This is a genomic window from Bacillus sp. FSL K6-0993, from assembly GCF_037977205.1.
GTDB classification, from domain to species: Bacteria; Bacillota; Bacilli; order Bacillales; family Bacillaceae; genus Bacillus; species Bacillus subtilis.
In genome coordinates, this window is sequence record NZ_CP150275.1 from 1,670,046 (window position 1) to 1,727,716 (window position 57,671).

Genomic DNA, 57,671 nt, shown 5'->3' on the forward strand with positions numbered 1-57,671 from the left:
TGTACAAGAAATGAGGCACTACCAACAATTTGTCTCAAATCTTGATAATACGATCTATCACTATCAAAAGCTTGTCATTATGAAAAGAAATCAAATGAATCAAAAACAAGAAATTTTGACAGAGAAAAACATTGAAGTGAAAAAGTTTGAAAAAATGCGTGAAAAACAGTTTAAAATGTTTGCTCTTGAAGATAAAGCTGCAGAAATGAAAGAAATGGACGATATTTCGATTAAGCAGTTTATGATTCAAGGCCATTAGGAGCGAATGTAATGTCCGGCAAAAAGAAAGAATCAGGTAAGTTCCGTTCGGTTTTGCTTATCATTATCCTCCCGCTGATGTTTCTATTAATCGCAGGGGGGATTGTTCTTTGGGCTGCTGGTATCAATGTCTTAAAGCCGATACAGGATGCTGCGGCAAAAACGCCGGTTCTTAAAGAATTGGTCCCTGAAACCGAAAATAAAAAAGGCACAGCATCAAGTAAGGATAGCGGTAATACGGCAGCTCTGGAAAAGACCATTAAGGATCAAAAAAGTGAAATCAGTATATTGAATAAAGATTTAGAAACAAGTAAATCAGAAATCGATAGGCTCAATCAAAAGATCCGTTCACTTGAAAAGACGGCTGAGGATCAAAAAAAGTCATCAGAAGATCATACTGAAGGATCAGCAGACTCGAAAGCTTCTTCTGAAAATGACAAAGTGATCAGTGTGTACAAAAGCATGGACAGCGGAAAGGCTGCTAAAATTATTGCCCAATTAAAGGAGCAAGAAGCACTGAAAATATTGAATGGCCTAAGCAAAAAGCAGCTTGCTGACATATTGGCGAAAATGACTCCTGAGCAAGCAGCAACCTATACAGAAAAAATTGCTGCCAGCCAAGAATAGGGGGAATGAAAGGTGAAGCTGCTTGAATTAGCCGGGCCTTTGCTGCAAACCACAACGGGTTCTGCCGCTAAAAACATGAAAAGTAGCCAAGGAGTTTTTCAAAACTGGCTTATGTCTGAGGCAGGATTGAAGGAACTTTCAGAACAAGGAAAGGGAACTCCTAATTCCGAAGATCAGCTTTTAGCAGATGCGCTTAAAAAGATCGGTGAATGGCTAAATGCAAGTCCTGAAGATCAAGACAAACAAAATGCGGATCTTTTGCAAACATTAAGCAAACTGACAGGGAAGCAATTGGATGCGAATGCTCTGCAAATGTTGCAAAATCTTTTGCAAGCAGTTGAATCAAAAATGTCAGGCGGGACGGATCATTTGCTCACAGAAACGGAGAAAATCATTTCAGAAGCTAAAACGGCTCTGAGTGCCAATGATTCTGCTTCTGACATTAATGGAGCACTGAAGTCTGATACAGAGCAATCAAATCAGGAAAATGAAGTATCCGAGGCTGCTAAAGAGCTTATCTATATCCAGATGTTCATTAGCCAGCTCGTAGAAGGGAATAAGCTGACTGATCGCGGGAATGGCAATGAAGCTCATGCTATTTACCAAAATGGAGATCAATTCCTTTCTGCATTAGAAAAGAAGGGTGTATCTCAACAACTAATTCAGGATCTTAAACAGCAAATATTCACTAAAGCTGAGTCAAGTTCAAAACTTTACTCGATGACAGCATCAGAGCTGAAAAGTTTTCAAAGCTTAATGGATCAAATGTCTATGCTTCCTCAAAAAGGGACCAAAGAATGGAGTTTAGCTGAAAGCCAGCTGAAAGCCTTCTTGTTATCGAAATCATCCGAATCATCACAAGACTTTGGGATGCGTGTTCTCACACCGCTCTCGCAGAGTTCATCCAGCAAAAATGCATCGGATGTTTCTGGAAGTATTCAGCCTGTAGATAGTAAATCAGGACTCCAAATGCTGTTTTCGGGGTATCGGAGCATAGGAGGGGTTCAAACACTTGATCTGCAGCAGATGTCATCTGATATACCAAATGCCGAAACAAAAACGGTGGCTGATCAAGTGATTAATGCGTGGAAGCAGATGAAATATACGCCTTTCGGCAGATCGACGGGAAGTTTCACTATTCGGCTGAACCCTGAACATTTAGGATTTGTCACAATCAAGCTGACAAATGAAAATGGAATGTTTCAGAGTAAAATCATTGCATCTAGTCAATCAGCAAAAGAATTGCTTGAACAGCATCTTCCTCAGCTGAAGCAATCATTGCCGAATATGGCCGTCCAAATTGACCGTTTTACTCTTCCAGTCCAAAGCGGGGATCAGCCGGTATACGGCCAGCTTGCTGATGAACAAAAACAGCAGCAAGAGGGGCAGAGACAGCAAAGGCAGAAAAAGCAATCAAATGATTTTGGCGATCTGCTCGATGAAGTGTCGATGGTTGAAATGGAGGAAGAAGAATGACTTCTATAAGTTCAGAATATAAACTGCCTGAAAAAACGAACACTGTGTCGACGAACAACAGCAGCTTGGGGAAAGATGAGTTTTTAAAAATATTAATGACTCAAGTCCAAAACCAAGATCCGCTCAATCCGGTTGACGATAAAGAATTTATCAGCCAGATGGCGACTTTTTCAAGCTTGGAGCAAATGATGAACATGAATAAGACCATGACTCAATTTGTTGAAAATCAAGATCCGTTTACTACGTATGTTGATTGGTTGGGAAAAGAAGTATCTTGGACTGATGGTCAAAGTACAACAGATAAAACTGGCACAGTAAGCTCTGTTAAACATTCTCAAGGAAACTATTATCTCATTCTTGATGATGGGACCGAGATCAATCCGTGGAATGTAATGTCTGTAGCACAGTCTTCTAAATAAAAAATCTGGGGGAATTTATTATGTTACGTTCACTTTATTCTGGAATCAGCGGTATGAAAAACTTTCAAACAAAGCTTGACGTAATCGGTAACAACATTGCCAACGTGAATACAGTAGGATTCAAAAAAAGCCGTGTGACCTTTAAAGATATGGTAAGCCAAACGATTGCCGGCGGTTCTGCGGCTGGTGCAACTATCGGCGGTACGAACTCTAAGCAGATCGGTTTAGGTTCATCTTCTGGCACAATTGATACAATTCATTCAACAAGCGCAACACAAAGCACAGGGCGAACACTTGATTTAGCGATTGACGGCGATGGTTACTTTAGAATTGATACAGGCGACGGAACAGCTTATACAAGAGCAGGAAACTTCTATTTAGATAATACCGGAACACTGGTTACCGGTGATGGCTATCATGTGTTAAATATGACTGGTGGAACAATTAAAATCCCTCTTGATGCACAAAGCTTCAGCATTGGTTCTGATGGAAAGGTCTCAATTGTTGATGCTGACGGGAAAACACAAGACGGGGGACAAATCGGGATTGTGACTTTTGCCAACAGTGACGGTTTGGATAAAATCGGAAGCAACTTATACCGTGAGTCTTTAAACTCTGGGACTGCCAGTGCAGCCAACCAGCCTGGTGATGGCGGTACAGGTTCCCTTAAATCAGGTTTTCTCGAAATGTCTAACGTTGATTTAACTGACGAATTTACTGAAATGATTGTTGCCCAGCGCGGATTCCAATCAAACTCGAAAATTATTACAACATCTGATGAAATCCTTCAAGAACTGGTTAACCTTAAACGTTAAGGAGGGAGGGGAGGCGAGTAATCGCTTCTCCGCTGTTTTATGATTAAAGTAACCCGTTTGAATGGGCAGCCCTTTACACTGAATGCGCTGTTTATTGAACAGATTGAATGCTTTCCGGATACTACAATCACTCTGTCAAATGGTAAGAAGTTTGTAGTAAAAGAAGATGAAGAAGCTGTTCTGGAAAAGATCGCATCTTTCTACCGAAAAATACAAATATTTGCAATGGATCAAGGAATAGAGGAACCGGAATGAAGAAAAAGTTAATGATCATCTTACTAATTATTCTTATCGTAATTGGTGCTCTCGGGGCGGCGGCTTATTTTGTTTTAGGCGGAAAGTCCGAAAAAAGTGAAGCGAAAAAAAGTATTGATGAAATCGTTGCGTCTTCTGTTGATGTAGAAGAGATCACAACAAATTTAAAGTCTGATAACATTATCCGTCTTGCTATTAAACTTGAAACTGATTCTGATAAATCAAAAGAAGAACTTGAGAAACGTGATTTCCAAGTGAAAGACGCTGTTATATCACTGCTGGCTGATACGAATGCTGATCAGATTGAGGGAGACAAGGGAAAAGAAACCTTTAAGAAGGAACTAAAAGATAAAATAAATAGCTACCTCCAAAAAGGAAAAGTAGAAAAAGTGTATATTACCTCCTTTAATCTGCAATAAAGCATAATTTGACAGAATACGGAGGTGAGGAAAATGTCAGGAGAAGTTCTCTCCCAAAATGAAATAGATGCACTGCTTTCTGCAATATCAACTGGTGAAATGGACGCTGAAGAGCTGAAAAAAGAAGAAAAAGAGAAGAAAGTCAAGGTTTATGATTTCAAACGTGCGCTGCGGTTTTCTAAGGATCAGATCCGCAGTTTAACGAGAATTCATGACAATTTTGCAAGACTTCTTACCACTCATTTTTCTGCTCAGCTCAGAACCTATATTCACATATCTGTCAGTTCTGTTGATCAGGTTCCGTATGAGGAATTTATCAGATCGATTCCAAACATGACGATTCTAAATCTATTTGATGTTCATCCGATGGAAGGCAGAATTATGATGGAGGTCAACCCCACGATAGCTTATACGATGATGGATCGAGTCATGGGCGGGATTGGAATCAGTCATAACAAGGTTGACAGTTTGACAGAAATTGAAACAAAAATCATTTCTAATTTATTTGAAAATGCACTGGGTAATTATAAAGAAGCTTGGCAGTCAATTGCTGATATTGAACCGGAAATGACTGAGTTTGAAGTGAATCCGCAATTTGTTCAGATGGTATCTCCTAATGAAACAGTCGTGGTGATCTCGCTCAATACTCAAATTGGTGAAATCAGCGGTGTCATTAATCTCTGTATCCCGCATATCGTACTCGAGCCGCTCATACCGAAGCTTTCAGTCCACTATTGGATGCAATCAGACCGAAATGAGCCAAAGCCTGAGGAAACAAAGTCGCTTGAAAAACGTATTATGACAGCACAAATACCTGTCGTGGCCGAGCTCGGCACATCTGAACTGACGATAGAAGAGTTTTTAAGTTTAGAAGTCGGAGACTGCATAACTTTGGACAAATCAGTCACGGATCCTCTTACTGTATTGGTCGGAGATAAGCCGAAATTTTTAGGACAAGCCGGCCGGGTGAATCGAAAACAGGCAGTGCAAATTTTAGATCACGACATAAGAGGTGAACAAGATGGAGAATAATAGATTATCTCAAGATGAGATTGACGCGCTTCTTAACGGTACTGGCAGCACGCTTGATGAGCCAGAGGTTCCGGAAGTAGATGACTTATCGGAAATGGAGCGTGATGCGATCGGTGAAATCGGTAATATTTCATTCGGCAGTTCTGCGACAGCACTGTCAACGCTTTTAAATCAAAAGGTCGATATTACGACTCCAAGCGTAACGGTCATTCCAAGAAGTAAAATCAGCGATGCGTTTCCTGAACCGTATGTAGCGATTGAAGTGAATTATACGGAGGGCTTCAGCGGAAGCAACCTGTTAGTCGTGGAACAAAGTGACGCGGCGATCATTGCTGACTTAATGATCGGGGGAGACGGAAAAGGTGCGGACCCTTCACTGGGTGAAATCCATCTAAGTGCGGTTCAAGAAGCAATGAACCAAATGATGGGATCGGCTGCCACATCAATGTCTACTGTATTCAGTAAAAAAATTGATATTTCACCTCCTCGGGTTGAATTGCTGGATGTTACTGAAGAAAAGGGTACAGACCGTATTCCTGATGATGAAATGCTGGTGAAAGTTTCTTTCAACTTAAAGGTGGGAGAATTAATAGACTCCAGCATTATGCAGCTTTACCCATTGACATTTGCGAAAGATTTAATTTCAAGCCTTATGAACTCAGAAAGTGCAGAGGAAGAAGAAACGGTGCAGCCTGAAGTTACATACGAACAGCCGAAAGAGCCAGTGACGCCAGAGCCGCGTATTGAACCGAAGCAACAGCAGCAGCCGCCAAAAAGGCAGGGAACAGCAAAAAAAGCAGCGCCAGTTCAGGTTTCACCGGTGGAATTTTCCGCGTTTGATCCAAACGGAGCTGTACAAGCCCCTATTCATAATCTGGATATGCTTTTGGATATCCCACTTTCGATTACTGTTGAGCTTGGCAGAACGAAGAGAAGCGTAAAAGAGATTTTAGAGCTTTCTGCCGGAAGTATTATCGAGCTTGATAAATTAGCCGGTGAGCCTGTAGATATTTTAGTTAATCAGCGTATCGTTGCCAAAGGCGAGGTCGTTGTCATTGAAGAAAACTTCGGAGTGAGAGTCACTGACATTTTAAGCCAGGCAGAGCGCATTAATAATTTAAAATAACGAAACACAAGGAGAGAGATAGATTATGGCACATAGAATTTTAATTGTAGATGACGCAGCATTTATGCGAATGATGATTAAAGATATTTTGGTTAAAAATGGTTTTGAAGTTGTAGCGGAAGCTGAAAATGGAGCACAAGCGGTAGAGAAATATAAAGAGCATTCACCTGACCTTGTTACTATGGATATCACGATGCCAGAAATGGATGGTATTACAGCATTAAAAGAAATTAAACAAATTGATGCGCAGGCAAGAATCATCATGTGTTCTGCTATGGGACAGCAATCAATGGTTATTGATGCCATTCAGGCCGGCGCTAAGGATTTCATTGTGAAACCTTTCCAGGCTGACCGTGTGCTTGAAGCAATCAACAAAACATTAAGTTAAAGGGTGTACGACTGTTGAAAAAGAGTCAATATTTTATCGTTTTTATTTGTTTTTTCGTTTTAATCAGTGTACATCCGATTGCTGCTGCCGCGGCAGACTCTGATAATTCAACTGTAAACGAATGGTTTCAAAAGAAAGATGAAAAAACTGCAGATAAGTCAGAGCAAAAGGAAGAAAAAACAACAAAAACTGCTGATGAGACGGAGGGAGCGGCTGCTCCTTCTGTCTCAGCTTTTGATTTTGTAAAGATGATTTTCGCTTTACTGTTTGTTATCGTGCTGATTTACGGGCTGGTTAAGCTCATGAACAAAAGAAATCGGCTCCTAAAGCCTTTTCAATATGTTGAAAATATTGGTGGCACATCGGTCGGCCAGAACAGATCCATACAATTGATCAAGGTCGGGAAAAGTGTGCTCGTCGTCGGTGTAGGAGAGACGATCCAGCTGCTGAAAGAAATTGAGGATGAAAAAGAGATTGAAGTCATTCTCAGTCAGCATGAAGAGGCAATGTCAAGCAAAATAGAGTGGCAAAAGTTTGTGAAGCCGCTTAAGAGTTCTGAACATCAGCCGCAGCAAAAACTGCCTTCATTTTCAAAAGCATTAAAAGAGCAACTTGAAGAGTTAAAACAAAACCGTTCTGAAGGAAAGAAGAAAGGCCCACGTCATCATGAATGAGTTTATAAATATTTTCAGTTCAAGCGATCCGGAAAACGTAAGTTCAACTGTTAAATTACTATTATTGTTAACTGTATTTTCAGTGGCGCCTGGAATATTGATTCTTATGACTTGTTTTACTCGCATCGTCATTGTTCTGTCATTTGTCAGAACTTCACTTGCGACGCAATCTATGCCCCCAAACCAGGTTCTTATCGGGCTTGCGCTGTTTTTAACATTTTTTATTATGGCTCCTACTTTTTCAGAAATTAATAAAGAAGCGCTGACCCCATTAATGGACAACAAAATCAGCTTGGATGAAGCGTATACGAAAGCTGAGGAACCGATTAAAGAATTTATGAGTAAACACACAAGGCAGAAGGATCTGGCGCTGTTTATGAATTACGCAAAAATGGATAAACCTGAATCATTAAAGGATATTCCGCTAACAACAATGGTTCCGGCTTTTGCCATATCGGAGCTTAAAACAGCATTTCAAATAGGTTTTATGATTTTTATCCCTTTTTTAATTATAGATATGGTAGTGGCGAGCGTCTTGATGTCAATGGGAATGATGATGCTGCCTCCAGTTATGATTTCTCTGCCCTTTAAAATATTACTTTTTGTTTTGGTAGACGGCTGGTATTTAATTGTGAAATCTTTGCTTCAGAGCTTTTAGGGTAGGTGCTAAACGTGAGTTCAGAATTTGTAATTTCTATGGCGGAAAAAGCCGTATACGTAACGCTGATGATCAGCGGGCCATTATTGGCTATTGCTTTACTGGTCGGTTTAATTGTCAGCATATTTCAGGCGACAACTCAAATCCAGGAACAGACTTTGGCGTTTATTCCGAAAATCGTGGCGGTTCTCCTGGCTCTCATTTTTTTTGGTCCGTGGATGCTGTCGACGATTCTTTCATTTACAACAGAGCTGTTTTCTAATTTAAATCGTTTTGCAGGGTAATGTAGAGATGAATTCAATTATTGACTTATTTCCTGCTTTTTTATTGGTTTTTATTAGAATCTCTGCTTTTTTTGTAACGATTCCGCTATTTGGACATCGAAATGTGCCAGCTGTTCATCGCATAGGTTTTGCTTTTTTTCTTGCGGTCATTTGTTTCAGCACCATTGATAAACCGCCCTCTTTGGAGATAGATGAGCACTATATGCTTTTGGCGTTTAAAGAAGCTTTGGTCGGCCTATGTCTGGGTTTAATTGCTTATATGATGATTGCCGCAGTGCAGATTGCCGGCTCGTTTATTGATTTTCAAATGGGATTTTCAATAGCAAACGTTATTGATCCGCAAACCGGTGCACAAAGTCCGTTGATTGGCCAGTTTATCTATACGATGGCACTTTTGTTTATGCTGAGTGTCAATGCCCACCATTTGCTGCTGGATGGTATTTACTACAGCTTTCAGTATATTTCAGTTGATCAGGCATTTCCGAATTTCGGCGATGAAAAGTTTGCCTATTTTATTTCGAAAAGCTTTAATGCAATGTTTATTATCGCTTTTCAAATGTCAGCGCCGGTTGTGGCCAGCTTGTTTCTAGTTGATTTAGCATTAGGCATCGTGGCTCGAACTGTTCCGCAGTTAAATGTATTTGTGGTCGGTCTGCCTTTAAAGATCGCTGTCAGTTTCATCATGCTCATTGTATGTATGTCCGTTATCTTCGTCGTTGTCCGGAATGTTTTCAGTTTAACGATTGAAACGATGCGGAATCTTTTAGCATTGGTCGGTGTTTCTTAATGAAGCTTAGAGTTGACCTGCAGTTTTTTGCGGGAGAGAAGACAGAAAAAGCCACTCCGAAAAAACGGAAGGATACGCGAAAAAAAGGGCAAGTAGCCAAAAGCTCGGATGTCAATACCGCCGTTTCTTTACTGGTAATATTCCTTTCGCTTATTGCAATTGGTCCGTATATGAGAGACAGGCTGCTGTCATTCATAGAAACATTTTATACCGAATCGCTCACAATGAAGCTCTCAGAATCAAATGTGCATACATTGTTTGTCAGCTTATTAAAGGATATGGGCATGATACTCGCACCGATCTTGCTTGTTGCTCTTGTTGCAGGAGTCGTAAGCAACTATATGCAGGTTGGGTTCTTATTTTCTGCTGAAGTGATACAGCCTAAGCTTGAAAAACTGGATCCGATCAAAGGCTTTAAACGAATATACAGTATGAGGGCGATTGTAGAGCTGATTAAATCAATTTTGAAAATCGTAGTCGTCGGTTTTGCGGCTTTTGCTGTGCTTTGGCTGCATTATGGAGAAATTCTCCGGCTTCCTCTCCTGACACCCGAAGAGGCACTTTCTTTCGTTTCAAAACTCACTTTGTGGATGGGACTAAGCGGTGCAGGTGCATTGTTGATTCTTGCTGGTCTCGACTATTTATATCAGAGATTTGACTATGAGAAAAATATCAAAATGTCAAAACAAGATATAAAAGATGAGTACAAAAAATCTGAAGGAGACCCGATTATCAAGTCTAAAATTAAACAAAGACAGCGGGAAATGGCGATGAGGCGGATGATGCAGGAAGTTCCAAAAGCAGATGTCATTATCACAAACCCGACTCACTATGCGATTGCTCTGAAATATGATGAAGAAAAAATGGACGCTCCTTATATTGTTGCAAAAGGCGTCGATCACCTTGCGTTAAAAATCAGGAAAATTGCTAAAGAGCATGATGTCATGATGGTAGAAAACAGACCGCTTGCCCGTGCGTTATATGATCAGGTAGAAATTGACCAGGCAGTGCCGGAAGAATTTTTTAAAGTTTTAGCAGAAATTCTGGCTTACGTATATAAAACAAAACAAAAAGTATATTGAATTTTTCGATTTAAAAGGAGAGAAAAAACAGCATGTCAACAAGAGATTTATCCGTTTTAATAAGTGTTGTCCTCATTGTGGCGATGCTGGTGATTCCATTTCCTCCATGGCTGTTAAGTATTTTGATCATTATTAATATTTCTCTTGCGTTGATCGTGCTTCTCACCACAATGAATATGCAGGAAGCGCTTCAGTTTTCGATTTTTCCGTCACTGTTGCTGCTTTTGACCCTATTTCGTTTGGGCTTGAACGTCTCAACTACCCGTTCAATTCTTTCACACGGTGAAGGAGGGAAAGTCGTCGAGACTTTCGGAAATTTCGTTGTCGGCGGAAATGTATTAGTTGGACTCGTTGTATTTATCATCCTTATTATTATTCAGTTTATCGTCATTACAAAAGGTGCTGAACGTGTTTCCGAGGTTGCAGCAAGGTTTACGCTGGACGCAATGCCAGGGAAGCAGATGAGTATTGATGCTGATTTAAACGCAGGGATGATTACCGAACAGGAAGCGAAGCATCGCCGCGAAAAAGTGGCAAGAGAAGCAGACTTTTATGGAGCAATGGACGGTGCCAGTAAATTTGTAAAAGGTGACGCCATTGCCGGAATCATCATTGTGATGATCAATATTATTTTCGGAATCGTGATCGGAATGCTTCAGCAGGGCATGTCCATTCAAGAAGCTGCTTCACACTTTACGATGCTGACTGTAGGGGATGGAATTGTTTCGCAAATCCCGGCACTGTTAATTTCTACGGCTACGGGTATTGTGGTCACAAGAGCTGCCTCTGAAGGAAACTTAGGGCATGACATTACAGGCCAGCTGTTTGCGTATCCAAAGCTTTTATACGTCGCAGCAGCTACGATCATGCTTTTAGGTATCTTCACTCCGATCGGCATCCTTCTGACGGGGCCGCTTGCGGGATTGCTTGCTTTTGGCGCATATACACTATCTAAATCAGGTAAGGAAAAAGAAGAAGTGGATGAGATTCTTGAGGAAGAGGCTGAGGTGGACGAGCTTAAAAGCCCTGAAAGTGTTGTTCAGCTTCTGCATATAGATCCGATAGAATTTGAGTTTGGATATGGCCTGATACCGCTTGCTGATGCCAATCAAGGCGGTGATTTATTAGACCGAATTGTTATGATACGCCGTCAGTTGGCTTTGGAACTCGGGCTTGTCATTCCTGTCGTGCGAATCAGAGATAATATAGCGTTGCAGCCTAATGAATACCGATTGAAAATTAAAGGAAACGAAGTAGCAAAAGGCGAGCTGTTGCTTGATCATTATTTAGCGATGTCGCCTACTCCTGAGGACGATCTCATTGAAGGGATTGAAACAGTGGAGCCTTCATTCGGACTGCCGGCTAAATGGATTAGCGAAGCGGTAAAGGATGAAGCCGACATGCTTGGTTATACAGTAGTTGATCCTGCATCAGTCGTTTCAACGCATATTACGGAGAAAATTAAGCAGCATGCCCACGAATTGATCGGAAGGCAGGAGACAAAACAGCTGATCGATCACTTGAAAGAATCGTATCCAGTCCTGGTTGAAGAGGTTACGCCGAATCCATTGTCTGTCGGTGATATTCAGAAAGTGCTTGCTAAGCTTTTAAAAGAGAAAGTTTCAATTCGAAACTTAGTAACGATTTTTGAAACACTTGCTGATTATGGGAAATTAACAACAGATTCTGATCTTTTGACAGAGTATACAAGACAAGCGCTTGCTAAACAAATTACAGCCCAGTTTGCCAAAGAAAATGAAGTGTTGAAGGTTGTTACTTGTTCGGGCCGTGTAGAAAAAGCAATAGCAGACGGTGTGCAGCAGACGGAACACGGGAACTATTTATCACTTGAACCAGATATTTCAGAAAGTATAGTGCGCTCTGTCGCTAAAGAAGCTGAACAGCTCTCATTACGTCAGGAAACCGCGATTCTTCTTTGTTCGCCGCCTGTCAGAATGTATGTGAAGCAGCTTCTGGAACGATACTTCCCTGATCTTCCGGTACTCTCTTATAACGAACTTGAGGCGAATGTTGAGGTACAAAGCATTGGAGTGGTGGATATTTAATGAAAATAAAAAAATTTACTGCTGCTTCAATGCAAGAAGCGGCACTTCTCATCAGAAAAGAGTTAGGTAATGAAGCGGTCATATTAAATTCGAAAAAAATTAAAAAGCGAAAATGGTTTGGCCTCGTCAACAAGCCTGCTGTTGAAGTAATCGCCATATTGGATCAGGACTTTCTTGAGAAAAAAACGCCTCAGAAGGCAGCTGAACCGAAACAAACATTAAAAACTCCGGTCAGCAGTCCGAAAATAGAGGAGAGAACATATCCCCCTCAAATTCCGGCGCAACAGGAGTTAGGTGATTTTTCAGCATATCAATCTGTACTTCCTGAGCCGCTGCGAAAAGCAGAAAAGCTTTTGCAAGAAACAGGGATCAAAGAGTCTACGAAAACGAACACTCTGAAAAAATTGCTTCGCTTCTCTGTTGAAGCAGGCGGCTTGACTGAAGAAAATGTTGTCGGCAAACTTCAGGAAATACTATGCGATATGCTGCCCTCAGCAGACAAGTGGCAGGAGCCAATTCATTCAAAATATATCGTTCTCTTTGGTTCAACAGGGGCTGGTAAAACAACTACACTGGCTAAACTCGCAGCCATATCTATGCTTGAAAAACATAAAAAAATCGCTTTTATTACAACAGATACGTATCGTATTGCAGCTGTTGAACAGTTGAAAACATACGCTGAACTGCTGCAGGCTCCTCTGGAAGTTTGCTATACAAAAGAAGAATTTCAGCAGGCGAAGGAGTTATTTTCTGAGTATGATCATGTGTTTGTTGATACAGCCGGAAGAAACTTCAAGGACCCGCAATACATTGATGAACTAAAAGAAACGATTCCTTTTGAGAGCAGCATTCAGTCATTTCTTGTTTTATCCGCGACTGCAAAATATGAAGATATGAAGCATATTGTCAAACGGTTTTCATCCGTCCCTGTCAATCAGTATATTTTTACGAAAATAGATGAAACGACTTCCTTAGGTTCTGTATTTAATATACTGGCAGAATCAAAAATAGGTGTTGGGTTTATGACAAACGGACAGAATGTGCCTGAGGATATACAGACCGTATCTCCACTTGGTTTTGTGAGGATGCTGTGCAGATGAACAGATATGACCAAGCAGCAACTTTACGGGCGAAAATGGAAAAACGTGAGCGCGTTCTGCCGATGGTTTATTCACAAAAAGCGAAGACACTTGCTGTCATTAGCGGCAAGGGCGGTGTCGGAAAATCCAATATTACCTTAAATATGGCACTTGCGCTGCAGGATAAAGATAAGAAGGTGCTGCTCATCGACCTTGATATCGGGATGGGAAACATTGATATATTAATGGGAAATTCATCGTCTGCCACGATAATCGATGTTTTAACCGATCGTAAGCCTTTGCTGCAGTCATTATCCGTTGGCCCAAAGGGTTTGCGGTATATATCAGGGGGAACCGGTCTGGATGTGATGTTTCAGCTCGATCAGAGAAAATGGACGTTTTTTGCCAATGAACTTTCTCATGCATTAAGCCAGTTCGATTATGTGCTGTTTGACATGGGAGCAGGCTTATCAAAAGATCAACTGCCTTTTATTTTATCAGCAGAAGATATTTTGATTATAACAACTCCCGAGCCGACGGCCATTATGGACGCATACAGCGCTGTCAAGCACTTGGTTTTGACAGAAAATAAGCTTTCAATGAAGGTGGCTGTCAATCGGTGCCGTGACCAAAAGGAAGGGCTTGACGTTTTTGCCCGCCTCTTCCGTACAATTCATATGTTTTTGGATGTTCAGGTTCAGTTTGCCGGTTCCGTTTCTGACGATGTGATCGTGAGCAAAGCGGTTGTCGAACAGGTTCCTTTTTTCATAAAAAGCCCTCAGGCAAAAGCCAGCCGGTCAGTCCGTATTTTAGCGGACGCCTTGTTTGAAAGAGAAGAAACGAGACACAAAGAAGACAAACAGACATTTATTGAGAAATTATCTTCTTTTTTAATGAGGAGGGCTTAATTTGATTCGTGTGCTTGTAGTTGATGATTCAGCTTTTATGAGAAAAATGATAAGTGATTTTCTGACCGAGGAAAAGCAGATAGAAGTAATCGGAACTGCGAGAAACGGAGAAGAAGCGCTTAAGAAGATTGAATTATTAAAACCGGATGTTATTACTCTTGATGTTGAAATGCCGGTCATGAATGGGACAGATACGCTCCGCAAAATTATTGAGATTTATAACTTGCCGGTCATTATGGTGTCTAGCCAGACCGAGAAAGGTAAAGAATGCACAATTAATTGTTTGGAGATCGGTGCCTTTGACTTTATCACAAAGCCATCAGGCTCAATATCTCTGGATCTATACAAAATTAAAGAACAATTAGTTGAGCGTGTCGTCGCGGCAGGACTTTCCGGCAAGCGGAAACGTCCTGTTTCCCAGACAGTTCGGCCCGAACCTATTGTGCGTGCTGTCGTTAAGCCTGAATTAAGCAAACCGAAACCTGGCACGGGCAGACAAATTGTGTGTATCGGCACATCAACAGGCGGTCCACGGGCGTTACAAAAGGTGATACCGAAGCTCCCTAAGGATTTGAACGCACCAGTGGTTGTCGTTCAGCACATGCCTGAAGGGTTTACTGCTTCTTTGGCTGATCGGCTGAATCATTTATCTGACATTCAGGTAAAAGAAGCAAAAGATGGTGAAGCAGCTCTTAACGGCTGTGTTTACATAGCACCGGGCGGAAAAAACATATCCGTTATTAAAAACAGCGAAGGACTCCAGATTGTGCTTGATAACCATGACACACCAAGCCGTCATAAACCATCTGCTGATTATTTATTCCGTTCTGTCGGGAAACTGACAGATTATGAAAAAGTAGCGGTTATCATGACCGGAATGGGCAGTGACGGCACTGCTGGGCTAAAGGACATGCTAACAGCCGGCAATGTGAAAGCCATTGCGGAGTCTGAAGAATCTTGTGTCGTATACGGGATGCCAAAAGCTGCTGTTAAAGCGGGTCTCATTCATGAGATTAAACATGTGGAAGATATCGCAGCATCCATCACAAGCTGTGTGAAAAAAGAGAGGGTGTGATTCAAATGGATATGAATCAGTATTTAGATGTCTTTATTGATGAGAGTAAAGAACATTTACAAACATGTAATGAAAAGCTTCTCCTTTTAGAGAAAGACCCGACTGATCTTCAGCTCGTACATGATATATTCAGGGCTGCCCATACATTAAAAGGAATGAGCGCAACGATGGGCTACACGGATTTAGCACATCTAACCCATCTGCTTGAAAACGTGCTGGATGCAATCCGAAACGGAGACATGGCAGTCACCTCAGACTGGCTGGATATTTTGTTTGAAGCTCTGGATCACCTAGAAGCAATGGTTCAGTCTATTATTGATGGCGGGGATGGTAAAAGAGATATCTCAGAAGTGAGTGCCAAGCTTGATGTGAATGGTGCGCACGCTGAATCCGCCGCCTCCGCAGAACCTGCAGAAGCACAGAGTTCAGCATCTGATTGGGAATATGATGAATTTGAACGCACAGTTATACAAGAAGCGGAGGAGCAAGGCTTCAAACGATATGAAATCAAGATTTCTCTGAACGAAAACTGTATGTTAAAAGCAGTTCGTGTCTATATGGTGTTTGAAAAACTAAATGAAGTCGGAGAAGTAGCCAAAACAATTCCAAGTGCTGAAGTGCTTGAAACAGAAGATTTTGGAACTGATTTTCAAGTTTGTTTCTTAACACATCAATCAGCGGAAGACATTGAACAATTAATCAATGGCGTGTCGGAAATTGAGCATGTTGAAGTCATTCAAGGGGCTCCTTTAACATCAGCTGAAAAGCCTGAAGAATCTAAGCAAGAAGATTCACCAGCAGCAGCTGTACCTGCGAAGCAGGAGAAACAAAAACAGCCTGCTAAAAACGATGAACAGGCGAAGCATTCAGCCGGCGGATCTAAAACAATTCGTGTCAACATTGACAGGCTTGATTCTTTAATGAACTTATTTGAAGAGCTTGTCATTGACCGTGGGCGTCTCGAGCAGATTGCGAAAGAGCTTGAGCACAATGAACTGACTGAAACGGTTGAACGAATGACGAGAATTTCCGGAGATTTGCAATCGATTATTCTGAATATGAGGATGGTCCCGGTTGAAACTGTTTTTAACAGATTCCCGAGAATGATTCGCCAGCTTCAGAAAGAGCTGAATAAAAAAATTGAACTCTCGATCATCGGTGCGGAAACTGAACTGGATCGTACAGTAATTGATGAAATCGGAGATCCACTCGTTCACTTGATCAGAAACAGTATTGACCATGGTATCGAGGCGCCGGAAACACGTCTGCAAAAGGGAAAACCAGAATCAGGAAAAGTTGTGCTTAAAGCTTATCACAGCGGCAACCATGTCTTTATCGAAGTAGAGGATGACGGCGCAGGCCTTAATCGCAAAAAAATTCTGGAAAAAGCGCTTGAGCGCGGGGTCATAACGGAAAAAGAAGCTGAAACCTTAGAAGACAACCAAATTTACGAATTGATTTTTGCTCCGGGGTTCTCAACTGCTGACCAAATTTCTGATATTTCCGGCCGCGGTGTCGGACTTGACGTTGTAAAAAACAAACTGGAGTCTCTTGGCGGTTCAGTCAGTGTGAAATCAGCCGAGGGTCAAGGCTCTCTATTCAGCATCCAGCTGCCGCTTACCTTGTCTATTATTTCAGTTCTGCTGATTAAGTTGGAAGAAGAGACATTTGCCATTCCGATTTCTTCAATCATTGAAACAGCAGTTATTGACAGAAAAGACATTTTGCAAACGCATGACCGTGAAGTGATTGACTTTAGAGGGCATATTGTCCCTGTCGTTTATTTAAAAGAAGAGTTTAAAATAGAAGATACAAGAAAAGATGCGGAACAGCTCCATATCATTGTCGTGAAAAAAGGCGACAAACCTACTGCATTTGTGGTGGACTCCTTTATTGGCCAGCAGGAAGTTGTGCTGAAATCACTCGGAGATTATTTAACAAACGTCTTTGCAATTTCCGGAGCTACTATTTTAGGAGACGGAGAAGTAGCGCTCATTATTGATTGTAATGCACTGATTATTTAACCATTCGAGGAGGTGTCTCACATGACTGCAGAAATTAAAACAGGCGAAAAAATGATAGTCTTTATGGTAAATGGCAAAGAATATGCCATTTCCGTCACTCAGGTGAAATCAATTGAAAAATGGCAAAAGCCAACGAGGGTACCTGGCGTCGAACCATATATTTGCGGGGTAATCAATTTACGCGGGGTGGTGACTCCGGTTATTGATTTAAGAAAACGCCTGAATTTGCCAGAGTATGAAATTACCGATGAAACACGAATTATCATTATTGCTTATCGTGATATTGAAGTCGGCTGGATTGTGGATGAAGCGAATGATGTGATTACCGTACACGAAAGTGAAATAGAATCTGCTCCAGAAGGCGTTCAGAAAGATACGGATGTGTCGATCGAACAGATTGTGAAACAAGAGAACAGACTCTTAAATATTATTGATGCGAACGCGGTTTTGGATAAAGAATCATCTCAGTCCGCTGTGCCCGATCAAGCTTAATCTTAAAGGGGTTATGACATGAGTATTTTTAATGGAATCAAAGAAGAGCAGATGGACATTTTGCGGGAAGTCGGCAATATAGGCGCCGGCCACTCCGCCTCTGCAATGGCCCAGCTGTTAAATAGAAAGATAGATATGGAAGTCCCATTTGCAAAGCTGCTGTCTTTTGATGAGCTTGTTGATTTTTTCGGCGGCGCCGATGTCCCGGTTGCCAGCATCTTTTTAAGAATGGAAGGCGATTTAACGGGTTCAATGTTCTTTATAATGCCTTTTTTTCAGGCGGAGCAGTTTATCAGAGAGCTGATTGGAAACCCCGATTTTGACATAGAGGACTTAGGTGAAGACCACATGAGCTCATCCGCTTTGCATGAACTGGGCAATATTTTAGCGGGGTCATATTTAACAGCTTTGGCGGATTTGACGAAACTCCAGCTCTATCCAAGTGTTCCTGAAGTCTCATTGGACATGTTCGGAGCTGTGATCAGCGAAGGGCTGATGGAGCTCAGTCAGGTTGGGGAACACGCCATTGTTGTCGACACGTCAATTTTTGACCAAAGCCATCAGCAGGAGCTGAAAGCGCATATGTTTATGCTGCCGGACTATGATTCATTTGAAAAGCTCTTTGTCGCCTTAGGTGCATCATTATGAGTACAACTGAGGCTGTTGTTATAAAGGTTGGGATTGCTGACGTGAAGATCGCCCGCTTCCCGGATACCATCCGGACCTCTGGTTTGGGCTCATGTGTGGGGCTGGTGCTTTATGATAAAGAAAAGCAAACGGCGGGTCTTGTTCATGTCATGCTTCCGGATTCGACGTTATCGAAAACTGCCGAGCTCAACCGGGCTAAGTACGCTGACACCGCCGTAAAGACCACGATTGATATGTTGATAGAAGCGGGATGCCGGAAATTTGCATTAAAAGCAAAGCTGGCCGGCGGATCAGAGATGTTTAAATTTAAATCGACAAATGATTTGATGAAGATCGGACCGAGAAATGTATTAGCGATAAAAGAACAGCTGTCTTTATTTAATATTCCTATTATTAGTGAAGATACGGGCGGCTCAAGCGGCCGGACGATAGAATTTGAACCGAAGTCCTGCATGCTGCATATTCGAACTGTTAAACAAGGTGAAAAAACGATTTAATTAAGGTATTAGGGGGATAACAATGCAATCCTTGAATTATGAAGATCAGGTGCTTTGGACGCGCTGGAAAGAGTGGAAAGATCCTAAAGCCGGTGACGACTTAATGCGCCGTTACATGCCGCTTGTCACATATCATGTAGGCAGAATTTCTGTCGGGCTGCCGAAATCAGTGCATAAAGACGATCTTATGAGCCTTGGTATGCTTGGTTTATATGATGCCCTTGAAAAATTTGACCCCAGCCGGGACTTAAAATTTGATACCTACGCCTCGTTTAGAATTCGCGGCGCAATCATAGACGGGCTTCGTAAAGAAGATTGGCTGCCCAGAACCTCACGCGAAAAAACAAAGAAGGTTGAAGCGGCAATTGAAAAGCTTGAACAGCGGTATCTTCGGAATGTATCGCCCGCGGAAATTGCAGAGGAACTCGGAATGACGGTACAGGATGTCGTGTCAACAATGAATGAAGGTTTTTTTGCAAATCTGCTGTCAATTGATGAAAAGCTCCATGATCAAGATGACGGGGAAAACATTCAAGTCATGATCAGAGATGACAAAAATGTTCCGCCTGAAGAAAAGATTATGAAGGATGAACTGATTGCACAGCTTGCGGAAAAAATTCACGAACTCTCTGAAAAAGAACAGCTGGTTGTCAGTTTGTTCTACAAAGAGGAGTTGACACTGACAGAAATCGGACAAGTATTAAATCTTTCTACGTCCCGCATATCTCAGATCCATTCAAAGGCATTATTTAAATTAAAGAATCTGCTGGAAAAAGTGATACAATAATGAATTTCATGGTTAGCGAGTGAAAAACATGTCAACACTATTATGGCTTTTAAGCTTTACGCTCCACGGCGTTCTTCTGTACGCTGTCATTATCCTGTATACGAGGCTCGCTGCAGTGAAAGAAACAGAAAAACAGCAAAAACAGATACTTGAAGAGACGGAAAACACCTTGGCGGCATTTCTGCTTGAATTAAAAGAAGAAAATGAGAAACTGATAGAAAATAAAGCTTCATCTGCAAGTCAATCAGATGAAGAATCCCAAAAGCCAGGCCTTCAGCACTCTGAAACATATCAAGAGCGTGATTCAGTTCAAGAGGCAGAGAATCTTCCTGAACATATTGAAGGTCTGATTACAGAGGTTGACCGTCAGGAAGAGATCGTAAACAGTGAGGTCCAATCATTTGAAGACCAGGTCATAGAATTATATGAACAGGGATATTCGGCAAGTAAAATTGCCCAGAAAATGAAGAGCGGAAAGACAGAAATCGAGCTATTTTTAAAATTTCGCTCCAAAGGTGTAAAGGATTCTTGATTGTCGGATAAAGCTGTGTTATATTATGTCTTGGTGTTAAATACACACGCTTAACGATTTATGCAGAGGGTGCTGCAGGCGGCAGTTCTGCACAAAAATGACCTAAGCGGAGGAAAAAAACCATTATATTAGGAGGAAATAACATGTCAGTCATTTCTATGAAGCAATTGCTTGAAGCTGGTGTTCACTTCGGTCACCAAACACGCCGTTGGAACCCAAAAATGAAGCGTTACATTTTCACGGAGCGTAACGGAATCTACATCATTGACCTTCAAAAAACAGTCAAAAAAGTAGAGGAAGCTTACAACTTCACTAAAAATCTTGCTGCTGAAGGCGGAAAAATCCTTTTCGTCGGAACAAAAAAACAAGCTCAAGATTCTGTTAAAGAAGAAGCTCAACGCTCTGGCATGTACTATGTTAACCAACGCTGGTTGGGCGGTACATTAACAAACTTTGAAACAATCCAAAAACGTATTAAACGTCTTAAAGACATTGAAAAAATGCAAGAAAACGGTACGTTTGATGTACTTCCTAAAAAAGAAGTCGTTCAATTGAAAAAAGAATTAGAGCGTCTTGAAAAATTCCTAGGCGGAATTAAAGATATGAAGGATCTTCCTGATGCATTATTCATCATCGATCCTCGCAAAGAGCGCATCGCTGTTGCGGAAGCTCGCAAATTAAACATCCCTATCATCGGTATCGTAGATACTAACTGTGATCCAGATGAAATTGATGTTGTTATCCCAGCGAACGATGACGCTATCCGCGCTGTTAAACTTCTAACTTCTAAAATGGCAGATGCAATCTTAGAAGCGAAGCAAGGCGAAGAAGAAGCGGAAGTTGCTGAAGAAACTGCACCAGAAACAGAAACAACAACTGCGTAACCTATTCAAAAGGTGATAAGAGGGACTGCCTTTTATCACCTTTTTTCAAGAAAAATGTGTAATATACATACTCTTGTTTAAACATATAAGGAGGAATACAAATGGCAATTACTGCACAGCAAGTAAAAGAACTGCGTGAAAAAACTGGCGCGGGCATGATGGATTGTAAAAAAGCGTTAACTGAAACTGATGGAGATATGGACAAAGCAATTGACCTTTTAAGAGAAAAAGGGATTGCAAAAGCAGCGAAAAAAGCTGACCGTATCGCAGCAGAAGGTTCTACTCTTATTAAAACTGACGGCAACAAAGGCGTTATCCTAGAAGTAAACTCTGAAACTGATTTCGTTGCGAAAAACGAAGGTTTTAAAGAGCTTCTTAACACTTTAGCTGACCACCTTCTTGCAAACACGCCAGCAGATGTTGAAGAAGCAATGGGTCAAAAAATGGAAAATGGCTCAACTGTTGAAGAGTACATCACAAGCGCAGTTGCTAAAATCGGTGAGAAAATCACTCTTCGCCGCTTTACAGTTCTTACTAAAGACGACAGCTCTGCATTCGGTGCTTACCTTCACATGGGCGGCCGCATCGGTGTATTAACTGTTCTCAACGGTACAACTGATGAAGAAACTGCGAAAGATATCGCAATGCACGTTGCTGCAGTTAACCCTCGTTACATTTCTCGTGATCAAGTATCTGAAGAAGAAACAAATCATGAGCGTCAAATCTTAACTCAGCAAGCCCTCCAAGAAGGCAAACCTGAAAACATCGTAGCGAAAATGGTTGAAGGCCGTCTGAACAAATTCTTCGAAGAAATTTGTCTATTAGACCAAGCGTTCGTTAAAAACCCAGATGAAAAAGTGAAACAAGTTATTGCAGCGAAAAACGCTACTGTTCAAACTTTTGTCCGCTATGAAGTTGGAGAAGGCATCGAAAAACGTCAAGAAAACTTTGCTGAAGAAGTAATGAACCAAGTGAAAAAATAATGGTGAAAAGATTTCGCGGCTAAGTCGCGTCTTTTCAGGCAGTATAGGGGACACATTTTGTGTTCCCTATTTTTAAAACTATATTTACAAACCTTTTTTTCTCTTGCATAATAGAAAACGGCAATGTTTACACTTGGAGGTTATCATGGAAAAACCAAAATACAAACGTATCGTATTAAAGCTTAGCGGGGAAGCATTGGCAGGAGAACAGGGAAATGGAATTAACCCGACTGTCATTCAATCCATTGCAAAGCAAGTGAAAGAAATCGCTGAGCTTGAAGTCGAAGTGGCTGTTGTAGTAGGCGGCGGCAACTTATGGCGCGGAAAAACAGGAAGTGACCTGGGCATGGACCGCGCGACTGCTGACTATATGGGAATGCTGGCGACAGTAATGAATTCGCTTGCTCTTCAAGACAGCTTGGAAACACTCGGAATCCAGTCCAGAGTGCAAACATCCATTGAAATGAGACAAGTTGCTGAACCGTACATAAGAAGAAAAGCGATACGCCACTTAGAGAAAAAACGTGTCGTTATTTTCGCTGCGGGCACAGGAAACCCATATTTCTCAACTGATACGACAGCTGCACTGCGGGCTGCTGAAATTGAGGCAGACGTTATTTTAATGGCTAAAAATAACGTTGACGGTGTGTATAATGCTGATCCTAGAAAAGATGAATCAGCTGTTAAGTATGAATCACTTTCTTATCTTGACGTTCTTAAAGACGGCCTGGAAGTCATGGATTCAACAGCTTCCTCTTTATGCATGGACAATGACATTCCGCTTATCGTCTTTTCTATTATGGAAGAAGGAAATATCAAACGTGCCGTTATCGGTGAATCAATCGGAACGATCGTGAGGGGGAAATAACGTGTCAAAAGAAGTATTAACTCAAACAAAAGAAAAAATGGAAAAAGCAATTGCTGCTTATCAGCGCGAATTGGCTACTGTACGCGCAGGCCGTGCAAATCCATCATTATTAGATAAAGTAACGGTTGAATATTACGGAGCGCAGACACCTTTAAATCAGTTGTCTTCTATTAACGTGCCTGAAGCTCGTATGCTCGTTATTACGCCATACGACAAAACAGCAATCGGCGATATCGAAAAAGCGATTTTAAAAGCTGATTTAGGTCTTACACCAACAAGTGATGGCAATATGATTCGAATTGCAATTCCGGCACTAACAGAAGAGAGACGGAAAGAATTAGTGAAAGTTGTAAAAAAATATGCTGAAGAAGCAAAAGTAGCTGTTCGTAACGTTCGCCGTGATGCTAACGATGATCTCAAAAAACTTGAGAAAAACGGAGACATTACTGAGGATGAACTGCGTGCTTCCACTGAAGACGTTCAAAAACTGACAGATGAATATGTGTCAAAAATTGACAGTGTCACAAAAGACAAAGAAAAAGAAATCATGGAAGTTTAATGAAAAACTATGTACAATAGATAATAGTGAAAAGACCCTCTCATGTTTACAGGGGGTTTTTTTGTTAATACTGTTGATTACATTGATTATCAGCAGGGAATGTAACCTTTTTGGGTGACGGAGGAATCTCATGCTCAACATACTCAAAAATTGGAAGAATCAGCAAACTGCGGCTTCCAACTTAGAACGTTATACAAAAGAAGACATACTTAAGGGAGAAATTCCCGAACACATCGCCATTATCATGGATGGAAATGGCCGTTGGGCTAAAAAACGCTCTCTTCCCAGAATTGCAGGCCACCATGAAGGGATGAAGGTGGTAAAAAGGACCACGAAGCTCGCAAACGAATTAGGTGTCAAAGTACTGACATTGTATGCATTTTCAACAGAAAACTGGAAAAGACCGAAAATGGAAGTCGATTTTTTAATGAAGCTTCCGGAAGAATTTTTGAATACGTATCTTCCAGAGCTTGTTGAGGAAAATGTACAGGTTCGGATCATTGGGGATGAAACGGCTTTGCCGGCGCACACATTACGTGCAATTGAAAAAGCTGTACAGGACACGGCGCAAAACGACGGAATGATCCTTAATTTTGCTCTTAACTATGGAGGCCGTACTGAAATTGTCAGTGCTGCAAAATCACTCGCGGAAAAAGTGAAGGAAGGCTCTTTGAATATTGAAGACATTGATGAATCGCTTTTTTCTACTTATTTGATGACTGAATCTTTGCAGGATCCTGAACTTTTAATTCGAACGAGCGGCGAGATAAGGCTGAGTAATTTTATGCTATGGCAGGTTGCCTACAGTGAATTTGTCTTTACTGACGTCTTGTGGCCTGACTTTAAAGAAGATCACTTCTTGCAGGCGTTAGGAGAGTATCAGCAGAGAGGCCGGAGGTTTGGCGGAATTTAGAGGATGGTGGACATGAAACAAAGAATTTTGACAGGTGTTCTGGCAGCAATTGTATTTTTATTTTTGGTTATTGTCGGGAAATTGCCGTTCACCATATTAATTTATGCTATGGGCAGTGTGGCGCTTTTTGAACTTTTACGGATGAAAAAGCTGAAGCTGGTTTCACTGCCGGGTTTGATCGGCCTTTTATTATTGTGGATGTTCTTATTGCCAAGCCAGTATTCGTTTTTTGAAGCGGACGGAATTTCCAAAATGGAAATCGCTTTATTTGCGGTACTGCTATTGCTGACTTACACAGTGTTGGTCAAGAACACCTTTACTTTTGATGAAGTCGGGTTTATTACGCTTGCAGCAATTTACATCGGAATGTGTTTTCATTATTTTATCGAAATCAGAAATCTTGACCAATACGGATTAACATACATTTTTTATGCGTGTGTTGTCATTTGGTCCACCGATTCCGGTGCCTATTTTGTCGGTAAATCGCTTGGGAAGCGGAAACTGTGGCCTGAAATCAGTCCGAATAAAACAGTGGAAGGGTTTGCAGGCGGAATTGTCATCGCACTTGTATTGGCGACGATTTTTCAGCTTGTTGCACAACTTCCGATCCCGTATATCTATCTGCTGTTGATCACGCTGTTTTTGTCTGTTTTTGGACAACTGGGAGATTTAGTGGAATCCGCGTTGAAAAGACATTACGATGTAAAGGATTCTGGGAATATTCTTCCCGGGCATGGCGGTATATTAGACCGTTTTGACAGTTTCTTGTTTGTCATGCCTTTCTTGTACTTTCTGCTTGCCCTTTTTTCATAAAAAAGTCTAATATGAATATGAGACTGATCATGCAGCAATAAGAATAGGAGTAGTGGCAACTTTGAAAAATATTTGTCTTTTAGGAGCAACAGGATCAATCGGCGAACAGACTCTTGATGTACTGCGTGCACATCAAGATCAATTTCAGCTGGTATCTATGTCGTTTGGCAGAAATATTGATAAGGCCGTTCCAATGATTGAGGTCTTTCAGCCGAAGTTTGTCTCTGTCGGTGATCTGGATACATATCATAAATTAAAACAAATGTCTTTTTCTTTTGAATGCCAAATTGGGCTGGGAGAAGAAGGACTGATAGAAGCAGCAGTGATGGAGGAGGTTGACATTGTTGTCAACGCTTTGCTTGGAAGCGTCGGTCTTATCCCGACGTTAAAGGCAATTGAACAGAAAAAAACAATTGCGCTTGCAAATAAGGAAACTCTTGTCACTGCAGGGCATATAGTAAAAGAACATGCTAAGAAATATGATGTTCCGCTGCTGCCTGTTGACAGTGAGCATTCAGCCATTTTTCAAGCTCTTCAAGGCGAACAGGCTAAAAACATTGAACGCCTCATCATTACGGCATCCGGCGGAAGTTTTCGGGACAAGACGCGGGAGGAGCTCGAATCAGTAACAGTTGAAGATGCATTAAAACATCCAAACTGGTCAATGGGTGCAAAAATTACAATTGATTCGGCTACAATGATGAATAAGGGATTAGAGGTGATCGAGGCACACTGGCTTTTCGATATACCTTATGAACAAATTGATGTGGTTTTACATAAGGAGAGCATCATCCATTCAATGGTTGAGTTCCATGATAAAAGTGTGATCGCACAGCTCGGAACTCCGGATATGAGAGTCCCCATTCAATATGCGCTCACTTATCCTGACCGATTGCCATTACCAGATGCGAAAAGGCTTGAATTATGGGAAATCGGCAGCCTTCATTTTGAGAAAGCTGATTTTGACAGGTTCCGATGCTTACAATTTGCTTTTGAATCAGGTAAAATAGGAGGAACAATGCCGACAGTGCTAAATGCAGCAAATGAAGTAGCTGTCGCTGCCTTTTTAGCTGGCAAGATACCGTTTTTGGCTATTGAAGACTGTATCGAAAAGGCACTAACCCGCCATCAATTACTGAAAAAACCGAGCCTGGCGGACATTCAAGAAGTGGACAAAGATACCCGGGGATACGTCAATTCAATACTCACATAAGGTGGTATGTTCGTGAATACAGTTATAGCGTTTATCATTATTTTCGGAACGCTCGTTTTCTTCCATGAACTGGGCCATTTATTGCTAGCCCAAAGAGCGGGAATTCTCTGCCGTGAATTTGCGATCGGCTTCGGTCCAAAGATTTTTTCTTTCAAAAAAAATGAAACAGTTTATACGATCAGGCTGCTTCCGGTCGGCGGATTTGTTCGTATGGCCGGCGAAGATCCGGAAATGATTGAGGTGAAACCCGGATACACGGTCGGGCTTCTGTTTAATAAAGAAGATCAAGTTGAGAAAGTCATCATCAATCAAAAGGAAAAATATCCGGATGCTTTAGTCATTGAAGTGGAAACAGCTGATCTAGAGCATGACATGAAGATCACCGGTTATGAACAGGGGAAAGAGGACGAACTTTCCAGCTTTACTGTCAGCGAAACATCCTTTTTTATTGTAGATGGAGAAGAAGTGCAGATTGCGCCGTATAATCGCCAATTTGGTTCCAAACCTGTGTGGCAGCGGATTAAAGCAATTGCTGCAGGGCCGATTATGAACTTTATTTTAGCTTACGTCATTTTAGTGATGCTTGGGCTGATTCAAGGCGTACCGTCAAATGAACCTATGCTCGGGCAGTTGACAGACAATGGACGGGCGGCTGAAGCAGGGCTAAAAGAAGGGGATTATATCCAAAGCATTAACGGAGAGAAAATGAGGTCTTGGACTGACATTGTCTCCGCTGTAAAAGAAAACCCGGAGAAAGAAATGGACGTTGCAGTAAAAAGAGATAACAAAACGCTTCATATTTCAGTGACTCCGGAAGCTGTTAAAGATGAGAACAAAAAAACAATCGGACGTTTCGGTTCCTATGCGCCGACTGAAAAAGGCGTACTCTCAGCGGTTGCTTACGGCGCGACATCAACAGTTGATGTCACCAAAGCGATTTTAACCAATCTGAGTAAATTAGTAACAGGCCAATTTAAACTCGATATGCTGTCAGGTCCTGTCGGCATATATGATATGACAGACCAAGTGGCGAAAACAGGGATCGTGAACTTATTTCAGTTTGCGGCGTTTTTAAGCATTAACCTTGGGATTGTCAATCTGCTTCCGATTCCGGCACTTGACGGAGGAAGACTGTTGTTTCTATTTATTGAAGCAATTCGGGGCAAACCGATTAACAGGGAAAAAGAAGCATTTGTTGTGTTTATCGGAGTAGCTTTTCTAATGCTTCTTATGCTGGTTGTCACATGGAACGATATCCAGCGGCTGTTTTTGTAAACGAAAAGTAAATCAATCAGAGGTGCGAAGAAATGAGACAAAGCTTGACGCTTATTCCTACGCTCCGTGAAGTTCCAGCTGATGCCGAAGCAAAAAGTCATCAGCTTCTTCTGAGAGCAGGATTTATCAGACAGAATACGAGCGGGGTATACAGCTATATGCCTCTTGCGTATAAGGTGATTCAAAACATTCAGCAGATTGTTCGAGAGGAAATGGAGAAAATTGATGCCGTAGAAATGCTTATGCCCGCATTGCAGCAGGCAGAGACATGGCAGGAATCAGGCAGATGGTATACGTATGGTCCCGAACTGATGAGACTAAAAGACCGTCATGGCCGTGAATTTGCTTTAGGGGCAACGCATGAAGAGGTTATCACTTCGCTTGTTCGCGATGAGGTTAAATCTTATAAGCGTCTCCCTCTGACTCTTTATCAAATTCAGTCTAAGTTCAGAGATGAAAAACGTCCTCGCTTCGGTTTGTTAAGAGGCCGCGAATTTATTATGAAAGATGCGTACTCTTTCCATGCATCTGCAGAGAGCCTGGATGAAACGTATCAAAAAATGTACGAGGCCTATTCTAATATTTTTGCCCGCTGCGGCATTAATGTAAGACCTGTTATCGCTGATTCAGGCGCAATGGGAGGAAAGGATACGCACGAATTTATGGCACTTTCTGCGATCGGAGAGGATACGATTGCGTATTCTGATGAATCACAGTACGCGGCTAATATCGAGATGGCTGAAGTTCTTCACCAGGAAGTTCCTTCAGATGAAGAGCCTAAAGCTCTAGAGAAGGTTCATACGCCTAACGTGAAAACAATCGAAGAACTGACTGCGTTCTTGCAGGTTTCGGCTGAAGCATGCATTAAGTCAGTATTGTTTAAAGCTGATGACCGTTTTGTCTTAGTGCTTGTAAGAGGGGATCATGAAGTTAACGATATTAAAGTGAAAAACTTGCTTCATGCAGAAGTTGTAGAGCTTGCCACACATGAAGAGGTCATTCAGCAGTTCGGAACAGAGCCAGGCTTTGTAGGCCCTGTCGGTATTCATCAGGATGTGGAAGTATATGCCGATCAAGCTGTGAAAGCAATGGTTAATGCGGTTGCCGGGGCAAATGAAGGAGATCATCATTATAAAAATGTCAATGTGAATCGTGACGCGCAAATTAAAGAATTTGCTGATCTTCGTTTTATTAAAGAAGGTGATCCTTCACCAGACGGCAAGGGAACGATCCGTTTTGCGGAGGGAATCGAAGTCGGACAAGTCTTTAAGCTCGGAACACGCTATTCAGAAGCGATGAATGCGACATATTTAGATGAAAACGGACGCGCGCAGCCAATGTTGATGGGCTGTTACGGTATCGGTGTGTCAAGAACGCTTTCTGCTATTGCTGAACAGCATCACGACGAAAAAGGATTAATATGGCCAAAAAGCGTTGCCCCGTACGATCTTCATATTCTTGCATTGAACATGAAAAACGATGGGCAAAGAGAGCTTGCTGAAAAGCTGTATGCCGATTTAAAAGCGGAAGGCTATGAAGTGCTCTATGACGACCGTGCTGAGCGTGCCGGCGTAAAATTCGCTGATTCAGATCTAATCGGCCTTCCAATCCGCATCACTGTCGGAAAACGGGCTGACGAAGGAATTGTCGAAGTGAAAATTCGTCAAACAGGTGAGTCAACTGAGATTTCAGTAGACGAATTATCTGCGTTTATCAGCAAGCAGTAATCACCATAACGATTTATCAAAAAACATGTTAAAATAGAAATAATAGAAGGTACCTCATTGCCTGAGGTACCTTCACTTATGATGTTTTTAGGGAGGGATACTGTCTTAATGGAACAGTTATCAGTAAACAGAAGGCAGTTTCAAATTCTTCTGCAGCAGATTAATATGACAGATGATACCTTCATGACCTACTTTGAACATGGCGAGATTAAAAAGCTGACAATTCACAAAGCTTCTAAGTCTTGGCATTTTCATTTTCAATTTAAATCTTTGCTGCCTTTTCAAATATATGACACATTAATAACGAGGCTGACGCAATCGTTTGCCCACATAGCAAAAGTGACATCTTCAATTGAAGTTCAGGATGCCGAGGTCAGTGAAAGTATTGTTCAAGACTACTGGTCACGCTGCATTGAAGAACTGCAGGGCATTTCGCCGCCGATTATCAGTCTTTTAAACCAGCAAAAACCGAAGCTGAAGGGCAATAAACTGATTGTCAAAACCAAAACGGATACAGAAGCGGCTGCGCTAAAGAATAAATACAGTTCCATGATACAAGCAGGCTACCGTCAATTTGGCTTTCCGGATCTTCAGCTTGATGCTGAAATATTTGTATCCGAGCAGGAAGTTCAAAAGTTTCGGGAGCAAAAGCTTGCAGAAGACCAAGAGCGGGCTATGCAGGCCTTGATTGAAATGGAGAAGAAAGATAAAGAAAGTGATGAAGACCAAGCACCATCTGGTCCTCTTGTTATCGGTTATCAAATTAAAGATAACGAAGAAATCCGGACACTTGACAGCATCATGGACGAAGAACGGAGAATCACGGTCCAAGGTTATGTGTTTGATGTGGAGACGCGCGAGCTGAAGAGCGGGCGCACGCTGTGTATCTTCAAAATTACAGACTATACAAATAGTATTTTGATCAAAATGTTTGCACGTGAAAAAGAAGATGCGGCACTGATGAAGTCTCTGAAAAAAGGAATGTGGGTAAAAGCACGCGGAAGCATTCAAAATGATACATTTGTCAGAGACCTTGTCATGATCGCAAATGACGTAAACGAAATAAAAGCAAAAATCCGTGAAGATTCAGCACCTGAAGGAGAAAAAAGAGTGGAATTGCATCTTCATTCCCCAATGAGCCAAATGGATGCTGTTACGGGTATCGGAAAGCTTGTCGAACAGGCGAAAAAATGGGGACATGAGGCCATCGCTTTGACTGACCATGCTGTCGTTCAATCCTTCCCTGATGCGTATTCTGCGGCCAAAAAGCATGGAATTAAAATGATTTACGGGATGGAAGCGAATCTCGTGGATGATGGCGTGCCAATTGCTTATAATGCCGCACATCGTCTGCTCGAAGAAGAAACATATGTTGTTTTTGACGTTGAGACGACAGGATTGTCTGCTGTATACGATACCATTATTGAGCTGGCTGCAGTAAAAGTAAAAGGCGGAGAAATTATTGATAAATTTGAGGCGTTTGCGAACCCGCATCGTCCGCTTTCCGCCACAATCATAGAGCTGACAGGGATCACTGATGATATGCTACAAGACGCTCCGGATGTCGTAGATGTAATAAGAGATTTCAGAGAATGGATTGGCGATGATATCCTTGTCGCTCATAATGCAAGCTTTGATATGGGATTCTTAAATGTAGCCTATAAAAAGCTTCTTGAAGTCGATAAAGCTAAAAACCCAGTCATTGATACGCTTGAACTTGGACGTTTTCTCTATCCGGAATTTAAAAATCACCGGTTGAACACACTTTGTAAAAAGTTTGATATCGAACTCACACAGCATCATCGTGCGATCTATGATACTGAGGCAACCGCTTATTTGCTTCTGAAAATGCTGAAAGACGCAACTGAAAAAGGCATTCAGTACCATGATGAGTTGAATGAAAATATGGGTCAGTCCAATGCTTATCAAAGATCAAGACCGTATCATGCAACATTACTTGCCGTGAACAGCACGGGACTTAAAAATTTATTTAAGCTTGTGTCACTTTCTCATATTCATTATTTTTACAGAGTGCCGCGTATTCCAAGATCTCAGCTTGAAAAATACAGGGAAGGGCTTCTGATCGGTTCTGCCTGTGACAGGGGAGAGGTTTTTGAGGGAATGATGCAAAAATCGCCTGAAGAGGTGGAAGATATCGCGTCATTCTATGATTACCTTGAGGTTCAGCCGCCTGAAGTGTATCGTCACTTGCTGGAGCTTGAACTGGTCCGTGATGAAAAAGCGCTGAAAGAAATTATTGCGAATATCACGAAGCTGGGGGAAAAGCTTAATAAACCGGTTGTTGCTACGGGAAATGTTCATTACTTGAATGATGAGGATAAAATCTACAGAAAGATTTTAATATCCTCACAAGGCGGGGCAAATCCGCTGAACAGGCATGAACTGCCGAAAGTGCATTTCAGAACGACAGACGAAATGCTTGAAGCTTTTTCTTTCTTAGGTGAAGAAAAAGCGAAGGAGATCGTAGTCACCAATACCCAAAAGGTTGCTTCTTTAGTTGATGACATCAAGCCGATTAAAGATGATTTATATACGCCGAAAATCGAAGGCGCTGATGAAGAGATCAGAGAAATGAGCTATCAGCGTGCAAGAAGCATTTACGGGGAAGAGCTGCCTGAAATTGTCGAAGCGCGGATTGAAAAAGAGTTAAAGAGTATTATTGGCCACGGATTTGCTGTTATTTACTTGATCTCTCACAAACTTGTAAAACGTTCACTAGATGACGGGTATCTCGTTGGTTCCCGTGGTTCCGTAGGATCTTCATTAGTTGCGACACTTACTGAGATTACTGAGGTAAACCCGCTGCCGCCGCACTATGTTTGTCCTGAGTGCCAGCATTCTGAGTTCTTTAATGACGGTTCTGTCGGTTCCGGTTTTGACCTGCCTGACAAGACATGCCCTCATTGCGGAACGCCTTTGAAAAAAGACGGCCATGATATTCCATTTGAAACGTTCTTAGGATTTAAAGGGGACAAAGTACCTGATATCGATTTGAACTTCTCAGGGGAATATCAGCCGCAAGCACACAATTACACAAAAGTATTGTTCGGAGAAGACAATGTATATCGTGCGGGAACAATAGGCACGGTGGCAGAAAAAACAGCCTACGGTTATGTAAAAGGCTATGCCGGAGACAACAATCTTCATATGCGCGGTGCCGAAATAGATCGGCTCGTGCAGGGATGCACGGGTGTAAAACGTACAACTGGACAGCACCCTGGCGGTATTATCGTAGTTCCGGATTATATGGATATTTATGATTTTTCACCGATCCAGTTCCCGGCAGATGCCACAGGTTCAGAGTGGAAAACGACTCATTTTGATTTCCACTCCATCCATGACAACCTGTTAAAACTTGATATTCTCGGACACGATGACCCGACTGTTATTCGGATGCTTCAAGACTTAAGCGGAATAGATCCGAAAACAATTCCGACGGATGATCCTGAAGTGATGAAGATCTTCCAGGGAACCGAATCACTCGGTGTGACTGAAGAACAGATTGGCTGTAAAACGGGCACTCTTGGAATTCCTGAATTCGGAACCCGATTTGTCCGGCAGATGCTTGAAGATACAAAGCCGACCACTTTTTCTGAGCTCGTTCAGATTTCAGGCTTGTCTCACGGAACTGATGTATGGCTTGGCAATGCACAGGAGCTCATCCACAATAATATTTGTGAGCTGAGTGAGGTTATCGGCTGCCGTGATGACATTATGGTTTATTTAATCTATCAAGGCCTTGAGCCGTCCCTTGCCTTTAAAATCATGGAATTCGTGCGTAAAGGAAAAGGATTAACGCCTGAATGGGAAGAAGAAATGAAAAATAACAATGTCCCAGACTGGTATATTGATTCTTGTAAAAAGATTAAATACATGTTCCCGAAAGCCCACGCCGCGGCATATGTCTTAATGGCAGTCCGCATTGCTTACTTTAAAGTGCATCATGCTCTTTTGTATTATGCGGCTTATTTTACCGTTCGTGCAGATGACTTTGATATCGATACAATGATCAAGGGCTCTACAGCAATCAGAGCGGTAATGGAGGATATAAACGCTAAAGGACTTGACGCTTCACCGAAGGAAAAGAACCTTCTGACTGTTTTAGAATTAGCGCTTGAGATGTGTGAGAGAGGCTATTCATTCCAAAAAGTCGATTTATATCGCTCCAGCGCCACAGAGTTTATTATTGACGGCAACAGTCTAATTCCGCCGTTTAACTCTATCCCTGGGTTAGGGACGAACGCTGCTTTGAACATTGTAAAAGCTCGCGAAGAAGGCGAATTCCTCTCAAAAGAAGATTTGCAAAAGAGAGGGAAAGTATCAAAAACGATTTTAGAGTATTTAGATCGCCATGGCTGTCTGGAATCACTGCCTGATCAAAACCAATTGTCACTGTTCTAATATGGAAAGCAGAATTTCTCAGAAATTCTGCTTCTATGCATACATAAGCGCAAAAAGTGCCATCGTAATATTAGAGTTTCTGTCACTTGCTTAGGTATGAAGGTAAGCGTATATCCATTTGCAATAAAAATATGGTTATGGTATAGTTTTATTGGAAATGCTAACGATTACCGAGGCAAAGAGTGGGGAAACCCGCTCTTTTGTATTGAACAGGAGAATTTTGTCTCGACATGTTCATCGTTTACTTTTTAGCCCCTGCTCTTTTGAAGCAGGGTTTTTATGCAGAGTGACGAGACGAATATGAGATCGACAGCACAAGGAGGAAGAACATGAGCAAAAAAGTGACTGACACCGTTCAAGAAATGGCTCAGCCAATCGTAGACAGCCTTCAGCTGGAACTCGTTGACATTGAATTTGTCAAAGAGGGCCAAAGCTGGTTCCTTCGCGTGTTTATTGATTCCGATGACGGTGTGGATATTGAGGAATGTGCCAAAGTAAGCGAAGCTTTAAGCGAAAAGCTTGATGAGGCAGACCCAATCAGCCAAAATTACTTTCTTGAAGTTTCATCTCCAGGAGCTGAGCGTCCGCTAAAGAAAAAAGCCGATTTCGAAAAATCACTAGGAAAAAACGTATACATTAAGACGTATGAGCCTATTGACGGCGTAAAAGTGTTTGAAGGTGAACTGGCTGAATTTGATGGACAAACAGTGACAGTTGAGATCACGATCAAAACAAGAAAGAAACGGATCAATATTCCGTATGAAAAGATAGCTAATGCAAGATTAGCTGTTACATTCTAATGAATACAAATGTTTTAAGGGGGGAGACCGTTAAATGAGCAGTGAATTATTAGATGCTCTCACGATTCTTGAAAAAGAAAAAGGCATCAGTAAAGAAATTATCATCGAAGCAATCGAAGCTGCGTTAATTTCTGCTTATAAGCGGAATTTTAATCAAGCGCAAAATGTACGGGTGGATCTAAACCGTGAAACTGGCTCCATCCGTGTATTTGCAAGAAAAGATGTCGTTGACGAAGTGTACGACCAGAGATTAGAGATCTCAATTGAAGAGGCGCAGGGCATCCATCCGGAATATATGGTCGGCGATGTCGTCGAAATCGAAGTTACACCTAAGGATTTCGGGCGCATAGCTGCTCAAACAGCAAAGCAGGTCGTCACACAGCGTGTGCGCGAAGCTGAGCGCGGTGTGATTTATTCTGAATTCATCGACCGTGAAGAAGACATCATGACAGGGATCGTCCAGCGTCTGGACAATAAATTTATCTACGTGTCTTTAGGCAAAATAGAAGCCTTGCTGCCGGTTAATGAGCAAATGCCGAATGAAAGCTACAAGCCCCATGACCGCATTAAGGTATATATCACAAAAGTAGAAAAAACAACGAAGGGCCCGCAGATTTATGTGTCAAGAACACATCCAGGCCTGTTAAAGCGTTTGTTTGAAATTGAAGTGCCTGAAATTTATGATGGAACTGTCGAGCTAAAATCTGTTGCCAGAGAAGCCGGCGACCGTTCGAAAATTTCTGTTCGCACAGATGATCCTGACGTGGATCCTGTCGGTTCATGCGTAGGGCCTAAAGGCCAGCGTGTGCAAGCAATCGTCAATGAATTAAAAGGTGAAAAAATTGACATTGTCAACTGGTCCAGTGATCCTGTAGAATTTGTCGCGAATGCGCTCAGCCCTTCCAAAGTGCTTGATGTCATCGTTAATGAAGAAGAAAAAGCGACAACTGTTATTGTTCCTGATTACCAGCTGTCTCTGGCAATTGGCAAAAGAGGACAAAACGCACGCTTAGCTGCTAAACTGACAGGCTGGAAGATTGATATTAAGAGCGAAACGGACGCAAGAGAACTTGGAATCTATCCGAGAGAACTTGAAGAAGATGATGAGCCGCTCTTTACGGAGCCTGAAACTGCTGAATCGGATGAATAAGAGGTGACTTTAGGTGAATAAACACAAAAAGATCCCATTACGCAAATGTGTAGTGACTGGTGAAATGAAGCCTAAAAAGGAACTGATCCGAGTTGTACGGTCGAAAGAAGGCGAAATCTCAGTAGACCCGACCGGAAAAAAGAATGGGCGGGGTGCTTATTTAACGCTGGATAAAGAGTGCATCTTAGCAGCAAAAAAGAAAAACACTTTGCAAAATCAATTTCAATCACAAATCGATGACCAGATTTTCGATGAATTGCTGGAACTGGCGGAAAAGGTGAAAAAATAAAATGTCTGGAATGGAATGGTTTCCCTTGCTGGGTCTGGCCAATCGAGCTCGTAAGGTCGTGTCAGGCGAAGACTTGGTAATAAAAGAAATCAGGAATGCGCGTGCAAAGCTTGTCCTGCTTACAGAGGATGCATCATCTAACACAGCAAAAAAAGTAACTGACAAGTGCAATTATTATAAAGTCCCTTATAAAAAAGTCGAGAGTCGCGCGGTTCTTGGACGCTCTATCGGTAAAGAAGCCCGTGTCGTTGTCGCCGTCACTGACCAAGGTTTTGCGAATAAGCTGATCAGCTTGCTCGATTAATATTTTTGGGGGTGAACGAATGGCTAAAATGAGAGTATACGAATATGCAAAAGCGTTAAATGTTTCAAGTAAGGAAATTTTGACCGCACTGAAGAACATGGATTTAGAAGTGAATAATCACATGGCCATGCTTGAAGAAAAGGCCATTAAAAAGCTTGATGCCAAATATAAAAAAGGCGGCGCAGCTGCTAAATCTCAAAAGCCAGCAGAAACGAACAAAAACAAACAGCCACAAGGGGTTAATCAGCAATCAGCTGGAAATCAACCAAATAAAATTCGAGACGGAAAGAAGAATGACGTGCAGAATAATCAATTTAACAAAAACAAGAAGAATAACAACAACAAAAAAAATAAACGCAACAACAACAATAAAAACCAACATCAGCAAAAGCCTGTAAAGCCGAAAAAAGAGCTTCCTGAGAAAATTACATTCTCTGGCACTTTAACAGTTGGCGCACTTGCTGAAGAGCTTGGCAAAGAGCCTTCAGAAATCATTAAAAAGCTGATGCTTCTTGGCGTAATGGCAACCATTAACCAAGAGCTTGATAAAGACACAATCGAACTCATTGCATCAGAATATGGTGTTGAAACAGAAGAGGTCATTGTGCTTGAAGAAACAGAGCTGGAAAAATACGAAGAGCCTGATAATGAAGAGGATCTTGAAATTCGTCCTCCTGTCGTGACAATCATGGGCCACGTTGACCATGGGAAAACAACGCTTCTTGACAGCATCCGTAAAACAAAGGTTGTTGAAGGAGAAGCAGGCGGAATCACTCAGCATATCGGCGCTTATCAAATTGAAGAGAACGGCAAGAAAATCACGTTCTTGGATACACCGGGCCACGCCGCATTTACAACAATGCGTGCACGCGGTGCAGAAGTAACTGATATTACGATTCTTGTCGTAGCTGCCGATGACGGTGTCATGCCGCAAACAGTTGAAGCGATTAACCATGCAAAAGCAGCAGAGGTTCCAATCATCGTAGCTGTGAATAAAATAGATAAAGAATCCGCAAACCCTGACCGTGTGATGCAAGAACTGACGGAATACGGACTTGTCCCTGAAGCTTGGGGCGGAGAAACCATTTTTGTGCCGCTTTCTGCTTTAACTGGAAAAGGCATTGATGAGCTCGTTGAAATGATTTTGCTTGTCAGTGAGGTAGAGGAACTGAAAGCGAATCCGAACCGTCAGGCAAAAGGAACGGTTATTGAAGCTGAACTCGATAAAGGCAGAGGGTCAGTTGCGACGTTGCTCGTACAGACTGGAACACTGCATGTCGGTGATCCGATCGTAGTCGGCAATACATTTGGCCGTGTCCGTGCAATGGTCAACGACATTGGCCGCCGTGTGAAAACTGCCGGCCCGTCAACTCCGGTTGAAATTACCGGTTTGAATGATGTCCCTCAAGCGGGAGACCAATTCCTTGTCTTTAAGGATGAAAAAACAGCTCGTTCTGTCGGTGAAGCCCGTGCTTCGAAACAGCTTGAAGAGCAGCGCAGCGATAAAGCGAAGCTCAGTCTTGATGACTTATTCGAGCAAATTAAGCAAGGTGATGTAAAAGACATCAACCTCATCGTAAAAGCTGACGTTCAAGGATCTGCTGAAGCATTAACGGCTGCACTTCAAAAAATTGAAGTAGAAGGCGTTAAAGTGAAAATCATCCATACAGGCGTTGGTGCGATTACTGAATCAGACATTATCTTGGCATCTGCTTCCAATGCAATTGTTATCGGGTTTAATGTGAGACCGGACGGAAATGCTAAGAGTACGGCTGAAGCTGAAAATGTAGATATTCGACTTCACCGTATCATTTACAAAGTAATCGACGAGATTGAAGCTGCCATGAAAGGTATGCTTGATCCTGAATATGAAGAAAAAGTAATTGGTCAAGTAGAAGTACGCCAAACATTCAAAGTATCTAAAATCGGTACAATTGCCGGCGGATATGTTACTGAAGGAACCATTACGCGCGACAGCGGCCTCCGTTTAATTCGTGACGGCGTCGTCATCTTTGAAGGCGAAGTAGATGTTCTGAAACGCTTTAAAGACGATGTGAAAGAAGTTTCACAAGGCTATGAATGTGGTATTACAATTAAGAAATACAATGACATTCGTGAAGGTGACATCCTTGAAGCGTTTGTCATGCAAGAAATTGAAAGAACGTGATCGGATTTGCGGAGTGTGAATGCATCATTTATGATGCAGGATCGCTAAAAGAAAAGCGTGCCGTTCTGAAGCGGGTTTTAACCAGGGTTCAAAACAAGTTCAATGTTTCGATTTCGGAGATTGGCTATCAGGACACCTGGCAAAGAACCAGCTTCGGAATCGCCGCTGTTTCTTCCTCTCGCGTTCAAACAGAAAAAGAACTGCAGCGCGTCCTAGCGTTTATCGATTCTTTTCCTGAAATTGAACGGACGATCACTAGGACAGAGTGGTTTTAACTTAGAGGTGATTGAATTGAGTATGAGAGCAAACCGTGTCGGCGAGCAAATGAAAAAAGAACTCGGTGATATTATCAGCCGCAAGCTGAAAGACCCGAGAATTGGTTTTCTGACAGTAACGGATGTACGTGTATCAGGTGATTTGCAAATTGCAAAGGTGTATATCTCGGTTCTCGGTGACGAGAAAAAACGGGAAGAAGCGCTGAAAGGGCTGGCAAAAGCGAAAGGATTTATCCGATCCGAAATCGGCAGCCGCATCAGACTTCGAAAAACGCCTGAAATTGAATTTGAGTTCGATGAATCAATCGATTACGGAAATCGGATCGAAACACTGATTCACGAATTACATTCAGAGAAACCATCTGAATAAAAAATGAGAGGATAGGCGTATATCGTCTGTCCTCTTTCTTCGTTTAAAAGAAAAAACAGAAGGAGTGAAAGGCAAATGGTTAACGGAGTTCTCCTTTTACATAAACCTGTTGGCATGACATCGCACGACTGTGTCATGAAGATCCGAAAGCTGTTAAAAACAAAAAAAGTAGGACATACAGGAACGCTCGATCCGGAAGTGTCAGGCGTGCTTCCGATTTGTGTAGGAAGAGCGACAAAAATAGTCGAATACTTAACTGAAAAATCTAAAACGTATGATGCAGAAATAACGCTTGGCTTTTCAACCACAACAGAGGATCAAACCGGAGAAACGGTGGAAACAAAGCCTGTCAATCACGACATTGAAAAAGCGGATGTAGAAAAGGTTTTAAACAGTTTAAAGGGGAAACAAGAACAAATTCCGCCCATGTATTCCGCTGTAAAAGTAAACGGCAAAAAATTATACGAATACGCAAGAGCAGGGATTGAAGTAGAACGTCCGAAACGTATGATAACCATTGAAGACATTGCCCTGACGACAGAGATTAAACATCATGGAGAAACCGCAAGCTTCCGGTTTACAGTGACTTGCTCCAAAGGGACCTATGTAAGGACGCTGGCGGTCATGATCGGAGAAAAGCTCGGATATCCGGCTCATATGTCTCATTTAATCCGTACGGCATCCGGAGATTTTTCTCTCGACGAATGCTTTACTTTTGATGAGCTCGAAGCACAGGCCCAATCCGGAACCGTGGAAGAGCATACAGTTCCTATTGAACGTGCGCTCAATCATTTGCCGAAATGGATCATAAGTGATACATTAGCTAAGAAAGTAGAAAATGGGGCTTTGCTTGAGACGCCCGAGCAGTTTTCTGAAATGACAAGTGAAGACCGTATTGCCGTCTTTACTGAATCCGGAACCTGCTTGGCGATCTATTTCCCTCATCCTGCAAAAAAAGGGCTGTTAAAGCCGGCAAAAGTATTGATGCAAAAAAGCGAACAATAGAAAAAAGGTGACCGTTCTGTGAAGACGATACATATGACACATCCTCATCATTTAATAAAAGAGGAGCAGGCAAAATCAGTGATGGCGTTAGGTTATTTTGACGGCGTTCATCTCGGGCATCAAAAGGTAATCGGTACAGCGAAGCAAATAGCCGAAGAAAAAGGCCTGACATTAGCTGTGATGACCTTTCATCCCCATCCTTCTCACGTGTTGGGCAGAGATAAGGAACCAAAGGATCTGATTACGCCTCTTGAAGACAAAATAAACCAAATTGAACAATTAGGCACAGAAGTTCTGTATGTCGTTAAATTTAATGAAGTGTTTGCTTCTCTTTCTCCTAAGCAGTTTATAGACCAGTATATTATCGGCCTTAATGTGCAGCATGCAGTGGCAGGCTTTGACTTTACGTACGGCAAATACGGCAAGGGAACAATGGAGACCATGCCGGATGATTTAGACGGAAAAGCTGGGTGCACAATGGTAGAAAAATTGACGGAGCAAGATAAAAAAATCAGTTCTTCGTATATCCGTACCGCGCTTCAAAACGGAGATGTTGAATTGGCGAATGTCTTGCTTGGACAGCCTTATTTTATTAAAGGAATTGTCATTCATGGTGATAAAAGAGGACGGACCATCGGGTTTCCGACAGCAAATGTCGGTTTAAATAACAGCTATATCGTTCCGCCCACAGGTGTATATGCCGTAAAAGCGGAAGTGAACGGCGAAGTTTACAATGGCGTTTGCAATATCGGCTATAAGCCGACGTTTTATGAAAAGCGCCCTGAGCAGCCTTCCATCGAGGTCAATCTGTTTGATTTCGATCAGGAGGTATATGGAGCCGCTATAAAAATCGAATGGTATAAACGGATTCGGAGCGAGCGGAAATTCAATGGCATCAAAGAATTAACTGAGCAAATTGAGAAAGATAAGCAGGAAGCCATCCGTTATTTCAGCAATTTGCGGAAATAACTTGCAACGCACACAAATTTTATTCTAAAATATTTGCATATAGGCGCGATTTTTAGTATGATAGTTTTCGTAGTCTTAAAACCATTGCTTGGCAATCCGAAGTCACCGACGGTTGCTAGGTAACTGGGGCTAAATATGATTTGGAGGTGAAACAGGATGGCAATTACTCAAGAGCGTAAAAACCAACTCATCAATGAGTTCAAAACACACGAATCTGATACTGGATCTCCAGAAGTTCAGATCGCTATCCTAACTGACTCAATTAACAACTTGAACGAGCATTTACGTACTCACAAGAAAGACCACCACTCACGTCGCGGTCTTCTTAAAATGGTAGGTAAGCGTCGTAATCTTCTTACGTATCTGCGTAATAAAGACGTAACTCGTTACCGTGAGTTAATTAACAAACTAGGCTTACGTCGATAATCGTAAAAAGCGGGAGGATTCCCGCTTTTTTATCGTATTAAAGCGAAATTTCTTATAACAAATCATTGAAATCCTTTTACATACTACTTTGACATTGATATGTTCAATTCATTTCGTTCATAATAGGAGTAATTGATTATTTCACACAACGAAGAGAGGAGTTCGTAATTGTATGGGACAAGAAAAACATGTCTTTACCATAGATTGGGCCGGAAGAACGCTTACTGTTGAGACCGGCCAGCTTGCCAAACAGGCAAATGGTGCTGTGATGATCCGCTACGGTGATACAGCAGTACTTAGTACAGCAACCGCTTCAAAAGAACCTAAACCGCTTGATTTCTTCCCTCTTACTGTAAACTATGAAGAAAGATTATATGCGGTAGGGAAAATTCCGGGCGGATTTATTAAAAGAGAAGGACGTCCAAGTGAAAAAGCGGTTCTTGCCAGCCGTTTAATTGACCGTCCGATTCGTCCTTTGTTTGCCGATGGATTCCGTAATGAAGTTCAAGTCATCAGCATTGTCATGAGTGTTGACCAAAACTGCTCTTCAGAAATGGCTGCCATGTTCGGTTCATCACTTGCACTTTCTGTATCGGATATTCCGTTTGAAGGACCGATTGCAGGGGTTACTGTCGGACGCATTGATGATCAATTTATCATTAACCCGACAGTCGATCAGCTTGAAAAAAGCGACATCAATCTTGTCGTTGCCGGCACGAAAGATGCGATTAACATGGTAGAAGCGGGAGCGGACGAAGTTCCTGAGGAAATCATGCTTGAAGCCATTATGTTTGGCCATGAAGAGATTAAACGCCTGATTGCATTCCAAGAAGAAATTGTTGCAGCAGTCGGCAAAGAGAAATCTGAAATTAAGCTCTTTGAAATTGATGAAGAGCTTAATGAAAAAGTAAAAGCTTTGGCAGAAGAGGATCTGCTGAAAGCCATCCAAGTTCATGAAAAGCATGCCCGTGAAGATGCCATTAACGAAGTGAAGAACGCAGTTGTGGCAAAATTCGAGGATGAAGAACATGATGAAGACACAATCAAGCAAGTAAAGCAGACTTTATCCAAGCTGGTGAAAAATGAAGTTCGCCGCCTGATTACTGAAGAGAAAGTAAGACCGGACGGCCGCGGTGTCGATCAAATCCGCCCGCTCTCTTCAGAGGTTGGCCTCTTGCCAAGAACGCACGGTTCAGGCCTATTTACAAGGGGACAAACTCAGGCCCTCAGCGTATGTACGCTAGGTGCTCTGGGAGATGTGCAAATCCTTGACGGCTTAGGTGTCGAAGAGTCGAAACGGTTTATGCATCATTACAACTTCCCGCAATTCAGCGTTGGGGAAACAGGACCGATGCGCGGACCGGGACGTCGTGAAATCGGACACGGAGCACTGGGTGAGCGTGCGCTTGAGCCAGTTATTCCGTCTGAAAAAGACTTCCCTTATACTGTCCGTCTTGTTTCAGAAGTGCTTGAATCAAACGGTTCTACATCTCAAGCAAGCATTTGCGCAAGCACACTTGCAATGATGGATGCCGGTGTACCGATTAAAGCGCCAGTTGCTGGTATTGCGATGGGTCTTGTCAAATCAGGCGAACATTACACTGTCTTGACTGACATCCAAGGCATGGAAGACGCGCTCGGGGATATGGACTTTAAAGTAGCGGGAACTGAAAAAGGCGTAACGGCCCTGCAAATGGACATTAAAATTGAAGGCCTTTCCAGAGAGATTCTTGAAGAAGCGCTTCAGCAGGCGAAAAAGGGCAGAATGGAAATCCTCAACAGCATGCTTGCAACATTAAGCGAATCAAGAAAAGAGCTTTCTCGATATGCGCCTAAGATCTTAACAATGACCATTAATCCTGATAAAATCCGCGATGTCATCGGACCAAGCGGAAAACAAATCAATAAGATCATCGAAGAAACCGGTGTTAAAATTGATATTGAGCAGGACGGCACAATCTTTATTTCCTCTACAGATGAAAGCGGCAACCAAAAAGCGAAAAAAATCATCGAAGACCTTGTTAGAGAGGTTGAAGTCGGCCAACTTTACCTAGGTAAAGTGAAACGGATTGAAAAATTCGGGGCTTTCGTTGAAATTTTCAGCGGAAAAGACGGTTTGGTGCACATTTCAGAGCTTGCGCTTGAACGCGTAGGGAAAGTTGAAGATGTTGTAAAAATCGGAGACGAGATTCTTGTCAAAGTCACTGAAATTGATAAACAAGGACGAGTGAATTTATCCCGCAAAGCGGTGCTCCGTGAAGAGAAAGAAAAAGAAGAACAACAATCTTAAATGAAAACATAAAAGGAGCCTGGGAGACCCGGCTTCTTTATTTTGAAGCTTTTCAAAAGCAGGCGGGTTCTACCTTGTCCTTCTCCTTCATAATGTGAGGTGAGGGGGGGACAGAACATGTACAAAAAATTTGTACCGTTTGCCGTTTTTTTATTTCTTTTTTTTGTCTCATTTGAGATGATGGAAAATCCGCATGCACTTGATTATATAGGGGCAATGAAAAAAGATACGGTGACTGTCACGGCGTCAAAAGATCCGTTATATGAAGAATTGCTTCAAAAAGCGCCGGAGTATGAAGTTAAGCCCCAGAATGCAAGAATTGATAAAGTGTGGAGAAGCATTCCAGGCTATAATGGATTAAAGGTCAATATTGAACAATCATATAAAAAAATGAAACAGCATGGTGAGTTTCGGGAAAAAGATTTGGTGTACAGTCAAGTAAAACCAAGTGTTCATCTTGAGTCACTTCAGCCTGAGCCTATTTATAAAGGAAATCCTGACAAACCGATGGTGGCTTTTTTAATCAATGTGGCATGGGGAAATGAGTATTTGGAAAAAATGCTTCCTATTCTGCAAAAGCACCAGGTTAAAGCTACGTTCTTTTTAGAAGGCAATTGGGTGAAAAACAATGTACAGCTCGCTAAGAAGATTGCAAAAGACGGACATGAAATCGGAAATCATTCATACAATCATCCGGATATGAGCAAACTGACTACAGGAAGAATTTCCGAGCAGCTCGACAAGACTAATGAACAAATAGAACAAACGATCGGCGTTAAGCCAAAGTGGTTCGCTCCGCCAAGCGGAAGTTTCAGAAAAGCGGTTATCGACATTGCAGCAGAGAAACAGATGGGAACAGTCATGTGGACAGTTGATACAATCGATTGGCAAAAGCCGGCTCCGTCTGTACTTCAGACGAGAGTGTTAAGCAAGATACATAATGGTGCCATGATTTTAATGCATCCGACTGACCCTACGGCGGAAAGTCTTGAAGCGCTGATTACACAGATAAAAGACAAAGGATATGCGCTTGGAACAGTCACTGAACTAATGGATGAAACAAGACTATTGAAGTAACAGATGAAGGCAGCTTGTCTTTGAATAGGAGGAACAAATTTGATTAAACGATATACGTGTCAAAATGGTGTAAGAATTGTGCTGGAAAATAATCCGACAGTCCGTTCTGTTGCGATCGGCGTATGGATCGGCACAGGTTCGAGACATGAAACGCCGGAGATAAACGGAATTTCTCACTTTTTAGAGCACATGTTCTTTAAAGGGACGAGCACAAAATCTGCACGCGAGATAGCAGAATCTTTTGATCGTATTGGCGGCCAGGTCAATGCGTTTACTTCAAAGGAATATACCTGCTACTATGCAAAGGTGCTTGACGAGCATGCGAATTACGCGCTGGACGTATTAGCAGATATGTTCTTTCATTCAACGTTTGATGAAAACGAGCTGAAAAAAGAGAAAAATGTAGTATATGAAGAAATTAAAATGTACGAAGATGCGCCGGACGACATTGTACATGATTTATTGAGCAAAGCCACTTACGGCAATCATTCTTTAGGCTACCCAATTCTAGGCACGGAAGAAACGCTTGCTTCCTTTAACGGTGACTCTCTCAGACAATACATGCATGATTATTATACGCCGGACCGAGTGGTGATTTCGGTAGCGGGCAATATATCTGACAGTTTTATCAAAGATGTAGAAAAATGGTTCGGGTCATACGAGGCGAAAGGCAAAGCGACAGGCCTTGAGAAGCCTGAGTTCCACACGGAAAAACTGACGAGAAAAAAAGAAACAGAGCAGGCTCATTTGTGCCTTGGATTTAAAGGCTTAGAGGTTGGCCATGAACGTATTTATGATTTAATCGTCCTCAACAATGTGCTCGGAGGCAGCATGAGCAGCCGGCTGTTCCAAGATGTGCGTGAAGATAAAGGACTTGCTTATTCTGTTTACAGCTATCACAGCTCATATGAGGACAGCGGAATGCTCACTATTTACGGCGGAACGGGTGCAAATCAGCTTCAGCAACTGTCGGAAACAATTCAAGAAACCCTTGCCACATTAAAACGTGACGGCATTACCTCGAAAGAACTGGAAAACAGCAAAGAGCAAATGAAGGGAAGCTTAATGCTGAGCTTAGAAAGCACAAACAGCAAAATGAGCCGAAACGGAAAAAATGAACTGCTGCTCGGCAAACATAAAACATTAGATGAAATCATCAATGAATTAAACGCCGTGAACTTAGAGCGTGTTAACGGCCTTGCCAGACAATTGTTTACCGAAGACTATGCATTAGCACTTATCAGCCCTTCCGGCAATATGCCGTCTTAAAAAGGAAAGCCTGCCCCATAATGGAGCAGGCATTTTTTAATCCCTTTCATCATACATAGTACAAGGGGGTGACAGACATGCGGCTCAGTGAATTATCAGGAAAGGAAATTGTAGACATCAAAAGAGCTGAACGGCTCGGAGTGCTCGGCCAGACCGATTTGGAAATCAATGAACAGGATGGACAGATTACAGCACTCCTCATTCCCACAGTTAAGTGGTTTGGTTTGAGAAAGCAAGGTCATGACATTCGTGTCCCATGGCACCATATTCAAAAGATCGGTTCAGATATGATTATATTAGATGTACCTGAGGAAATGCCTCCTCGACAAGAGTAAATAGCCCAATTGACTGTGAAGCGGGCTCTAAAGAAAACATCTGAAACATCGGCTGCCGGAGCCGATGTTTTTTTATATGGAAAAAGCGCATCTTTTATATTCACCGGTATTTCCTTTTAATCATAAGATGAAGGGGAGCTTAACAACTAGAGATCCAGTATATACAAAGAAGGTGAACGTTTAGAATGTTAACCGGATTGAAAATTGCAGTTATCGGCGGTGACGCAAGACAGCTCGAAATTATAAGAAAGCTCACTGAACAGCAGGCTGACATCTATCTTGTCGGTTTTGACCAATTGGATCACGGTTTTACCGGGGCAGTAAAATGCAATATTGATGAAATTCCTTTTCAGCAAATAGACAGCATCATTCTTCCAGTATCCGCGACAACAGGAGAAGGTGTCGTATCGACTGTATTTTCTAATGAAGAAGTTGTGTTAAAACAGGACCATCTCGACAGAACGCCTGCACATTGTGTCATTTTCTCAGGAATTTCTAACGCCTATTTAGAAAACATTGCAGCTCAGGCAAAAAGAAAACTTGTTAAACTGTTTGAGCGGGATGACATTGCGATATACAACTCTATTCCGACAGTAGAAGGAACGATCATGCTGGCTATTCAGCACACGGATTATACGATACACGGATCACAGGTGGCCGTTCTCGGTCTGGGGCGCACCGGGATGACGATTGCCCGTACATTTGCCGCGCTCGGGGCGAATGTAAAAGTGGGGGCAAGAAGTTCAGCGCATCTGGCACGTATCACTGAAATGGGGCTCGTTCCTTTTCATACTGATGAGCTGAAAGAGCATGTAAAAGATATAGATATTTGCATTAATACCATACCGAGTATGATTTTAAATCAAACGGTACTTTCTAGCATGACACCAAAAACCTTAATATTGGATCTGGCCTCACGTCCCGGGGGAACGGATTTTAAATATGCCGAGAAACAAGGGATTAAAGCACTTCTTGCTCCCGGGCTTCCAGGGATTGTCGCTCCTAAAACAGCTGGGCAAATCCTTGCAAACGTCTTGAGCAAGCTTTTGGCTGAAATACAAGCTGAGGAGGGGAAATAAGGATGTCGTCATTAAAAGGAAAAAGAATCGGGTTTGGGCTGACCGGGTCACATTGCACATATGAAGCGGTTTTCCCGCAAATTGAGGCGTTGGTCAACGAAGGTGCTGAAGTCCGTCCGGTTGTCACATTTAATGTAAAATCCACAAATACCCGATTTGGAGAGGGAGCAGAATGGGTTAAAAAAATTGAAGACCTGACTGGATATGAGGCCATTGATTCGATTGTAAAGGCAGAACCTCTTGGGCCGAAGCTGCCCCTTGACTGCATGGTCATTGCGCCTTTAACAGGCAATTCAATGAGCAAGCTGGCAAATGCCATGACGGACAGCCCGGTGCTGATGGCGGCAAAAGCGACAATCCGAAACAATCGGCCTGTCGTTCTGGGTATCTCGACAAATGATGCTCTTGGTTTAAACGGAACAAATTTAATGAGGCTCATGTCAACAAAAAATATCTTTTTTATTCCATTCGGGCAAGATGATCCATTTAAAAAACCGAATTCAATGGTAGCCAAAATGGATCTGCTTCCGCAAACGATTGAAAAGGCACTCATGCACCAGCAGCTTCAGCCGATTCTAGTTGAGAATTATCAGGGAAATGACTAAATTTACAGAAAATCTTTCCCAAACTAAAAAATTCGGTCATCACCCGCATATTCTATGGTAAAATAAAACGTAAAATCATAGTCAAATCAATTCAATGAAGCTGATTGGCGGAAGGAGTTTTACAGATGGGAAGAGGTTTACACGTAGCTGTTGTCGGAGCGACAGGGGCTGTGGGACAACAAATGCTTAAAACACTTGAAGACAGAAACTTTGAAATGGACACACTTACATTGCTATCTTCAAAACGCTCTGCGGGGACAAAAGTCACGTTTAAAGGCCAAGAGCTGACTGTTCAGGAAGCTTCTCCTGAGAGCTTTGAAGGGGTAAATATTGCTTTGTTCAGCGCCGGCGGAAGCGTATCACAAGCATTGGCACCAGAAGCTGTAAAACGCGGCGCTATTGTTATAGATAATACGAGCGCGTTCCGCATGGATGAAAATACACCGCTTGTTGTGCCAGAAGTGAATGAGGCAGACTTGCATGAACACAACGGCATTATTGCCAATCCAAACTGCTCTACAATCCAAATGGTTGCGGCACTTGAACCGATCCGCAAAGCATATGGCTTAAACAAGGTCATCGTATCAACTTACCAGGCAGTATCAGGAGCGGGTAATGAAGCTGTAAAAGAGCTTTACAGCCAAACACAGGCGATTTTAAATAAAGAAGAAATAGAGCCTGAGATCATGCCGGTAAAAGGTGACAAAAAACACTATCAAATCGCCTTCAACGCGATTCCGCAAATCGATAAATTCCAAGATAACGGCTATACGTTTGAGGAAATGAAAATGATAAATGAAACGAAAAAAATCATGCACATGCCTGACCTTCAAGTAGCGGCTACATGTGTGAGACTGCCAATCCAAACTGGGCACTCAGAGTCCGTCTACATCGAAATAGACCGTGATGACGCTACAGTTGAAGATATTAAAAATCTATTGAAAGAAGCTCCGGGCGTGACACTTCAGGATGATCCAAGCCAGCAGCTTTATCCGATGCCTGCTGATGCTGTCGGCAAAAACGATGTGTTTGTAGGCCGCATCCGCAAAGACTTGGACAGAGCAAACGGTTTTCATTTATGGGTTGTTTCTGATAACCTATTAAAAGGCGCGGCATGGAACTCTGTTCAAATTGCAGAAAGCCTGAAAAAACTAAACCTCGTATAAAAGAGAGAATTTTCTAAAGACGAATAGAAGAGAGTAAGGCGCTATCAGCCTGCTCTCTTCTGTTACGTCCGAATAATTTGGAGTGAAAACAGTGAAGATAATTGTTCAAAAGTTCGGCGGAACATCAGTAAAAGATGATAAAGGCCGCAAACTGGCTTTAGGGCATATTAAAGAAGCAATCAGTGAAGGATATAAGGTTGTCGTTGTCGTTTCAGCGATGGGCCGAAAAGGAGACCCGTATGCAACAGATTCTTTGCTCGGGCTGCTTTACGGCGATCAGTCAGCGATTTCTCCTAGGGAACAGGATTTGCTTTTATCTTGCGGAGAGACTATTTCCTCTGTCGTCTTTACAAGCATGCTGCTTGATAACGGTGTGAAAGCAGCTGCGCTGACAGGGGCTCAGGCTGGCTTTTTAACGAATGATCAGCATACCAATGCGAAAATCATTGAAATGAAACCGGAGCGTTTATTCAGTGTGCTCGCCAATCATGATGCGGTAGTCGTCGCAGGCTTCCAGGGCGCAACCGAAAAGGGTGATACAACAACAATCGGCAGAGGGGGCAGCGATACGTCTGCAGCCGCACTCGGAGCAGCTGTTGATGCGGAATATATCGATATTTTCACCGATGTAGAAGGCGTAATGACTGCTGACCCAAGAGTGGTGGAAAATGCAAAACCGCTTCCTGTTGTGACGTATACGGAAATCTGCAATCTGGCGTATCAGGGGGCCAAGGTCATTCATCCGCGTGCTGTGGAAATCGCAATGCAGGCCAAGGTTCCGATCCGCGTCCGTTCGACTTATTCGAATGATAAAGGTACATTGGTGACATCACATCACTCTTCCAAGGTCGGCAGTGATGTTTTTGAAAGGCTGATTACGGGAATCGCCCATGTCAAAGATGTCACGCAGTTCAAAGTGCCTGCGAAAATCGGCCAGTATAACGTTCAGACTGAAGTGTTCAAGGCTATGGCAAACGCTGGAATCAGTGTCGATTTCTTTAACATTACACCTAGTGAAATCGTCTATACGGTAGCCGGAAATAAAACAGAAACAGCTCAGCGTATTTTAATGGATATGGGCTATGATCCAATGGTGACGAGAAACTGCGCGAAGGTATCGGCGGTCGGCGCGGGCATTATGGGTGTTCCCGGTGTTACGTCCAAAATTGTATCGGCTCTTTCAGAAAAAGAAATTCCGATCCTTCAGTCGGCTGACAGCCATACGACGATATGGGTGCTCGTCCATGAAGCGGATATGGTTCCTGCTGTAAACGCTTTGCATGAAGTGTTTGAACTTTCGAAGTAAATGTGATTGAATCATGATGAGGTGAATAAAATGAATTTCGGAAATGTGTCTACAGCGATGATTACACCCTTTGACAATAAAGGGAACGTAGACTTTCAAAAACTGTCTACACTGATTGATTACTTGTTGAAAAACGGAACGGATTCTTTAGTAGTAGCGGGAACAACTGGAGAATCTCCGACCCTTTCAACTGAAGAAAAAATTGCGCTTTTTGAATATACGGTAAAAGAAGTAAACGGACGGGTGCCCGTTATCGCTGGTACTGGAAGCAACAACACGAAAGATTCCATTAAGCTGACAAAAAAAGCTGAGGAAGCGGGCGTGGACGCTGTTATGCTTGTTACCCCGTATTACAATAAACCTTCTCAAGAAGGAATGTACCAGCATTTTAAAGCAATTGCGGCAGAGACATCTCTTCCGGTTATGCTCTATAATGTTCCTGGCCGTACGGTTGCTTCTCTTGCTCCTGAAACGACGATCCGTTTGGCGGCGGACATTCCGAATGTGGTTGCGATTAAAGAAGCGAGCGGAGACCTAGAAGCGATTACAAAAATTATTGCTGAAACACCGGAAGACTTCTATGTCTATTCAGGGGATGATGCTCTGACGCTTCCTATTCTTTCAGTTGGAGGAAGAGGAGTTGTATCAGTGGCGAGCCATATTGCAGGCTCTGATATGCAGCAAATGATTAAAAATTATACGAATGGGCAAACAGCTAATGCGGCACTGATCCATCAGAAACTGCTGCCGATTATGAAGGAACTGTTTAAAGCGCCTAATCCTGCTCCAGTCAAAACAGCGCTTCAGCTGAGAGGTCTTGATGTCGGTTCTGTGCGTCTGCCTTTAGTCCCGTTAACTGAGGATGAACGTCTGAGCTTAAGCAGCACGATCAGCGAACTGTAAGAAAATTTCATACAGTGAAACAAACGCGGTCATTCTCACATTCAGCTGAGTTTGACCGTTTCTTTTACATATTGGTTTTCCCTAAACCTTCTGCTTTATCTTGTTTTCTAAATTTACTTTCAGTTATAATAGGAACAAGTGATGATGGACGGGTATGAGACTAGGAGGATATAGATTTTGAAAAAGAAAAATACAGAAAACGTTAGAATTATCGCCCTTGGCGGTGTCGGAGAGATTGGGAAGAACCTTTATGTCATTGAAATTGACTCAGACATATTTGTCGTTGATGCCGGCCTTATGCATCCAGAAAACGAAATGCTCGGTATTGATGTAGTGATTCCTGACATATCATATTTGATTGAACGGGCTGACCGCGTCAAGGCAATCTTTTTAACGCACGGGCACGATGAAAATATCGGCGGCGTTTTTTACTTATTAAACAAGCTGTCCGTTCCAGTGTACGGAACAAAACTGACGCTTGCACTGTTAAGAGAGAAATTAAAACAATACGGACATAACCGAAAAACTGATTTAAGAGAAATTCACTCAAAATCTGTCATTACATTTGAATCAACAAAAGTATCGTTCTTTAGAACGATTCACAGCATTCCTGATTCTGTAGGTGTGAGCTTTAAAACATCACTTGGATCTATTGTATGCACGGGAGACTTCAAATTTGACCAAACACCTGCACTTAATCAGACGTGCGACATTGGCGAGATCGCCAAGATTGGCAATAGCGGCGTGCTCGCTCTGCTTTCTGACAGTGCAAATGCGGAACGGCCGGGTTACACCCCTTCGGAAGCGGCAGTCAGCGGAGAAATTTCGGATGCGCTGTATAATTCACAGAACCGGGTGATTATTGCTGTTTTCGCATCCAATATTAACCGGATTCAGCAAGTCATTCATGCAGCGGCTCAAAATGGCAGAAAGATTGCCGTAGCCGGAAAAAATCTTCAATCTGTCCTGCAGCTGGCGAGAAAGTTAGGATACATTGAAGCAGATGATGAATTGTTTATTTCTGTACAGGATGTCAAAAAATATCCGAAGCGCGAAGTGGCCATTATTACAGCCGGAAGCCAAGGTGAACCATTAGCTGCTTTGACAAGAATGGCAAACAAAGCTCACAAACAGCTGAACATTGAAGAAGGGGATACGGTGGTCATTGCGTCAACGCCGATTCCCGGGCAGGAACTCATTTACTCTAAAACAGTAGATCTTCTTGCGAGAGCCGGTGCACAAGTCATCTTTGCCCAAAAGCGTGTTCATGTATCAGGCCACGGCTCACAAGAAGAGTTAAAGCTGATGATCAATCTGCTTAAACCAAAATATTTGATTCCTGTAAACGGCGAATACAGAATGCAAAAAGCTCATTCAAAAATCGCTGAAGAAACCGGCATGAAGCGCAGTGACATCTTCTTAATTGAAAAAGGAGACGTCGTTGAATTCCGCGGCCAAAACGTAAAAATTGGGGATAAAGTTCCTTACGGCAATATTTTAATTGATGGTTTAGGTGTCGGTGATATCGGCAATATCGTATTGAGAGACCGCCGCTTGCTTTCACAGGACGGAATTTTAATCGTTGTCATTACACTTGATAAACAAAAGAAACATCTTGTATCAGGACCAGAAATTATCACTCGCGGCTTTGTTTATGTAAGAGAGTCTGAAGGTCTTATCGTACAGGCTACTGAGCTTGTCCGGTCCATCGTGACAGAAGCGACTGAAACATCAAATGTCGAATGGTCAACGCTGAAGCAGGCAATGCGGGATGCTTTGAACCAATTCCTTTATGAAAAAACGAAACGTAAACCGATGATCATCCCAATTATTATGGAAGTATAATGACTGACTAAAGACCGGAGCTGCTCCGGTCTTTATTTTTTGTCCTTCAAGCCGGGATTGAATGAAGTATCTTTGTTCATAATACAAAGAGAAACTCGGAAAGGATGAAAGCGAGATGGATCATCGTATGGAAAACACAGAAGAAGAGCGTCCTGAAAAAAATGATGCGAAGGACAGCATTATGAATAAAATACAGCAGCTTGGTGAAACGACGCTTCCGCAGCTGCCCCAAGATACAAATATTCATTGTCTGACCATTATCGGACAAATTGAAGGCCATGTTCAGCTTCCTCCGCAAAACAAAACAACAAAATATGAACATGTCATCCCGCAGATTGTGGCAATTGAACAAAATCCCAAAATTGAAGGCTTGCTGATCATATTAAATACTGTCGGAGGAGATGTTGAAGCTGGTCTTGCCATAGCGGAAATGCTTGCATCTTTATCGAAACCGACCGTTTCTATCGTGCTTGGCGGGGGGCATTCCATCGGCGTTCCGATTGCTGTATCCTGTGATTACAGCTATATCGCCGAAACAGCAACGATGACGATTCATCCAGTTAGGCTCACCGGGCTGGTCATCGGGGTGCCGCAAACGTTTGAATACCTGGATAAGATGCAAGAAAGAGTTGTTAAATTTGTGACAAGCCATTCCAATATAACCGAAGAGAAGTTTAAAGAGCTAATGTTTTCAAAAGGAAACTTAACACGCGATATCGGAACAAATGTAGTCGGTAAGGATGCAGTTAAATATGGATTGATCGATCACGCAGGCGGTGTCGGACAGGCAATCAATAAACTGAATGAGCTCATCGATGAAGCAAGGAAAGAAGAAGGACGGATGATTCAATGATTCTTTATACCGTGATGCCGCAGGAAATTGTGTTTGCAGAACAGAACCAAGAGACAAGCGCACATGAACAAATTGAATATAAAGGTGTACCGCTTCTAGTCGAAATGAAAGGGAATGAAGCGGAAGTCATTCAAATCATGAGCACCAATCCAATGCATTTTCTGCATCCGGACATTTCACCGGGACAAAAGCTGAAATTAAACGTATAAGAATCCAACCCTTTTTTAAGGGCAAAATATGCTATAATAGGGGAATCCTACAGAAAAAACGCAGCCTGTAAACGGCTGCTTTCTTCATTATGTATGAACTTACATTTTTTAACGCAGTAAGGTGATGAGTGTGGCAAAGAAAAAACGAAAATCAAGAAAAAAACAGGCGAAACAGCTCAATATAAAATACGAGCTAAACGGATTGCTGTGTATAGCCATTTCAATTATCGCAATCTTGCAGCTGGGGGTAGTCGGGCAAACGTTTATCTATTTGTTCCGCTTTTTTGCTGGAGAGTGGTTTATTTTATGCTTGTTAGGTTTATTAGTGTTAGGAGTCTCGCTGTTTTGGAAGAAGAAAACCCCAAGCCTATTAACGAGACGAAAGGCCGGGTTGTACTGTATCATCGCAAGCATATTGCTGCTTTCTCATGTGCAGCTATTTAAAAATTTGACGCACAAAGGGTCTATTGAGTCTGCAAGCGTGGTGCGCAATACGTGGGAATTGTTTTTAATGGACATGAATGGCAGCTCTGCTTCACCTGATTTAGGCGGAGGGATGATCGGTGCGCTGCTGTTTGCGGCTTCACACTTTTTGTTTGCGTCGACTGGTTCTCAGATCATGGCAATTGTCATGATTTTGATCGGAATGATTTTAGTAACTGGACGCTCACTGCAAGAAACGCTAAAAAAGTGGATGAGCCCGATTGGACGTTTTATAAAAGAACAATGGTTAGCATTTATTGATGATATGAAATCCTTCAAATCAAATATGCAGTCATCGAAAAAAACGAAAGCGCCGAGCAAAAAACAAAAACCGGCCCGCAAAAAACAGCAAATGGAACCGGAGCCTCCTGATGAAGAGGGGGATTATGAAACAGTATCGCCTCTTATTCATTCAGAGCCGATTATCTCAAGCTTTTCTGATCGTAATGAAGAGGAAGAGTCTCCAGTTATAGAAAAGCGCGCCGAACCTGTGTCGAAGCCGCTTCAGGACATCCAACCGGAGACAGGTGATCAGGAAACTGTTTCTGCTCCTCCTATGACCTTTACAGAGCTCGAAAATAAGGATTACGAGATGCCGTCACTGGATTTGCTGGCAGATCCGAAGCATACCGGCCAGCAGGCTGATAAAAAGAATATTTATGAAAATGCGAGAAAGCTTGAACGCACATTCCAAAGCTTTGGCGTAAAGGCGAAAGTCACACAGGTTCATCTCGGACCGGCCGTAACAAAATATGAAGTATATCCTGATGTCGGAGTGAAGGTTAGCAAAATTGTCAATTTAAGCGATGATTTAGCGCTTGCGCTTGCTGCGAAGGATATCAGGATCGAAGCGCCTATACCAGGAAAATCAGCAATCGGAATTGAAGTTCCAAACGCAGAAGTGGCAATGGTTTCGCTGAAGGAAGTGCTGGAGTCTAAATTGAATGACAGACCGGATGCGAAGCTGTTAATTGGACTCGGCCGCAATATTTCAGGTGAAGCTGTATTGGCTGAGTTAAACAAGATGCCCCACCTTTTGGTCGCAGGCGCAACCGGTAGCGGGAAAAGTGTCTGTGTCAACGGCATTATTACAAGTATTTTAATGCGCGCGAAACCGCATGAAGTGAAAATGATGATGATCGATCCTAAAATGGTAGAGCTAAATGTCTACAACGGGATTCCGCATTTGCTTGCTCCGGTTGTAACCGATCCGAAAAAAGCGTCGCAGGCTTTGAAAAAGGTTGTCAATGAAATGGAGCGGCGGTACGAATTATTTTCTCATACGGGTACAAGAAATATTGAAGGATACAATGATTATATAAAACGCGCCAACAATGAAGAAGGAGCGAAACAGCCAGAGCTGCCCTATATTGTTGTCATTGTGGACGAGCTTGCCGATCTCATGATGGTCGCTTCATCTGATGTGGAAGATTCGATTACGAGATTGTCCCAAATGGCGCGGGCTGCCGGCATCCATCTTATTATTGCGACACAGCGGCCATCGGTGGATGTTATCACAGGGGTGATCAAAGCGAACATTCCGTCACGAATCGCGTTCAGCGTATCTTCACAGACGGATTCAAGGACCATTCTTGACATGGGTGGCGCTGAGAAGCTTCTTGGCCGCGGCGATATGCTGTTTTTACCTGTGGGGGCTAACAAACCTGTCCGTGTGCAGGGAGCATTTTTGTCGGATGACGAAGTGGAGAAGATCGTCGACCATGTGATTACGCAGCAGCAAGCGCAATATCAAGAAGAAATGATTCCTGAGGAGACAACAGAAACTCATTCCGAGGTTACTGATGAACTTTATGATGAAGCTGTTGAATTAATTGTCGGCATGCAGACGGCATCTGTTTCAATGCTGCAAAGAAGATTCAGAATCGGCTATACGAGAGCTGCGCGCCTGATTGACGCAATGGAGGAACGCGGTGTTGTCGGACCGTATGAAGGCAGCAAACCTAGGGAAGTATTATTATCAAAAGAGAAATATGATGAGCTCTCTTCTTAATGAAGGGAGTTCCGCTTTCTATAGTTGTCAATAATAACATTATGTAAACTGATCACCTTTCTATTTATTTTTTCGACAAAACATGATATAGTTGTCCCAATTGTTCAATAATTTTTATCGAAAGTGGTTTACGGAGGGGAAACATGTCTACAAAAGCTGATAATCGGCACTTGTATTTGAAAGTAATTGAACGAATTAAAGAGGATATAAAAAATGGGATCTACACTGAGAAGGAAAAGCTGCCTTCTGAATTTGAGCTTTCCAAAAAGCTTGGTGTCAGCAGAGCGACGCTAAGAGAAGCCTTGCGGATACTGGAAGAAGAGCATGTGATTATCAGAAGGCATGGTGTAGGCACTTTTGTCCATTCTAAGCCGTTATTTCTTTCGGGCATTGAACAGCTGAACAGTGTAACCAAGATGA

At 42.4% G+C, this 57,671-nt stretch carries 59 protein-coding genes (2 of these 59 cut by a window edge); all 59 read left to right on the top strand.

The window, feature by feature from the left end; translation table 11 throughout:
* On the top strand, nucleotides 1-259 hold the 3' portion of the coding sequence (fliJ, locus tag MHH79_RS08735; protein WP_003231977.1) for a flagellar export protein FliJ. The gene continues 185 nt to the left of window position 1, outside the view; only the last 259 of its 444 coding nucleotides appear in the window; the start codon falls outside the window, past its left edge; the stop codon is at nucleotides 257-259.
* Nucleotides 260-270: 11 nt separating this feature from the next.
* A complete protein-coding gene (locus tag MHH79_RS08740) occupies nucleotides 271-885 on the top strand; it encodes a MotE family protein (protein WP_063335356.1) in 615 nt (204 codons plus the stop codon).
* Nucleotides 886-897: 12 nt separating this feature from the next.
* Nucleotides 898-2,361: a flagellar hook-length control protein FliK gene (locus MHH79_RS08745; RefSeq protein WP_100506565.1), complete on the top strand. Its 1,464-nt coding sequence runs from the start codon at nucleotides 898-900 to the stop codon at nucleotides 2,359-2,361.
* The gene (flgD, locus tag MHH79_RS08750) at nucleotides 2,358-2,780 is read left to right on the top strand and encodes a flagellar hook assembly protein FlgD (RefSeq protein WP_100506566.1); all 423 of its coding nucleotides are present in this window, start codon (nucleotides 2,358-2,360) and stop codon (nucleotides 2,778-2,780) included. Before MHH79_RS08745 ends, flgD begins: the two co-directional genes overlap by 4 nt.
* Before the next feature lie 20 nt (nucleotides 2,781-2,800).
* Nucleotides 2,801-3,595, top strand: a complete 795-nt coding sequence (gene flgG, locus MHH79_RS08755) for a flagellar basal body rod protein FlgG (RefSeq protein WP_015383664.1) — start codon at nucleotides 2,801-2,803, stop codon at nucleotides 3,593-3,595.
* 39 nt (nucleotides 3,596-3,634) lie between these two features.
* Nucleotides 3,635-3,850, top strand: a complete 216-nt coding sequence (gene swrD, locus MHH79_RS08760) for a swarming motility protein SwrD (RefSeq protein WP_015383665.1) — start codon at nucleotides 3,635-3,637, stop codon at nucleotides 3,848-3,850.
* Entirely contained in the window at nucleotides 3,847-4,269 is a 423-nt protein-coding gene (gene fliL / locus MHH79_RS08765; protein WP_015383666.1) for a flagellar basal body-associated protein FliL, read from the top strand. The genes swrD and fliL overlap by 4 nt, the downstream gene beginning before the upstream one ends.
* Nucleotides 4,270-4,302: 33 nt before the next feature.
* The gene (gene fliM / locus MHH79_RS08770) at nucleotides 4,303-5,301 is read left to right on the top strand and encodes a flagellar motor switch protein FliM (protein ID WP_003220879.1); all 999 of its coding nucleotides are present in this window, start codon (nucleotides 4,303-4,305) and stop codon (nucleotides 5,299-5,301) included.
* The gene (fliY, locus tag MHH79_RS08775; protein ID WP_100506567.1) at nucleotides 5,291-6,427 is read left to right on the top strand and encodes a flagellar motor switch phosphatase FliY; all 1,137 of its coding nucleotides are present in this window, start codon (nucleotides 5,291-5,293) and stop codon (nucleotides 6,425-6,427) included. Before fliM ends, fliY begins: the two co-directional genes overlap by 11 nt.
* Nucleotides 6,428-6,452: 25 nt before the next feature.
* Entirely contained in the window at nucleotides 6,453-6,815 is a 363-nt protein-coding gene (cheY, locus tag MHH79_RS08780; protein ID WP_014476812.1) for a chemotaxis protein CheY, read from the top strand.
* 14 nt (nucleotides 6,816-6,829) lie between these two features.
* On the top strand, nucleotides 6,830-7,489 hold the full coding sequence (fliZ, locus tag MHH79_RS08785; RefSeq protein ID WP_100506568.1) for a flagella biosynthesis regulatory protein FliZ: 660 nt from the start codon (nucleotides 6,830-6,832) through the stop codon (nucleotides 7,487-7,489).
* Nucleotides 7,482-8,147 carry a flagellar type III secretion system pore protein FliP gene (gene fliP, locus MHH79_RS08790; protein WP_003245692.1) on the top strand — a complete coding sequence of 222 codons (666 nt, stop codon included), beginning with the start codon at nucleotides 7,482-7,484 and terminating at the stop codon, nucleotides 8,145-8,147. The genes fliZ and fliP overlap by 8 nt, the downstream gene beginning before the upstream one ends.
* Before the next feature lie 14 nt (nucleotides 8,148-8,161).
* Entirely contained in the window at nucleotides 8,162-8,431 is a 270-nt protein-coding gene (gene fliQ, locus MHH79_RS08795) for a flagellar biosynthesis protein FliQ (protein WP_003220888.1), read from the top strand.
* Between the two features lie 7 nt (nucleotides 8,432-8,438).
* Entirely contained in the window at nucleotides 8,439-9,218 is a 780-nt protein-coding gene (gene fliR, locus MHH79_RS08800; protein WP_063335358.1) for a flagellar biosynthetic protein FliR, read from the top strand.
* Nucleotides 9,218-10,300: a flagellar biosynthesis protein FlhB gene (flhB, locus tag MHH79_RS08805; RefSeq protein ID WP_003231949.1), complete on the top strand. Its 1,083-nt coding sequence runs from the start codon at nucleotides 9,218-9,220 to the stop codon at nucleotides 10,298-10,300. Before fliR ends, flhB begins: the two co-directional genes overlap by 1 nt.
* A 32-nt stretch (nucleotides 10,301-10,332) precedes the next feature.
* On the top strand, nucleotides 10,333-12,366 hold the full coding sequence (gene flhA, locus MHH79_RS08810; RefSeq protein ID WP_003231947.1) for a flagellar biosynthesis protein FlhA: 2,034 nt from the start codon (nucleotides 10,333-10,335) through the stop codon (nucleotides 12,364-12,366).
* Nucleotides 12,366-13,466: a flagellar biosynthesis protein FlhF gene (gene flhF, locus MHH79_RS08815; RefSeq protein ID WP_063335359.1), complete on the top strand. Its 1,101-nt coding sequence runs from the start codon at nucleotides 12,366-12,368 to the stop codon at nucleotides 13,464-13,466. The genes flhA and flhF overlap by 1 nt, the downstream gene beginning before the upstream one ends.
* Nucleotides 13,457-14,353 (top strand): flagellum location/number ATPase FlhG, encoded by an 897-nt coding sequence (gene flhG, locus MHH79_RS08820; RefSeq protein WP_080467319.1) that lies wholly within the window; start codon nucleotides 13,457-13,459, stop codon nucleotides 14,351-14,353. Before flhF ends, flhG begins: the two co-directional genes overlap by 10 nt.
* 1 nt (nucleotide 14,354) lies before the next feature.
* Nucleotides 14,355-15,428, top strand: a complete 1,074-nt coding sequence (cheB, locus tag MHH79_RS08825; protein ID WP_014476816.1) for a protein-glutamate O-methylesterase CheB — start codon at nucleotides 14,355-14,357, stop codon at nucleotides 15,426-15,428.
* Nucleotides 15,429-15,433: 5 nt separating this feature from the next.
* On the top strand, nucleotides 15,434-17,452 hold the full coding sequence (gene cheA / locus MHH79_RS08830; RefSeq protein WP_015483230.1) for a chemotaxis protein CheA: 2,019 nt from the start codon (nucleotides 15,434-15,436) through the stop codon (nucleotides 17,450-17,452).
* A 21-nt stretch (nucleotides 17,453-17,473) separates the two neighbouring features.
* Nucleotides 17,474-17,944 carry a chemotaxis protein CheW gene (gene cheW, locus MHH79_RS08835; protein ID WP_003231938.1) on the top strand — a complete coding sequence of 157 codons (471 nt, stop codon included), beginning with the start codon at nucleotides 17,474-17,476 and terminating at the stop codon, nucleotides 17,942-17,944.
* An 18-nt stretch (nucleotides 17,945-17,962) separates the two neighbouring features.
* Nucleotides 17,963-18,592 (top strand): CheY-P phosphatase CheC, encoded by a 630-nt coding sequence (cheC, locus tag MHH79_RS08840; protein ID WP_003231935.1) that lies wholly within the window; start codon nucleotides 17,963-17,965, stop codon nucleotides 18,590-18,592.
* Nucleotides 18,589-19,089 (top strand): chemoreceptor glutamine deamidase CheD, encoded by a 501-nt coding sequence (gene cheD / locus MHH79_RS08845; protein WP_014476818.1) that lies wholly within the window; start codon nucleotides 18,589-18,591, stop codon nucleotides 19,087-19,089. Before cheC ends, cheD begins: the two co-directional genes overlap by 4 nt.
* A gap of 22 nt (nucleotides 19,090-19,111) precedes the next feature.
* Nucleotides 19,112-19,876, top strand: a complete 765-nt coding sequence (sigD, locus tag MHH79_RS08850) for an RNA polymerase sigma-28 factor SigD (protein WP_003220911.1) — start codon at nucleotides 19,112-19,114, stop codon at nucleotides 19,874-19,876.
* A 28-nt stretch (nucleotides 19,877-19,904) separates the two neighbouring features.
* A complete protein-coding gene (gene swrB / locus MHH79_RS08855; RefSeq protein WP_063335362.1) occupies nucleotides 19,905-20,408 on the top strand; it encodes a swarming motility protein SwrB in 504 nt (167 codons plus the stop codon).
* Nucleotides 20,409-20,551: 143 nt separating this feature from the next.
* Nucleotides 20,552-21,292 (top strand): 30S ribosomal protein S2, encoded by a 741-nt coding sequence (rpsB, locus tag MHH79_RS08860; protein WP_003220918.1) that lies wholly within the window; start codon nucleotides 20,552-20,554, stop codon nucleotides 21,290-21,292.
* Nucleotides 21,293-21,393: 101 nt separating this feature from the next.
* A complete protein-coding gene (gene tsf, locus MHH79_RS08865; RefSeq protein WP_003231929.1) occupies nucleotides 21,394-22,275 on the top strand; it encodes a translation elongation factor Ts in 882 nt (293 codons plus the stop codon).
* Nucleotides 22,276-22,420: 145 nt separating this feature from the next.
* Nucleotides 22,421-23,143 (top strand): UMP kinase, encoded by a 723-nt coding sequence (pyrH, locus tag MHH79_RS08870; protein ID WP_003220923.1) that lies wholly within the window; start codon nucleotides 22,421-22,423, stop codon nucleotides 23,141-23,143.
* Nucleotide 23,144: 1 nt separating this feature from the next.
* A complete protein-coding gene (gene frr / locus MHH79_RS08875) occupies nucleotides 23,145-23,702 on the top strand; it encodes a ribosome recycling factor (RefSeq protein ID WP_003231927.1) in 558 nt (185 codons plus the stop codon).
* Nucleotides 23,703-23,832: 130 nt separating this feature from the next.
* The gene (locus MHH79_RS08880) at nucleotides 23,833-24,615 is read left to right on the top strand and encodes an isoprenyl transferase (protein ID WP_015383676.1); all 783 of its coding nucleotides are present in this window, start codon (nucleotides 23,833-23,835) and stop codon (nucleotides 24,613-24,615) included.
* A gap of 3 nt (nucleotides 24,616-24,618) precedes the next feature.
* Complete coding sequence (gene cdsA, locus MHH79_RS08885) at nucleotides 24,619-25,428, top strand: phosphatidate cytidylyltransferase (RefSeq protein WP_003231924.1); 810 nt, start codon at nucleotides 24,619-24,621, stop codon at nucleotides 25,426-25,428.
* A gap of 61 nt (nucleotides 25,429-25,489) precedes the next feature.
* Nucleotides 25,490-26,641, top strand: a complete 1,152-nt coding sequence (gene dxr, locus MHH79_RS08890) for a 1-deoxy-D-xylulose-5-phosphate reductoisomerase (RefSeq protein ID WP_003245155.1) — start codon at nucleotides 25,490-25,492, stop codon at nucleotides 26,639-26,641.
* A 6-nt stretch (nucleotides 26,642-26,647) separates the two neighbouring features.
* On the top strand, nucleotides 26,648-27,916 hold the full coding sequence (gene rseP, locus MHH79_RS08895; RefSeq protein WP_010886508.1) for an RIP metalloprotease RseP: 1,269 nt from the start codon (nucleotides 26,648-26,650) through the stop codon (nucleotides 27,914-27,916).
* 32 nt (nucleotides 27,917-27,948) lie between these two features.
* Nucleotides 27,949-29,643, top strand: coding sequence for a proline--tRNA ligase (gene proS, locus MHH79_RS08900; protein ID WP_100506569.1), 1,695 nt, complete (start codon nucleotides 27,949-27,951; stop codon nucleotides 29,641-29,643).
* Nucleotides 29,644-29,751: 108 nt separating this feature from the next.
* The gene (locus MHH79_RS08905; protein WP_340035090.1) at nucleotides 29,752-34,065 is read left to right on the top strand and encodes a PolC-type DNA polymerase III; all 4,314 of its coding nucleotides are present in this window, start codon (nucleotides 29,752-29,754) and stop codon (nucleotides 34,063-34,065) included.
* Between the two features lie 329 nt (nucleotides 34,066-34,394).
* Nucleotides 34,395-34,865, top strand: a complete 471-nt coding sequence (gene rimP, locus MHH79_RS08910; RefSeq protein ID WP_003231915.1) for a ribosome maturation factor RimP — start codon at nucleotides 34,395-34,397, stop codon at nucleotides 34,863-34,865.
* A 34-nt stretch (nucleotides 34,866-34,899) separates the two neighbouring features.
* On the top strand, nucleotides 34,900-36,015 hold the full coding sequence (gene nusA, locus MHH79_RS08915) for a transcription termination factor NusA (protein WP_003231912.1): 1,116 nt from the start codon (nucleotides 34,900-34,902) through the stop codon (nucleotides 36,013-36,015).
* A gap of 13 nt (nucleotides 36,016-36,028) precedes the next feature.
* Nucleotides 36,029-36,304, top strand: a complete 276-nt coding sequence (gene rulR / locus MHH79_RS08920) for a glucose-induced regulator RulR (RefSeq protein WP_009967250.1) — start codon at nucleotides 36,029-36,031, stop codon at nucleotides 36,302-36,304.
* Nucleotide 36,305: 1 nt separating this feature from the next.
* Nucleotides 36,306-36,608 (top strand): YlxQ family RNA-binding protein, encoded by a 303-nt coding sequence (locus MHH79_RS08925; protein ID WP_003220946.1) that lies wholly within the window; start codon nucleotides 36,306-36,308, stop codon nucleotides 36,606-36,608.
* A 19-nt stretch (nucleotides 36,609-36,627) separates the two neighbouring features.
* On the top strand, nucleotides 36,628-38,775 hold the full coding sequence (gene infB, locus MHH79_RS08930; RefSeq protein ID WP_047182617.1) for a translation initiation factor IF-2: 2,148 nt from the start codon (nucleotides 36,628-36,630) through the stop codon (nucleotides 38,773-38,775).
* A complete protein-coding gene (locus MHH79_RS08935; protein WP_003231905.1) occupies nucleotides 38,772-39,050 on the top strand; it encodes a DUF503 domain-containing protein in 279 nt (92 codons plus the stop codon). Before infB ends, MHH79_RS08935 begins: the two co-directional genes overlap by 4 nt.
* A 16-nt stretch (nucleotides 39,051-39,066) precedes the next feature.
* Nucleotides 39,067-39,420, top strand: a complete 354-nt coding sequence (gene rbfA / locus MHH79_RS08940) for a 30S ribosome-binding factor RbfA (protein WP_009967251.1) — start codon at nucleotides 39,067-39,069, stop codon at nucleotides 39,418-39,420.
* A 75-nt stretch (nucleotides 39,421-39,495) separates the two neighbouring features.
* A complete protein-coding gene (truB, locus tag MHH79_RS08945) occupies nucleotides 39,496-40,425 on the top strand; it encodes a tRNA pseudouridine(55) synthase TruB (RefSeq protein ID WP_251217914.1) in 930 nt (309 codons plus the stop codon).
* Nucleotides 40,426-40,443: 18 nt separating this feature from the next.
* Nucleotides 40,444-41,394 (top strand): bifunctional riboflavin kinase/FAD synthetase, encoded by a 951-nt coding sequence (gene ribF, locus MHH79_RS08950; RefSeq protein ID WP_047182619.1) that lies wholly within the window; start codon nucleotides 40,444-40,446, stop codon nucleotides 41,392-41,394.
* Nucleotides 41,395-41,550: 156 nt separating this feature from the next.
* Nucleotides 41,551-41,820 (top strand): 30S ribosomal protein S15, encoded by a 270-nt coding sequence (gene rpsO / locus MHH79_RS08955; RefSeq protein WP_003220957.1) that lies wholly within the window; start codon nucleotides 41,551-41,553, stop codon nucleotides 41,818-41,820.
* A gap of 172 nt (nucleotides 41,821-41,992) precedes the next feature.
* Nucleotides 41,993-44,110 (top strand): polyribonucleotide nucleotidyltransferase, encoded by a 2,118-nt coding sequence (gene pnp / locus MHH79_RS08960; RefSeq protein ID WP_251217915.1) that lies wholly within the window; start codon nucleotides 41,993-41,995, stop codon nucleotides 44,108-44,110.
* 117 nt (nucleotides 44,111-44,227) lie between these two features.
* Entirely contained in the window at nucleotides 44,228-45,187 is a 960-nt protein-coding gene (locus MHH79_RS08965) for a polysaccharide deacetylase family protein (RefSeq protein WP_100506570.1), read from the top strand.
* A 39-nt stretch (nucleotides 45,188-45,226) separates the two neighbouring features.
* On the top strand, nucleotides 45,227-46,456 hold the full coding sequence (locus MHH79_RS08970) for a pitrilysin family protein (RefSeq protein ID WP_003245717.1): 1,230 nt from the start codon (nucleotides 45,227-45,229) through the stop codon (nucleotides 46,454-46,456).
* A gap of 77 nt (nucleotides 46,457-46,533) precedes the next feature.
* Entirely contained in the window at nucleotides 46,534-46,791 is a 258-nt protein-coding gene (locus MHH79_RS08975) for a YlmC/YmxH family sporulation protein (protein WP_003231890.1), read from the top strand.
* 185 nt (nucleotides 46,792-46,976) lie between these two features.
* Nucleotides 46,977-47,870 (top strand): dipicolinic acid synthetase subunit A, encoded by an 894-nt coding sequence (gene dpaA / locus MHH79_RS08980; RefSeq protein ID WP_003231888.1) that lies wholly within the window; start codon nucleotides 46,977-46,979, stop codon nucleotides 47,868-47,870.
* 2 nt (nucleotides 47,871-47,872) lie between these two features.
* Complete coding sequence (gene dpaB, locus MHH79_RS08985) at nucleotides 47,873-48,475, top strand: dipicolinate synthase subunit B (protein WP_003231884.1); 603 nt, start codon at nucleotides 47,873-47,875, stop codon at nucleotides 48,473-48,475.
* Nucleotides 48,476-48,600: 125 nt separating this feature from the next.
* Complete coding sequence (gene asd / locus MHH79_RS08990; RefSeq protein WP_003244674.1) at nucleotides 48,601-49,641, top strand: aspartate-semialdehyde dehydrogenase; 1,041 nt, start codon at nucleotides 48,601-48,603, stop codon at nucleotides 49,639-49,641.
* A gap of 91 nt (nucleotides 49,642-49,732) precedes the next feature.
* Nucleotides 49,733-50,947 carry an aspartate kinase gene (gene dapG / locus MHH79_RS08995; protein WP_015483233.1) on the top strand — a complete coding sequence of 405 codons (1,215 nt, stop codon included), beginning with the start codon at nucleotides 49,733-49,735 and terminating at the stop codon, nucleotides 50,945-50,947.
* A 30-nt stretch (nucleotides 50,948-50,977) separates the two neighbouring features.
* Nucleotides 50,978-51,850, top strand: a complete 873-nt coding sequence (gene dapA, locus MHH79_RS09000) for a 4-hydroxy-tetrahydrodipicolinate synthase (protein WP_014476832.1) — start codon at nucleotides 50,978-50,980, stop codon at nucleotides 51,848-51,850.
* 177 nt (nucleotides 51,851-52,027) lie between these two features.
* Nucleotides 52,028-53,695: a ribonuclease J2 gene (rnjB, locus tag MHH79_RS09005; protein ID WP_003231875.1), complete on the top strand. Its 1,668-nt coding sequence runs from the start codon at nucleotides 52,028-52,030 to the stop codon at nucleotides 53,693-53,695.
* Between the two features lie 115 nt (nucleotides 53,696-53,810).
* On the top strand, nucleotides 53,811-54,548 hold the full coding sequence (tepA, locus tag MHH79_RS09010; protein ID WP_003245712.1) for a translocation-enhancing protein TepA: 738 nt from the start codon (nucleotides 53,811-53,813) through the stop codon (nucleotides 54,546-54,548).
* Complete coding sequence (tepJ, locus tag MHH79_RS09015) at nucleotides 54,545-54,757, top strand: TepA modulator TepJ (protein ID WP_003231871.1); 213 nt, start codon at nucleotides 54,545-54,547, stop codon at nucleotides 54,755-54,757. The genes tepA and tepJ overlap by 4 nt, the downstream gene beginning before the upstream one ends.
* Nucleotides 54,758-54,887: 130 nt before the next feature.
* Nucleotides 54,888-57,251 carry a DNA translocase SpoIIIE gene (gene spoIIIE / locus MHH79_RS09020; protein ID WP_063335368.1) on the top strand — a complete coding sequence of 788 codons (2,364 nt, stop codon included), beginning with the start codon at nucleotides 54,888-54,890 and terminating at the stop codon, nucleotides 57,249-57,251.
* Between the two features lie 143 nt (nucleotides 57,252-57,394).
* Nucleotides 57,395-57,671: the beginning of a GntR family transcriptional regulator gene (locus tag MHH79_RS09025; protein WP_003245732.1), read on the top strand. The gene runs 449 nt beyond the window's last position; only the first 277 of its 726 coding nucleotides appear in the window; it begins with the start codon at nucleotides 57,395-57,397; the stop codon falls past the right edge of the window.

Bases quoted from the DNA above. Each gene is read 5' to 3' on its own strand.
- flgG (WP_015383664.1), top strand. From the start codon at position 2,801: ATGTTACGTTCACTTTATTCTGGAATCAGCGGTATGAAAAACTTTCAA.
- MHH79_RS08925 (WP_003220946.1), top strand. From the start codon at position 36,306: ATGTCTGGAATGGAATGGTTTCCCTTGCTGGGTCTGGCCAATCGAGCT.
- MHH79_RS08965 (WP_100506570.1), top strand. From the start codon at position 44,228: ATGTACAAAAAATTTGTACCGTTTGCCGTTTTTTTATTTCTTTTTTTT.
- asd (WP_003244674.1), top strand. From the start codon at position 48,601: ATGGGAAGAGGTTTACACGTAGCTGTTGTCGGAGCGACAGGGGCTGTG.
- cheC (WP_003231935.1), top strand. From the start codon at position 17,963: ATGAGTATTTTTAATGGAATCAAAGAAGAGCAGATGGACATTTTGCGG.
- cheD (WP_014476818.1), top strand. From the start codon at position 18,589: ATGAGTACAACTGAGGCTGTTGTTATAAAGGTTGGGATTGCTGACGTG.
- rpsO (WP_003220957.1), top strand. From the start codon at position 41,551: ATGGCAATTACTCAAGAGCGTAAAAACCAACTCATCAATGAGTTCAAA.
- cdsA (WP_003231924.1), top strand. From the start codon at position 24,619: ATGGTGGACATGAAACAAAGAATTTTGACAGGTGTTCTGGCAGCAATT.
- truB (WP_251217914.1), top strand. From the start codon at position 39,496: ATGGTTAACGGAGTTCTCCTTTTACATAAACCTGTTGGCATGACATCG.
- MHH79_RS08905 (WP_340035090.1), top strand. From the start codon at position 29,752: ATGGAACAGTTATCAGTAAACAGAAGGCAGTTTCAAATTCTTCTGCAG.
- fliM (WP_003220879.1), top strand. From the start codon at position 4,303: ATGTCAGGAGAAGTTCTCTCCCAAAATGAAATAGATGCACTGCTTTCT.
- infB (WP_047182617.1), top strand. From the start codon at position 36,628: ATGGCTAAAATGAGAGTATACGAATATGCAAAAGCGTTAAATGTTTCA.
- nusA (WP_003231912.1), top strand. From the start codon at position 34,900: ATGAGCAGTGAATTATTAGATGCTCTCACGATTCTTGAAAAAGAAAAA.
- cheW (WP_003231938.1), top strand. From the start codon at position 17,474: ATGACTGCAGAAATTAAAACAGGCGAAAAAATGATAGTCTTTATGGTA.
- flhA (WP_003231947.1), top strand. From the start codon at position 10,333: ATGTCAACAAGAGATTTATCCGTTTTAATAAGTGTTGTCCTCATTGTG.
- flhB (WP_003231949.1), top strand. From the start codon at position 9,218: ATGAAGCTTAGAGTTGACCTGCAGTTTTTTGCGGGAGAGAAGACAGAA.
- MHH79_RS08880 (WP_015383676.1), top strand. From the start codon at position 23,833: ATGCTCAACATACTCAAAAATTGGAAGAATCAGCAAACTGCGGCTTCC.
- cheA (WP_015483230.1), top strand. From the start codon at position 15,434: ATGGATATGAATCAGTATTTAGATGTCTTTATTGATGAGAGTAAAGAA.
- swrD (WP_015383665.1), top strand. From the start codon at position 3,635: ATGATTAAAGTAACCCGTTTGAATGGGCAGCCCTTTACACTGAATGCG.
- proS (WP_100506569.1), top strand. From the start codon at position 27,949: ATGAGACAAAGCTTGACGCTTATTCCTACGCTCCGTGAAGTTCCAGCT.
- fliY (WP_100506567.1), top strand. From the start codon at position 5,291: ATGGAGAATAATAGATTATCTCAAGATGAGATTGACGCGCTTCTTAAC.
- flhF (WP_063335359.1), top strand. From the start codon at position 12,366: ATGAAAATAAAAAAATTTACTGCTGCTTCAATGCAAGAAGCGGCACTT.
- sigD (WP_003220911.1), top strand. From the start codon at position 19,112: ATGCAATCCTTGAATTATGAAGATCAGGTGCTTTGGACGCGCTGGAAA.
- dpaA (WP_003231888.1), top strand. From the start codon at position 46,977: ATGTTAACCGGATTGAAAATTGCAGTTATCGGCGGTGACGCAAGACAG.
- cheY (WP_014476812.1), top strand. From the start codon at position 6,453: ATGGCACATAGAATTTTAATTGTAGATGACGCAGCATTTATGCGAATG.
- MHH79_RS08975 (WP_003231890.1), top strand. From the start codon at position 46,534: ATGCGGCTCAGTGAATTATCAGGAAAGGAAATTGTAGACATCAAAAGA.
- tepA (WP_003245712.1), top strand. From the start codon at position 53,811: ATGGATCATCGTATGGAAAACACAGAAGAAGAGCGTCCTGAAAAAAAT.
- swrB (WP_063335362.1), top strand. From the start codon at position 19,905: ATGTCAACACTATTATGGCTTTTAAGCTTTACGCTCCACGGCGTTCTT.
- dpaB (WP_003231884.1), top strand. From the start codon at position 47,873: ATGTCGTCATTAAAAGGAAAAAGAATCGGGTTTGGGCTGACCGGGTCA.
- MHH79_RS08740 (WP_063335356.1), top strand. From the start codon at position 271: ATGTCCGGCAAAAAGAAAGAATCAGGTAAGTTCCGTTCGGTTTTGCTT.
- rimP (WP_003231915.1), top strand. From the start codon at position 34,395: ATGAGCAAAAAAGTGACTGACACCGTTCAAGAAATGGCTCAGCCAATC.
- pyrH (WP_003220923.1), top strand. From the start codon at position 22,421: ATGGAAAAACCAAAATACAAACGTATCGTATTAAAGCTTAGCGGGGAA.
- flgD (WP_100506566.1), top strand. From the start codon at position 2,358: ATGACTTCTATAAGTTCAGAATATAAACTGCCTGAAAAAACGAACACT.
- tsf (WP_003231929.1), top strand. From the start codon at position 21,394: ATGGCAATTACTGCACAGCAAGTAAAAGAACTGCGTGAAAAAACTGGC.
- fliP (WP_003245692.1), top strand. From the start codon at position 7,482: ATGAATGAGTTTATAAATATTTTCAGTTCAAGCGATCCGGAAAACGTA.
- fliL (WP_015383666.1), top strand. From the start codon at position 3,847: ATGAAGAAAAAGTTAATGATCATCTTACTAATTATTCTTATCGTAATT.
- rpsB (WP_003220918.1), top strand. From the start codon at position 20,552: ATGTCAGTCATTTCTATGAAGCAATTGCTTGAAGCTGGTGTTCACTTC.
- tepJ (WP_003231871.1), top strand. From the start codon at position 54,545: ATGATTCTTTATACCGTGATGCCGCAGGAAATTGTGTTTGCAGAACAG.
- rseP (WP_010886508.1), top strand. From the start codon at position 26,648: ATGTTCGTGAATACAGTTATAGCGTTTATCATTATTTTCGGAACGCTC.
- fliR (WP_063335358.1), top strand. From the start codon at position 8,439: ATGAATTCAATTATTGACTTATTTCCTGCTTTTTTATTGGTTTTTATT.
- pnp (WP_251217915.1), top strand. From the start codon at position 41,993: ATGGGACAAGAAAAACATGTCTTTACCATAGATTGGGCCGGAAGAACG.
- dapA (WP_014476832.1), top strand. From the start codon at position 50,978: ATGAATTTCGGAAATGTGTCTACAGCGATGATTACACCCTTTGACAAT.